Consider the following 57,207-nt stretch of genomic DNA (forward strand, 5'->3'; position numbering starts at 1 on the left):
AAGTTGAGGGGCCGTCGCCCGGAACGCCTTTACAGGGTCCATGGACGGCCTGCCAGAAGGAGAGAATGAACATGGCCAAAGTGATCGGTATCGACCTCGGTACGACCAATTCCTGCGTCGCCGTCATGGACGGCAAGGACGCCAAGGTCATCGAGAATGCGGAAGGCGCGCGCACCACGCCTTCGATGGTCGCCTTCACCGACGACGGCGAGCGCCTCGTCGGCCAGCCCGCCAAGCGGCAGGCGGTGACCAATCCGGAAAACACCCTCTTCGCCATCAAGCGCCTGATCGGCCGTCGCTATGACGACCCGGTCACCGACAAGGACAAGGGCCTCGTGCCCTACAAGATCGTCAAGGGCGACAATGGCGACGCCTGGGTCGAGGCCGGCGGCAAGAAGCAGTCGCCCAGCCAGATCTCGGCCATGATTCTCCAGAAGATGAAGGAGACGGCGGAAGCCTACCTTGGTGAAAAGGTCGAGAAGGCCGTCATCACCGTTCCCGCCTACTTCAACGACGCCCAGCGCCAGGCCACCAAGGACGCCGGCAAGATCGCCGGCCTCGAGGTGCTGCGCATCATCAACGAGCCGACCGCGGCCGCGCTGGCCTACGGCCTCGACAAGAAGGAAGGCAAGACCATCGCGGTCTACGACCTCGGCGGCGGCACCTTCGACATCTCGGTGCTGGAGATCGGCGACGGCGTGTTCGAGGTGAAGTCGACCAACGGCGACACCTTCCTCGGCGGCGAGGACTTCGACATGCGCCTCGTCGAGTATCTGGCGGGCGAGTTCAAGAAGGAGCAGGGCATCGATCTCAAGACCGACAAGCTCGCGCTCCAGCGCCTGAAGGAAGCGGCCGAGAAGGCCAAGATCGAGCTGTCGTCCGCCTCGCAGACCGAGATCAACCTGCCCTTCATCACCGCCGACCAGACCGGCCCGAAGCACCTGACGATGAAGCTGACGCGCGCCAAGTTCGAGCAGCTCGTCGACGACCTCGTCCAGCGCACCATCGAGCCGTGCAAGGCGGCGCTGAAGGATGCGGGGCTGAAGCCCGGCGAGATCGACGAGGTCGTCCTCGTCGGCGGCATGACCCGCATGCCCAAGGTGCATGAGGTCGTGAAGCAGTTCTTCGGCAAGGAGCCGCACAAGGGCGTCAACCCGGACGAGGTCGTCGCCATGGGCGCGGCCATCCAGGCCGGCGTGCTGCAGGGCGACGTCAAGGACGTGCTGCTGCTCGACGTGACCCCGCTGTCGCTGGGCATCGAGACGCTGGGCGGCGTGTTCACGCGCCTGATCGAGCGCAACACCACGATCCCGACCAAGAAGAGCCAGGTCTTCTCGACCGCCGAGGATTCGCAGTCGGCGGTGACGATCCGGGTCTTCCAGGGCGAGCGCGAGATGGCGGCCGACAACAAGCTGCTCGGCCAGTTCGATCTCGTCGGCATCCCGCCCGCGCCGCGCGGCGTGCCGCAGATCGAGGTGACGTTCGACATCGACGCCAACGGCATCGTCAACGTCTCGGCCAAGGACAAGGGCACCGGCAAGGAGCACCAGATCCGCATCCAGGCCTCGGGCGGCCTCTCGGACGCCGACATCGACAAAATGGTCAGGGACGCCGAATCGCACGCGGCCGAGGACAAGCAGCGGCGCGAGCTGGTCGAGGCCCGCAACCAGGCCGAGGCGCTTGCCCATTCGGCGGAGAAGTCGCTGAAGGACTATGGCGACAAGGTCTCCGCCGACGACCGCAAGGCGATCGAGGACGCGCTCGCCGCGCTGCGCTCGGCCGCCGAGGGTGACGACGTCGAGGAGATCAAGGCGAAGTCCAACGCCCTCGCCGAGGCCTCGATGAAGCTTGGCCAGGCGATGTACGAGGCCAGCCAGGCCGAGAGCGCCGAGGCCGACGCCGCTTCCGACGCCGCCAAGGGCGGCGACGACGTGGTCGACGCCGATTTCGAGGAAATCGACGACGACGGCGACAAGAAGAAGTCCGCCTGATCCGTTCGGGCCGCACGATCGAGAACCCGGCCTTGCGCCGGGTTTTCGTTATCCACTTGAAGGCGGTTTGATGCCCGCCGGCTATGGCATATCGGGCCAAGGCTCACTAAATCGTCGGACGTGGACAACGTCCAGCCCGATGCCCGAATCGGGGCCTGAACCGAGGCGGATTGCCCAGGAAGCAACATGAAGGCTGATTTCTACGAGACGCTTGGTGTCGCCCGCGGCGCGGACGAGAAGGAGCTGAAGAGCGCGTTCCGCAAGCTCGCCATGCAGTTCCATCCCGATCGCAACCCCGGCGACGAGGCCTGCGAGCACAGGTTCAAGGAAATCAACGAGGCCTATGAGTGCCTCAAGGACCCGCAGAAGCGTGCCGCCTACGACCGCTTCGGCCATGCCGCCTTCGAGAACGGCGCCGGCGCGGGCGGCCCCGGTTTTGCGGGCGGCGGCTTCGCCGACATCTTCGAGGACATCTTCGGCGAGATGATGGGGCGGCGCGGCCGCTCCTCCGGCGGGCGCGAGCGCGGGGCAGACCTGCGCTACAATATGGAGATCACCCTCGAGGAGGCCTTCACCGGCAAGACGGCGCAGATTCACGTCCCGGCGTCCGTCTCGTGCGAGGAATGCTCCGGCACCGGGGCCAGGCCCGGCACCCAGCCCGTCACCTGCGCCATGTGCTCCGGCTCGGGCCGCGTCCGCGCCGCGCAAGGGTTCTTCTCCATCGAGCGCACCTGCCCGCAATGCCAGGGCCGCGGCCAGACCATCCAGGACCCGTGCGGCAAGTGCAACGGCCAGGGGCGGGTCACCGAGGAGCGCTCGCTCTCGGTCAACATTCCCGCCGGCATCGAGGACGGCACCCGCATCCGGCTCGCCGGCGAGGGCGAGGCCGGCTATCGCGGCGGCCCGGCGGGTGACCTCTACATCTTCCTGTCGGTCAAGCCGCACGAGCTGTTCCAGCGCGACGGCGCGGACCTGTTCTGCAAGGCGCCGATCTCGATGACGACCGCCGCGCTCGGCGGCTCGTTCGAGGTGACGACGCTCGACGGCTCGCAGACGCGGGTCAAGGTTCCCGAAGGCACCCAGAACGGCAAGCAGTTCCGCCTGCGCGGCAAGGGCATGCCGGTGCTGCGCCAGCCGTCGATCGGCGATCTCTACATCCAGGTCGCCATCGAGACGCCGCAGAACCTGACGCGCCGCCAGCGCGAGCTGCTGGAGGAGTTCGAGAAGATCTCCTCGAAGGAGAACAACCCGCAATCGACCGGCTTCTTCGCCCGGATGAAGGATTTCTTCGATTCCTCCGGCGCGTGAGGTACGGTAGGAAACGCCTGGGTGGAGCGCGGAAAAGTGTGCGGCGGCGAGGTGTGCCCTTCACAAATTCCACATCCGCCCTTGAATCGGCGCTTTCAAGGTTTACTGTAGGGAAAGCGACTTTTCCTGTTCTGGAGACGACATCCTTATGGCCCACGGCAAGCTTCGCCAGTCGCTCGCGCGGCGCTTCGATGAAGAACTGCGCTTCTTCAAGGGCTGGATGGACAAGCCGCGCGCCGTCGGGGCGATCGTGCCGACCAGCGGCGTCACCGCGCGCAAGATGGCCTCGGTGGTCAATCCCGCCTCGGGCCTGCCGGTGCTGGAGCTCGGGCCGGGAACGGGCGTCATCACCAAGGCCATTCTTCAGGCCGGGGTGAAGCCGGAAAATCTGTGGTCGATCGAATATTCCGAGGATTTCGTCCGCCACCTGCGCAACGCCTATCCGGGCGTCAACATCATCCAGGGCGACGCCTTCGACCTCGACACGACGCTCGGCGACCAGCGCGACACGGTCTTCGATTCGGTCGTTTCCGGCGTGCCGCTGCTCAACTTCCCCGTCGAGAGGCGCGTCGCCTATGTCGAGGACCTGCTCGACCGCCTGCCGCCGGGGCGGCCCATCGTGCAGATCACCTACGGCCCGGTCTCGCCGGTTCCCGTCGGCCGCGGCAACTATTCGGTCGAGCATTTCGACTTCATCCTGCGCAACATCCCGCCGAGCCGGCTGTGGATCTACCGCCGCGGCCCCGCCGCCTGACGACGGCAGGCCCCGCGCCTTTGACACGGCCCCGTCCTCGGCTTAGGACAAGCCGATCTCAACGGGAGCCGTGAACCGCAATGACGCCGAAGATCCTCGTCTTCGCCGGGTCGATCCGCACCGGCGCGTATAGCGGCAAGACCGCCGACATCGCCCAGAAGGAGCTGGCGCAGCAGGGGGCGGAAGTCACCCGCATCTCGCTCGCCGACTATCCGCTGCCGATCATGGACGAGGACCTCGAGGCCGAGAAGGGCATCCCCGAGAATGCCTTGAAGCTCGCGCGCCTGTTCGTCGCCCATGACGGCATCCTGATCGCGACGCCGGAATATAACGGCTCCGTCCCGCCGCTGCTGAAGAACGCCATCGACTGGATCAGCCGGGTCCGCGAGGACGGCGGCAAGCCGCTTCGCCCCATTCCCGGCCGGGTGGTGGCGCTGTGCTCGTCCTCCAACGGCCATTTCGCCGGCATCCGCTCGGCCTCGCATCTGCGGCAGATCCTCGCCCACATCCAGATGGACGTGATCGCGCCGCAGCTTTCGGTGCCGAACGGCGCCGAGGCGTTCGACGAGGATGGCGAGTTCGTGCCCGAGCGGCTGCGCAAGACCATGACCCAGGTCTGCGCCGCGCTGATCGAGCGCGCCTGGCTGGTTTCGGGAAGGACGCGCTGAGATGGGCAACGCAAGCGAACGGCTGATCGTCGGGCTCGACCTTCCTTCCCTCGCCGAGGCCGAAAGGGCGGTGCGCGAGCTCGACGGCCTCGTCTCCTTCTACAAGATCGGCTACCGGCTGGTCTTCGCCAGCGGGCTGGACTTCGCCCGCGACCTCGCCGCCGAGGGCAAGCGCGTCTTCCTCGACATGAAGCTGCTCGACATCGACAACACCGTCGCCGAGGGCGTCGAGAGCGTGGCAAAGCTCGGCGTCTCGATGCTGACGCTGCATGCCTATCCCAAGGCGATGCGGGCGGCGGTCGCGGCCGCGCGCGGCTCGAACCTCACCCTGCTCGGCGTCACCGTCCTGACCTCGATGGACGAGGCCGACCTCAGCGATGCGGGCTATTCGAACACCACGCCCGGGGAACTCGTCGCGCGCCGGGCGCGGCAGGCCCTGGAGGCCGGCATGGGCGGCATCGTCTGCTCGGCCGCCGAGGCAGCCGCCGTGCGCGCCATCGTCGGACCGGGCATGGCGGTGGTGACGCCGGGCATCCGCCCGGCCGGTGCCGAGCGCGGCGACCAGAAGCGGGTGATGACGCCGGCCGACGCGCTTGCCGCAGGGGCGAGCCACCTCGTCGTCGCCCGGCCGATCGTCGCCGCGCCGGACCGGCGCGCGGCCGCGGCCGCGATCCTGTCGGAAATGGAGGCCGCCGCCTGACCGGCGGCCGATGAGGAGGAGAGGACCATGTCCAAGGCTTACTGGATCGCCCATGTCGATGTGAACGATCCCGAGCGATACAAGGATTATGTCGCGACCGCCAAGCCCGCCTTCGAGAAGCACGGCGCGCGGTTTCTCGCGCGCGGCGGCGCCTGCCGGGCGCTTGAAGGGCAGGGGCGCGCCCGCAACGTGGTGATCGAGTTCCCCTCGATGCAGGCCGCGCTCGACTGCTACCACTCGCCCGACTACCAGGCCGCCAAGGCGATCCGCGTCACCGTCGCCGATGCCGAGATGGTCGTCGTCGAAGGCTTCGAGGACTGATCCATCGCAAGGGCGACTGTCGATCTTCCGGCCACGCCGGCAGGCTATAGCATCCGCGCCCGTCGCGTCGGCGATGACACGGCGCTGCTCGGCATAGAGAACCGCGCAGCAAGCCTGTTCCGCGACCACGGCTACCCCGCCATCGCCGACGCCCCGCTCGCCGGTATTGCCGCGCTGCACCATCTGTTCGACGGCGCCGAGGTCTGGGTCGCGGTCACTCAGGACGACGACGCACCCGCCGGCTACGCCGTCGCCGGCCCGCTCGCCGGCTTCTTCCATCTGCGCGAGCTGTCGGTCGATCCCGCCCATGGCAGGCGCGGCGTCGGCGCGGCGCTGGTCGGAGCGGTGCTCGCGGCCGCGGAACGGGCCGGCTGCGACGGCGTCAGCCTCACTACCTTCCGATTCGTCCCGTTCAACCGGCCGTTCTATGCGCGCCTCGGCTTCGGCGAGCTGCCGCTCGAGGCCGCGCCGCCACCCTTGCGCGCCGTCTTCGCCCGCGAGCTGCCGCAAGGGGTTGATATGAAAGAGCGCCTGCTGATGCTGCACCGCCTGCCGAGGCACGATCCGGAACCGGCGGCAAGGTAGTTTTATTGCGTTTGTCGCCTATTGCATGGCAGCAAAAGACTGTTAGCTTTTGCAGCGTAGCATTTTCCTTGCCCGGCTGATCATGCGTCGCCGCCGGGGGCAGGATCGGGGATACTGAATGTACTATCAGATCTATGAGCTGAACCACGCCGCCTTGCAGCCCTTCCGCGCCCTGGCCGACGCGACCAAGCTCTTCTACCAGAACCCGCTCAACCCGCTTTCGGCGACGCCGGTCGGGCGCGCAGTCTCGGCGGCGGCCGAAGTGTTCGAGCGCACCACGCGCCGCTACGGCAAGCCCGCCTTCGACCTCCCCACCACCACCGTCGACGGCGCCGAGGTCGGCGTCGAGGAGAGGATCGTGTGGTCGCGCCCCTTCTGCGACCTGATCCATTTCCGCCGCGACCTGCCGCGCGCGCGCCGGGCCGACCCCAAGCTGCTGATCGTCGCGCCGATGTCCGGCCACTACGCAACGCTGCTGCGCGGGACGGTCGAGGCGATGATGCCGCATGCCGAGGTCTACATCACCGACTGGACCGACGCGCGCATGGTGCCGCTTTCCGAAGGCCGGTTCGATCTCGACGACTATGTCGACTACATCATCGGCATGTTCCACCATCTCGGCCCCGACACCCATGTCATGGCCGTATGCCAGCCCTCGGTTCCGGTCCTGTCGGCCGTTTCGCTGATGGAGGCGCGCGGCGATCCGCTTTCGCCCGCCTCGATGACGCTGATGGGCGGCCCGATCGACACGCGCCGCAACCCCACCGCCGTCAACCTTCTCGCCGAGAAGAAGGGCATCGAGTGGTTCCGCGACAACGTCATCATGCCGGTGCCATTTCCCAATCCCGGCTTCATGCGCGAGGTCTATCCGGGCTTCCTCCAGCTCTCTGGCTTCATGAGCATGAACCTCGACCGCCACCTGATCGCCCACAAGGACTTCTTCATGCATCTGGTGAAGAACGACGGCGACTCGGCCGAGAAGCACCGCGAGTTCTACGACGAGTATCTCGCGGTCATGGACCTGACGGCTGAGTTCTATCTCCAGACGGTCGAGACCGTCTTCGTGCGCCACGACCTGCCCAAGGGCCAGATGAAGCATCGCGGCGAGCCGGTCGATCCGTCCGCCGTGCGCACCGTTGCGCTGCTGACCGTCGAGGGCGAGAACGACGACATCTCCGGCGTCGGCCAGACCCAGGCGACGCATGATCTGTGCGTCAACATCCCCGATTCCATGCGCGGGCATCACCTCCAGTCGCGCGTCGGCCACTATGGCGTGTTCAACGGCTCGCGCTTCCGCGCCGAGATCGTGCCGCGCATCGTCGACTTCATGGCCACCCACGCCGCCAAGACGCGGCCGGCGGCCAAGCCCCGCCTCGTCAGCGTGAAGAACAGCTGACGGTTGCGGCCACTCCCCGCACTGTGGACATTGTGCCACAGCGCGGGGCCTATCCTCCGGCAAGGCCGCCTTCTCACGCTTCCGTCAATTGACGAGCCGCCCGACTGCCCCTTAACGTTTCTTTAACGGCTAAAAGAATCGGTGAGATCGGGGTTTTGGGCGGATGATGGCCACATTCAGCAGGTGGCGGCTGGGCATGTTCGCGGTTTCGGCGCTGGCCCTGACGGCGACCACCGGCACGACCACCCAAGCGGCAGGTCCCGGCACGATGGCGACCGGAGGGATGACCTCGCAGCCGATCGGCCATTACGAGTTCTGCCGCGCCAATGCCGACGAATGCGCCATCCGCACGCGGCGGCCCGGACCGCTGGCGCTGACCGACGCGCTGCGCGAGACCATTTCCGCGATCAACGCCGCGGTCAACGCGGCGGTGAAGCCGATGAGCGACTTCGACATCTATGGCCGCGACGAGGTCTGGGCCTATCCCGACCAGGGCGTCGGCGACTGCGAGGACTACGTGCTCGAGAAGCGCCGGCAGCTCGCCGCCATCGGCGTGTCGCTGTCGAACCTGCTCATCACCGTCGTGCGCAAGCAGGACGGCGAGGGCCATGCCGTCCTGACGCTGCGCACCGACAAGGGCGACTTCATCCTCGACAACCTCAACGACGAGCTCCGCCTGTGGTACGAGACCGGCTACCGCTATCTCAAGCGGCAGTCGAGCGAGCACACCGGACGCTGGGTGACGCTGATCGAGGACCAGAACATGCTGGTCGGCGCGGTGCGCTGAACCCGGCCTTTCCCGCCTCTCTTTGCCCTTTCGCGCTTTTTCGGTCTTGAATTGCGGCGTTGCAGCGATCATTAAGATCGCGAATTCATTGCCCGCGACGGAGAAGACGAAGAGTGGCGATCTACAAGGAAAGGAATTTCGCGGACCGCAGGCAGGCGGCCGACGAGGCGAAGAAGGCCCTGCTGGAGAAGTTCAAGGCGAGGCCGGCGGCGGACGATCCCGCGGTCAAGGCGCGCGCCGCCGAAAGGAAGGCGACCGCGGAGGCGCGCGAGAAGCGCGAGGCCGAGCGCCGCGAGGAGAAGCGCCTGAGGGCGGAGCGGGAGGAGCGAGAGCGCGCCGAGCGCGAAGCTTCGGCCGAGGCGGCCGCCCGGGCCGAAGCGGAGGCCAAGGCCCAGGCCGAGCAGGACATGGTGGCGCGTGTGGTCGCCGACGAGGCGGAGCGCAAGGCCAAGCGCGACGCGCGCTATGCCGCGCGCAAGGCGCGCCAGAAGTAAGACCGGTCTTTTTCCGCCTTGCCGGCCCGGCTCAGGCCGCGGCCTTTTCCGGGTTCTCGAAGACGACGCGGTTGCGGCCGCGCGCCTTCGCCTCGTAGAGGCGGCTGTCCGCCTCGCGCATCAGCTGCGACCATGACAGATGCGGGCGAAGCCGCGCCGCGCCGATGCTGACCGACAGCGGCAGATACTTGCCCTCGCCGGGCGAGAAGCGCAGCCCCTCGACGCCGAGGCGGATGCGCTCGGCGACGATCAGCGCCTCGTCCTGCGTCGCGCCGGACAGGAAGGCTGCGAACTCCTCGCCGCCGATGCGGCCGACGATGTCGCCCGCGCGGACCCCCGAGCGGATCGCCTCCGCGATCATCAGCAGCGCGACGTCGCGCTGGGCGTGGCCGTGCGTGTCGTTGATGTACTTGAAGTGGTCGGCGTCGATGATCAGCATGACGCCGGTGTCGCTGCGCCGGCGGGTGCCCTTGAGCGCGGTGAAGAACGATTCGCGGTTGAGCAGCCCGGTCATGTCGTCGTGGCGGGCCTTTTCCGCCAGCTGCGCATGGGCGTGCGCCAGCTCCGCATGGGCCCTGGCGAGCCGCTCGTGCGCCGCCGTCACTTCGCCCAGCGCGTCGGCCAGCTTCTTCTTCTGCAGGAAGGTGTAGGCGCTGCCCGGCAGCGCGATGGCGAGCGTGCAGAACACCGCCATCAGCAGGGCGCTGCCCTCGACCACGCCGCCGATGGCCGGCACGATCGTCAGAACCAGAAGGAGCGACGCTGTAGCCGAGAGGATGGCGGTCAGCGTCGCCTTGGCGAGAACCTTCTTCATGGGTGATCCTTACGTTGCGGCGGCTACTTGCCAGACGAACGTGAACCCTCGCTTTCCCCGATGCGGCAAATTTGAAATATCGCGGTTTATCCCGCCGCCGCGCGCTTCATTCGGCCGTGCAAATCGGCTAGAGCAGCGGGCATTCAAATGCCCGTTGCTCCCGCTGTTTGATTTAGCCGCATTTATGCGACTCTGGACGATTTCGTCCGGCTGCAAAATGCTCTAGGCACAAGCCATGACCGAGACCCCCGATCCCAAACGCTTCACCCATGTCACCGACTGGGTGTTCGACCTCGACAACACGCTCTATCCGCACAAGACGAACCTGTTCTCGCAGATCGACGTGCGCATGACGGCTTACGTCTCGGAGCTGCTCCAGCTTTCGCGCGAGGAGGCGCGCAAGCTCCAGAAGCAGCTCTATCTCGAATACGGCACGACGATGAACGGGCTGATCGTTCGCCACGGCATCGACCCCGACGATTTCTTGAACAAGGTCCACGACATCGACTATTCGTGGGTCGCGCCCGATCCGGCGCTGGGCGCGGCGATTGAGGCGCTGCCGGGGCGCAAGTTCATCTTCACCAACGGCGACCGCCGCCATGCCGAGCGCACGGCCCGCCAACTCGGCATCCTCGACCATTTCGACGACATCTTCGACATCGTCGCCGCCGACCTGACGCCGAAGCCGGCCGCCGCGACCTACGACAAGTTCGTCGGCCTGCACCGGGTCGATGCGCGGAACGCGGTGATGTTCGAGGATCTGGCGCGCAACCTCGAAGTGCCGAAGCGGCTCGGCATGACCACGGTGCTGATCGTGCCGAACAATTTCGAGCCGACCTTCTCCGAGATATGGGAGCGCGACGTCAACAACGAGGACGACGTCGATTTCGTCACCGACGACCTCGCCTCGTTCCTGAACACGGTTCTCGCCGGCCTGCCGAGGCGGTAGGGGCTTCAGCCGCGCGGCTTGGCGCGGCTGGTCGCCTGCGCCTCGCGCGGGTTTTCCGGCCAGTGATGCTTGGGGTAGCGCCCGCGCATGTCGGCACGCACGTCGGCCCACGAGCCGCGCCAGAAGCCGGGCAGGTCGCGCGTGGTCTGGATCGGGCGATGGGCGGGCGACAGGAGCTCGAGCGTCAGCGGCACCGTGCCGCCGGCTATTCCCGGATGGCGGTCGAGCCCGAAAAGCTCCTGCACCCGGATCGAAAGCACCGGCTGGTCCTCCTCGTAGCGGATCGGCACGGTGCTGCCGGACGGCGCGGCATAATGGGTGGGCGCGAGCGCATCGACCTTGCGCTGCAATTCGTGCGGCACCAGCGCCATCAGCCCGTCATGCAGCGCGCCCGGCCCGATCCGCGCCAGCGACGGCTCGCCGGAAAGGAACGGGAGTAGCCAGTCGTCGAGCCGGGCGAGAAGCGCCTCGTCGCTCACGTCCGGCCATGGCGCGCCCAGCCCCTTGTGGAGCCAGGCGAGCCGGCGGCGCAGGCTTTGCGCGCCCTTGCCCCAGTCGAGGAGGGAAAGCCCGTGCGCGCGGATCGCCTCGATCACCGCCCGGTCGGCGTCCGCGCCCTTCGGCGCGGGAAGCTGGCGCTCCGACATAAGGATCGCGCCGAGCCGCACTGTCTCGCGCACCCGCACCGCACCCTTGTCGGCGTCGAAGACGGTTTGCCTCTCCGTCTCCAGCCGCTCGGTGAGCAGGCTCCTCACGTCTTCCTCGGTAATAGCGGCGGCCTGGGCGATGCGGGCATTCTGCGCCTTGCCCTGAAGGTCGGCGACGACGAGGAAGGCTTCGCCCGCCAGCGGATCGGCGGCGTCGAGCATCGCGCCCCGCCCGTTGGCCAGCACGAACCGGCCGTGCTCGCCGCGCGCCTTCGCCACCCGGTCGGGATAGGCGAGTGCCAGCAGCGCGCCAGTGGAGGCATCGTCCGAGGCGCCGTCCGCCCCGGTCTTGCCGCCGCCCGCCTGCCGCGCCAGCCGCTGCGCCAGCGTCCGCGCGCCCTCGGCCCGCTGGCCGCGCTCGCCGCGGAACCGGGCGAGCCGCCGGTCGAGATCGACCGATGTGCCGCCCAGTCCGCGCTCGGTGACGAGGATGGCGAGCTCGGCCGCCCTGCGCTTGTCGCCGGCCTCGGCCACCATGTGCGCCAGCCGCACGGGCAGCGAAAGCCGGCGCATGGCGCGGCCCGCGTCGGTCAGCCGGCCTTCGTCGTCCAGCGCGTGGAGGTTGCGCAGCAGCGTCCTCGCTTCATTGAGCGCCGGCGCCGGCGGCGGGTCGAGGAAGGAGAGCGTCGCGGGATCCGAGACGCCGAAGGCGGCGCAATCGAGGACGAGGCCGGAAAGGTCGGCTTCCGTAATCTCCGGCGGCGTGAAGGCGGGCAGCGCCGCTGTCTGCTCGGCCCGCCACAGCCGGATCGCGACGCCCGGCGCGGTGCGGCCGGCGCGCCCCGCCCGCTGGTCGGCCGAGGCGCGGGAGGCGCGCACCGTCTCCAGCCGGGTCAGGCCCGTCGCCGGCTCGTAGCGCGGCAGGCGCGCGAGACCGGAATCGATAACGACGCGCACGCCGTCGATGGTGATCGAGGTCTCGGCGATCGAGGTCGCCAGCACCAGCTTGCGCCGGCCCGCCGGGGCCGGGCGGATCGCCGCGTCCTGCGCCCTGCCGTCGAGTCCGCCATAGAGCGGGGCGATGTCGACATCGCCGGGCAGGCGGCCAGTGAGCAGCCCGGTGGTGCGCTCGATCTCGCCCTGTCCGGGCAGGAAGGCGAGCACGCTGCCGTCCTCCTCGGCGAGCACTTGCCGGCAGGCGGCGGCCACCGCCTCCTCGATGCGGGTCTCGGCTGCCCGCCCGGCGTGGCGCAACTCGACCGGGAACGAGCGCCCCTCGCTCTCGATGACGGGCGCGTCGCCGAGCAGTCGTGCCACCCGCGCGCCGTCGAGCGTCGCCGACATGACGAGAAGGCGAAGCTCGGGCCGGAGCGCGCCCTGCACGTCGAGCGCGAGCGCGAGGCCGAAATCGCCGTCGAGCGAGCGCTCGTGGAACTCGTCGAACAGGATGGCGGCGATGCCGGGCAGCTCGGGGTCGTCGAGGATCATGCGCGCCAGCACGCCCTCGGTGACGACGAGGATACGGGTTGCGGCGGAAGTCCGGCTTTCCATGCGCATGGCGTAGCCGACCGTCGCGCCCGGCTCCTCGCCGAGCAGCGCGGCCATGCGCCGCGCCGCGGCGCGGGCGGCGAGCCGCCGCGGCTCGAGCAGCAGGATGAGGCCGTCGCCGCGCCAGCCCTCGTCCAGCAGCGCCAGCGGCACCAGCGTCGTCTTGCCGGCGCCGGGCGGCGCGACGAGGACGGCGCTGCTAGCTGCGGACAGGGCTCGCAGCAGGCGCGGCAGCGCCTCCGTGACGGGCAGGGGGGGCAGGGCGGGCGTCATGATAGGGCGGTATGCCCGATGTCGGGGCCGTCCGCCAGCCATTGGCCACGCCGCGATACCACTCGATGTAATAGGCGAGCGCGAACTGCAGGAAGATGCCTGTGGCGAGGATCGTCAGGTCGCCTGTCGCCGAGGGGATGTGGACCATCCGCCAGGCCTGGGCCGCCATCGCCAGGATCGTGCCGAGCACGAACACCGACAGGCCGTGCCGGCCCATCACCGCGAGCGGGTTGGCGTAAGGCAGGCGGAAGAGGTTCGAAAGCCGCGGCAGCACGGCGATGAGATAGGCGGCGGCCAGAACGTGGAGCAGGCGCGGGGCCGACAGGAACGTCTTGTCGAAGCCGGTCAGCACCGCCGGCAGGCCGAACGACGTGTCGATGCCCCAGAGCGGGATCTTCACCCACGCCCAGGAGAGCAGCAGGTAGAAGGCGGCCGACAGCGCCAGAAACGGGCTCTGCGGCAGGCGGCCACCGCGCTTGACATGCAGCGCCGCCGCGACGCCGACGACGAACAGGAACTGCCACGACAGCGGGTTGAGAAACCATATGCCGTCATTGGGATAGTTGGGCGGGCCGATGCGCCAGATGCCGGCGGCGAGCCAGACCGCGCCCGACGCCGCCACCATCGCCCCGAGCCCGAAGGCGCGGCCGATCAGCAGGAAGGCCGGCAGCAGCAGAAGCACCACGGCATACATCGACAGGATGTTGTTGTAGCCGAGCTGGTGGCCGAGCGTGGCGATGCCGACCAGCGCCGCGGCGGTGTCGTCCATCACCGGGCGGATGTTGATCTGCGTCATCAGCTCCGGCACGGCGTAGTGCAGCGAGAAGAAGGCGAAGATGGCGAGCGTCGCCATCGTCGTGCCGAGCTGGGCGATGTAAAGGACGCCGGCGCGCCGCCACATCTTCAGCGACGTCGCCAGCCCCGCGCCGGCGGAGAACTTTCCGCCGTAGGCCAGCGCCGCCGACACGCCCGAGATCAGCACGAACGCCTCGGCCGCGTCGGAGAAGCCGAAATTCTTCGTCGTCAGCGGCTCGATCAGGTTCTGCGGTACGTGGTTGATGAAGATGGTGAGGAGCGCGAGCGCTCTCAACACATCGATACGGGTGTCGCGGACGGTGAGGGCAGGGGTGCTCATACGGTACGAAAGCCTTCAGGGCCGCATCGGTTCCCCCGAATGCCGGCATTGTTACATCGCGTGTATCGGCAAGCCGCGGCAAAGCGGCCAGGATGAGGCAACTAGCTGAATTGCGTGCGTTTTCCCCCGCGACATAGAGTCACTTTTTGTCGCAGCCCGTCATGAAGGAAAGCCGGGTTCCCGCCTCGCGGCGAGGCCGCCGGCCGGCAGTTTGGAATCGTTCCAAATCTATTATGAGTATTCTTGTCAGGTTTGGATTGACACCGCCGCGCCGAGGAGGCTTTATGGGCGCCGCGCGCTCGCGCACCTTTGATGTCTGGGCCTTGAACCCGTTCGATTGGAGGCAGGAGATGCAATCTTCCCCCATGGCTGCCTATGCGGTCCGCCCGCGCCACGGCCTCGTTTCGGCAGCGAGGCGCAAGGCGGCGTCGGCGTCGCCGCTGCTCGCCACGACGCTGCTGACCGCGGCGGTCTTCCTTCTGCCCGCGCCCGGTGCGCGGCAACAGGCGCAGGCCTCCGCCGGCCAGATCGAGGTTCCGAACGTCCCCGCCGCCCTCCGTTGAGGCGGTCTAGCCCGGCCAGCCCTCAAGCGGCGGCCCAGCGAGTAGATCGATGCTTGTCTGCCACTGCAACGTGATCACCCAGAAGGAGATCGAGAACACGATCGTCGAGCTTCTCGATTCCGATCCGTGGCAGCTCATCGTGCCTGCGAAAGTTTATCACACGCTCAACAAGCGCGGCCGCTGTTGCGGCTGCTTCCCAAATGTGGTGGAAACGATCATTCGGGTAACCGAAGACTACCATCGCCGTCTCGGCGGCATGGAAGCCGAGATCGTACCATTCCTGGACCGCGTGCGTGGTTTGCGCGGCCAGTACGGGAGCTTGAGCCATGAAGGGCGACGAACGGATCATAGAGCGGCTTAACGAAGCCTTGTTCCTCGAGCTGGGGGCGGTCAACCAGTACTGGTTGCACTATCGCCTGCTCGACGACTGGGGATACGCGAAGCTCGCCAGGAAAGAACGTGCCGAATCGATCGAGGAAATGCACCACGCCGACAGGATCGTCGAGCGCATCATCTTCCTCGAGGGACACCCCAACCTGCAGAAGGTCGGTCCGCTGCGGATCGGCCAGAACGTCAAGGAAGTGCTGGAAGCCGACCTTGCCGGAGAATACGACGCCCGCACTTCCTACAAGAAGTCGCGCGAGCTGTGCGACGAGCTGGGCGACTATGTCACCATGGCCCTGTTCGACGAGCTGCTGAAGGACGAGGAAGGCCATATCGACTTCCTCGAAACCCAGCTCGAGCTGCTCGGCAAGATCGGCGAGGAGCGCTACGGCCTGCTCAACGCCGCCTCGGCCGACGAAGCCGCATAGACACGGGCGACCGGAAAAGAAAACGGCCGGCTGGATGATCTCCAGCCGGCCGTTTTCGTTGGGGAGGGCTGCCTACGCCGCTTCGGGCGGCTGCTGCGTCGCGAGGTCCATCGGCACGCTGTGCAGCCTGTCGGCCCCGCCGAGCAGGCCGCCGGCGCGCAAGAGCGCGGCGAACCGGCCCTGGTCGCGCTGGGCAAGCTCGCGATAGCCGCCGATCTCGACGATCTCGCCCTTGTCCATGAAGATGACGAGGTCGGCGTCGCAGACGGTCGAGAGCCGGTGGGCGATGACGAAGGTGGTGCGCCCGGCGCGCAGCCGGTCGATGGCCGCCTTGACCCGGGCCTCGGTCTCGACATCGAGCGCGCTGGTCGCCTCGTCGAGCACGAGGATCGGCGCGTCCTTCAGCACCGCGCGGGCGATGGCGATGCGCTGGCGCTCGCCGCCGGAAAGCTGGCCGCCGCGTTCGCCGGCGACCGTGTCGTAGCCGTCGCTCTTGGCGAGGATGAAGTCCTGCGCGGCGGCGGCCGTCGCCGCCTCGTGGACCTCGTCATAGGTCGCGGCGTTGCGCCCGAGGCGGATGTTCTCCTCGATGGTGCGGTTGAGCATCCCTGCATCCTGGAACACGGTGGCGATCTGCGCCCGGAGCGAATCGCGGGTGATGGTCGAGATGTCGATGCCGTCGATGCGGATCGTGCCGGCGTCGGGCTCGAACACCCGCTGGAGCAGGTTGACCAGCGTGGTCTTGCCCGCGCCGGTCGGACCGACGATGGCGACCGTCTTGCCCGCCTCGACATGGAACGAGACGTCGTGGACGCCGGCGCCGGAGCCGGGAAAGCGGAAGAAGACGTTCTCGAAGGCGATCTCGCCACTGAGGCGCCCGACCGGCCGCGCGCCCGGCCTGTCCTCGCGGATCGTAGCTGCGTCCTCGAGCGCGTAGAACGGCTCCAGCTTGGCGCGCGCCTCGAACACCTGGTTGACGAAGCCGGTCAGCTGGTCGAGCCGGCCGATCAGCAGCGTGGCGAAGCCGGCGAAGGCGACGATGTCGCCGATTCCGAGATGGCCGCGCTGGACCAGAACCGCGCCGATGCCCAGCACCACCATCATCGAGATGGTGGCGGAAAGCCGGTGCAGCGCGCTCGCCAGCGCCCACCAGTTCAGCACCGGGAACTGCGCGTCGAGCAGCCCGGCCGTGTAGCGGCGCAGCGCCTCGGCCTCGTGCGCCAGCCGGCCGTAGCTCTGCAGCACCGAGACGTTGGAGATCGAATCGGAGACATGGGCGAAGACGCGGTGATAGTGCTGCTCGACCTCGGCCTGGCCGCCCTTGGTCTTGGCCATCACCGCGCGGCTGATCGCGACATAGGACGCGCCGAGCGCCAGCAGCACCGCGGCCATGCGCCAGTCGAGCGTCAGCGCCGTGGGGATGAGCAGCATCAGGGCAACCGCCGCCGACAGGTGCTGGCGCATGAACTCGAGCCAGAGCGAGAACAGCGTCTCCATGGCGCGCAGCAGCGTGTGCAGCGACTGCGACGTGCCGTGGCGGTGATGCCAGGCGAGCGGCATGGAGACGACCTTCTCGAAGGAATCGGCGAGCACCTCGGCGCGGCGGCGATGCGCCAGCCTGTCGGCGCCGCGGGCGACGAGGACGAAGGCGACGATATTGAACACGCCGAGCCCCGCCCATGCCGCGACCTCGCCGGCCACGCCTTCCTCGTCGGAGATCGATTCGATGATCCGGCCGAACAGGATCGGCTCGGCTATCATCGCCATCGCGAGCGCCGCGTTGGCGGCGCAGATGATGACGACGCGCCGCTTTTCAGCGGCAAGGTAGGACAATGCCCGCCAGTAAACCTGAAACAGTGACAATCGGCTTCCTCAACGCGTCTGCTGCATTGCACAACGCAGGACGTTATGCGCGACTACATCAGCCATCAATGATGATTGCGGCGTTCGGTTGCCCATGAGCGAACAAGAAAGGCGACAGACGGATATGGTTCGTGAGGATGTAACAAGCTGAAATAAAAGGAATAACGGCGAGATGGCGGCAAAGTTGCGGCAAGCGACGGGCGCCCGGCGCCGGCAGGACCGGCACCGGGGTCCGGCAGGGGATCCGCGCATCAGCCGACGACGACCCTTATCTCGTACTCACCGCCAGTGTGCAGCGGCACAAAACCGTCCTTTGCCGGCTTGCCGTCGACGAAGAGGCCCGCCTTCGGGCCGCGCTCGACGGTGATCCGGTAGCTGGCAGGGCCGACACGCAGCCGCGCCGTAAAGCCGCTCCAGGCGGCGGGAAGAGCGGGTTTCACATAAAGGCGCCCGCCCTCGCGGCCGATGCCGAGAATGTTCTCGACCGCGACGCGATAGAGCCAGCCGGCCGAGCCGGTGTACCATGTCCAGCCGCCGCGCCCGGCCTTGTCGCCCTCGCCATAGACGTCGGCGGCGACCACATAGGGCTCGACCCGGTAGTGCTCGGCCGCCGTCTCGTCGAGCGCGTGGCTCACCGGGTTGACCATCGAGAACAGCCGGTAGGCGTCGTCGGCGCGGCCAAGCTCGGCGAGCGCCGCGATCAGCCATGTCGCGCCGTGGGTGTACTGCCCGCCATTCTCGCGCACGCCGGGCGGATAGCTCTTGATGTAGCCCGGCTCGCGTGCGCTGTGCTCGAAAGGCGGGGTGAACAGCCGCGCGATGCCGGCCTTCTCGTCGACCAGCATGTCGAGCGCCTTCGACACGGCGGCGTCGGCGCGGTCCGGGTCGCCGATCCCCGACAGCACCGCCCATGACTGGGCGATGGAATCGATGCGGCATTCGTCCGATTGCGCCGAGCCGAGCGGGGTGCCGTCGTCGAACGTGCCGCGCCGATACCATTCGCCGTCCCAGCCATGGGTTTCGAGCGCCTGCTTCAGCCGTTCGAGATGGGCGAGCCAGCCGTCGGAGCGGGCGACGTCGCCGCGCTCCCGGGCGAGGGGAGCGAAGTCGCGCAGCGTCTTGGCCAGGAACCAGCCGAGCCAGACGCTGGTGCCATGGCCCTTCTCGCCGACCCGGTTCATGCCGTCGTTCCAGTCGCCGCCGAGGATCAGCGGCAGCCCGTTCGCGCCGGTGCGGCGCACCGCGAGGTCGAGCGCGCGGGCGCAGTGCTCGTAGAGCGGGACCGTCTCGCCGGAGGTTTCCGGCGTGAAGAAGGCGTCGTGCTCGCCCTCCTTCAACTCCGGCCCTTCGATGAACGGCAGGGACACGTCGAGGATGGCGCGGTCGCCTGTCGTCCTGACGTAGTGGTGCGCGGCATAGCCGAGCCAGACCACGTCGTCGGTGATCATGGTGCGCACGCCGGCCCCGGTGCGCGGCAGCCACCAGTGCTGCACGTCGCCCTCGGCGAACTGCCGCCCGGCGGCGTTGAGGATCTGGGCGCGGGCGAGCGAGGGATCGTGGCCGATCAGCGCCAGCGTGTCCTGGAGCTGGTCGCGGAACCCGTAGGCGCCGCTCGCCTGATAGAAGGCGGCCCGCGCCTTCACCCGGCAGGCGAGCGCCTGATAGGGCAGCCAGGTGTTGACCATGGCGTTGAAGGCCGGATCGGCGGTCTCGACCTGGAGCGCGCCGGAGAACGCGTCCCAGTATTGCCGGTTGGCGGCGAGCCTCGCGCCGAAATCGGCGTCGAGATGCTTTCTCGCCAGCGCCACCGCCTCGTCCGCCGAGCCGGCGTCGCCGAGCACGACGTGAAGGGCGGCGCTGCCGCCGGGCGCGATCTCGACCGTGCAGGCGAGCGCCGCGCACGGGTCGCGGCCGGGCTCGCAGGTGCCGGAAAGGGCCGTGCCCTTCAGCACCGCGCCGGGCATGGCGGACGAGCCGCCCGCGCCGATGAACTCGGCCCGGTCGCAGGTGAAGCTCGGGTCTTCTCCATCGCAGGCGAGGAAGGCGGTGCGGTCGCCGAAGTCGAGATGGTAGGGATTGCGCGCCAGCGCCACGCCGCTTTCCGTGTCGCAGGTGGGCACGATGGTCGGCGCGCTGCGCGGCCGGCTGTTGCCCAGCACCCATTCTGCATAGGCGTAGACGCGCAGCCGCACCGTCTCGCCGGTATCGTTCTTGAGGTCGAGCCGCTGCACCTTGACCGGGTCGGCGGGGTCGACGAGCTGGGTGATGGTGGCGGTCAGCCCGCCGCGCTCGACGGTGAAGGAGGAAACGCCGCGCCCGTGGCGCACCTCGTAGGTCAGCGCCGGGTCGCGCAGCAGGCCGGCGAAGGGCGAGAAGGCCGCGCCGCTGTCGAGGTCGCGCAGGTAGATGCCTTCGCCCGGCCGGTTGACGGCCGCGTCGTTCGACCACGGCGTCAGCTGGAAGTCGCGGCTGTTGCGGCTCCAGGTGAAGGACGCGCCCTCCGAGGAGGTGTGGAAGCCGAAATTCTCGTTGGCGATGACGTTGACCCAAGGCTGCGGCGTCGTGCGCGTGCCGGAAAGGCGCACCACATAGTCGCGCCCCTCCTCGGCGAAGCCGCCGAACCCGTTCCAGAAGGCGAGGCCGCCGCCGTCCGCCGGCTCGCCGGCAACGGGCTCCCCGGCGGGGGCGGGCAGGGGCACCGCCTCGCGCCGGACGGCGCTTACCTCGGCGCGCTCGATCTGGTCAAGGATCGGGCCGTTCCGCGTGTGCAGCACGACGCGGGCGGCGGCGATCAGCGTCGCATAGGTCACGTCGTCCATCAGGTCGCGGCGCACGGCGAAGATGTGCTGGCGCGGCCCGAGCTCGCGCCCGTGCATGCGCGCGGTCTCGCACAGCCGCTCGATGGCCTGTTGCAGGTCCTGCACGTAGGAGGCGGCCTGCTCGTTGACCACGACGAGGTCGAAGACGAGGCCGCGCGCGCGCAGATACTCCTGCATCCGCAGGGCCGAGGCGACGATGTCGAGGTCGGCGACGTCGCCGATGCGCACGGCGAAGATCGGGTAGTCGCCGGAGATCGAGGTCGGCCACAGCGCCGATTGCTGGCCGAGGCCGGCGGCGATGGCGGTATCGGGAGCGCGCAAGGCAGCGCCAGGCAAGAGGAGGTAGCGCGCCAGCTTCTGCACGCCCGCCGCCTGCGACAGGGTGAGGCCGACATGGCGCGTCTGAACCTGCGAGCGGGTCCAGGCCAGCATCGCCTGCCGCTCGAACGCGTCGGGCTGGCGGAAATGGTGAAGTGCGGCCTCGACGTCGGCGCGGTTGGCCGCCGTCAGGGTCCAGAAGGTCAGCGACACCTTCTTGCGCGCCGGCACCCGCACCCGCGCGCGCAACGCCATCGCCGGGTCGAGCGTGAAGCCGCACGCGCCGGAAAGCCGCGCGCCGCGGTCGAAGGCGGCGGCGTCGGCCAGCGAGCGGCCGCGGCCGATGAAGGCGCGCCGGTCGGTCTCGGCCTCGATCTCGCGCGAGACGCCTTCGCCATGGGTGAGAAAATGGGCGAGCGCGATGGCCGGCTCGCCGTCGGAGCGCCGCCGCCGCTCGGCGAAGATGGTCGAGGTGGCCTCGTCGATGTCGGTCTTGACGAACATCTTCGAGAAGGCGGGGTGGACGCTGTCGGCGATATCGTAGGCGAGCGCGATCTCGGCGAAGGAGGTGACCTCGACATGGCGGTCGCGGTCGCTCTCGTTCCACAGCGTGATGCGGCGCGCCTCGCCGTTGCCTTCCGAAAGCACGATGCACTCGACCTCGGTGCTCAGCGTGTCGACGGTCTTGATGAAGGTCGCCTTGTCGTCGCAGAAGAAGGCGTGCCCGGTCTCGCCGGGCGCGCGCTTCGGCTCGGCGGTGGCCGACCACCATTCGCCGCTTTCCCTGTCGGAGACGAACAGGAAGGTGCCGGTGCGCTCCTCCGCCCCGTCGCCGTCCCAGCGCGTCACCGCGATCTCGCCGGCACGGCTGTAGCCGGCGCCGGTCGCCGTCACCATGACGTTGTAATAGCCGTTCGACATGACGTTGGTCGCCACCGGCGCGGTCAGCGGCTCCTCGATCAGGCGCGAATCCGGCCGCTCGTCGGTGAAAGCGGGCTTGACCCGCTCGCCGGAGTCGGCGCGGATCGGCATCGACGGCACGGTGCGCGGCGCCTTCTCCTGCAACAGCAGCTCGGCGGCGACGATCACCGGGTCGGAATGGAAGCGCTCGCGCATCCGCCCCTCGAACACGGTGTTGGCGACAGCGACGATGGACATGCCGTGATGGTGCGCCATGAAGTTGCGCACGACCGCGTGGCTCTTGCCCTGCGGCAGGCGGGCGGGGGTGAAATCCACCGCGTCGTGGAAGCCGTAGCGGCCGAGTGCGCCGAGCGCCTTCAGCCGCTCGAGATTGTCGACCGCGTCGGCCGGGCGGAACTGGGCGGCGAGCAGGCTCGCATAGGGCGCGATCACCGTGTCCTGCCCCAGCCCGCGCTTCAGGCCCAGCCCCGGCACGCCGAAATTGGTGTACTGGTAGGTCAGCTCGCGGTCGCGGGCGTTGTAGGCCGCCTCCGACACGCCCCACGGCACGCCCTTCTGGCGGCCATAGGCGATCTGCCGGCGGATCACCAGATGGCTGGTGTGGTCGAGGATGCCGCCGCGCGGCTCCTTCATCACCAGCGGCGGCATCAGATATTCGAACATCGAGCCGGACCACGACATCAGCGCGCCGGAGAAGCCGATGGCCGTCACCGGCCGGCCGAGCCGGAACCAGTGCTCGGCGGGCAGGTCGCCCTTGGCGACGGCGAACAGGCTGGTCAGCCGCGCCTCGGAGGCGAGGAGATCATAGCACGCCTCGTCGAGCTGGTGCTCCTCGACCCGGTAGCCGATGGAGAGCAGCTTGCGGTCGCGCCGCATCAGGAAGGCGAAATCCATCTCGAAGGCGAACTGGCGCGCCCGGTCGCGCAGCGAGACGAGCCGCTGGCGCAGCCGCCCGACGCCGGTCTCCTCGGTGTGCGCGTCGGCAAGGTGTCCCTCGCACGCCTTTTCCAGCCGCTCGCTCCACAGGACGAGGTCGCCGCTCGCCGCCGAGCCGATCTCCTCGTCGAGCGCGCGCGCCAGCTTGCGGATGTCGGCGGCGAGCACGGTCAGGTTGAAGGCGCGGATCGAGGCGGTCTCCGGCTCGCGGCGGATGGTCTCGACTGCGCGGCGCAGGCCCTCGATGCGCTCGGCGAGCCGCCGGCGCAGCGGCCGGAGCGGCCGCCGGTCGTCGGGCAGGATGTCGAGCGTTTCCTCGAGGATGGCGGCCGCGTCGAGGATGCCCTCGAAATCGCCCTGGAGGTGGGCCGCCGGCGCAGCCGCCCAGTCGTCGCAAGCCGCGGCGATGGCGACGAGGTGGCCGGCGAAGTTGCCGCTGTCGACCGAGGAGATGTAGTGCGGGGTGAGCGGCTTCAGCGTACGCGTCTCGTACCAGTTGTAGAGATGGCCGCGATGGCGCTCCATCTTCTCGACGGTCGAGACCGTCTTCTCCAGCCGCTCGACGGTTTCGGCGAGGGAGATCCAGCCGAAATCGCGGGCCGAGACGACGGAGAGCAGGTAGACGCCGATATTGGTCGGCGAGGTGCGCGCCGCCACCACCGGCTCGGGGTCTTCCTGGTAGTTGTCCGGCGGCAGCATGTTGTGCTCGACCGTGACGAAGGTCTCGAAATAGAGCCATGTCCGGCGCGCGATGTGCCGCAGCGCCGTGGCGTCGCCGGGCGCGACCTCGATCTTGTCCTCGGTCTCGGCCGACTGGCTGATGAACCAGGCGAAGGCGGGCGATCCGGCCCATATCAGGGCGAAGAACGCGGCGACGAGCGTGCCGGTCGAGCCGCTGAGAAGGGGCAGGGCGACGCCGGCCGCCGCGATCGGCAGCGCCCCGGCCATAGCCCGGTAGTGGCTCATGAGGTCGCGTCCGTTGGAGCGGGCGGCGGCCGAGGCGGTGCGCCATTCCAGCATGTGGCGGCGGCTGACGACGAGGCGGTAGAGCGTGCGCACGATGGCGTCGCCCATCGACCAGGCGTTGTGGGCCATCAGCACCACCTTCGCCACCACCTGGGCGCTGGCGAAGGCTGCGTCGCGCCCGAAGGCGGCGAAATGGCTCGACAGGGTCGAGCGCCCGTCGCGCGGCACGAGCGAATCGAGAAGGCCGAAGGTCAGCGACAGGAACAGGCTGGCGATCAGCAGCGCCTGCCACTGCGCGGCATAGGCGAAGGGCATCAGCGTCCAGCCGGCGATGGAGGCGCAGACCCACAGGATCGGCGTCAGCGAGCGGCGCAGATTGTCGATCATCTTCCAGCGCGACAGGCCGGAGACGCCGGAGACGGGACTGAAAATCCACGGCAGGAGCTGCCAGTCGCCGCGCGCCCAGCGATGGTGGCGCGAGGCGTCCACGAGATAGCGCGTCGGATAGTCCTCGATCAGCTCGACGTCGCTGACGAGCGCGGCGCGCGCATAGGCGCCCTCGATCAGGTCGTGGCTCAGCACCGCGTTCTCGGGGATGCGCCCCTTGAGCGCGGCCTCCATCGCGTCGACGTGATAGAGCCCCTTGCCGGTGAAGGTGCCTTCGCCGAACAGGTCCTGATAGACGTCGGAAACCGCGAAAACGTAAGGGTCGAAGCCGCGATTGGCCGAGAAGACGCGCTGGAAGAACGAGGCCTCGTCGCCGGTGGTCAGCGACGGGGTGACGCGCGGCTGGAGGATGCCGAAGCCGGAGGTCAGCCTGCGCCCGGCCGCGTCGAGAACCGGCCGGTTGAGCGGATGGGCGAGCTTGCCGACGAGCTTGGCCGCCGCGTCGCGCATGGTGCGGGTGTCGGCGTCGAGCGTCAGTACGTATTGCACGTCCTGCGGCAGCGCCTCGCCGGGGGTGAGGCCCGGTGCCAGGCCCGGTGCCAGGAACGTGGTGTCGTGGTCGCCGCGCAGCAGGGCGTTCAACTCGTGCAGCTTGCCGCGCTTGCGCTCCCAGCCCATCCAGCAGCCTTCCGCCTCGTTGTGGAGCCGGCGGCGGTGCAGGAGGAAGAAGCGGGCATGGCCCTCCTTCGGATAGCGGGCATTGAGCGCGGCCACCTCCTTGCGGGCATGGGCGAGGAGGTCGCGGTCGAACTGTGTTTCCTCGACCTCGCTGTCCGGCCAGTCGGACAGGATGGCGAAATGCAATTCGCCGGTCATGTTGGCGAGGTAGTGGACCTCGAGGTTGCGCACGGCCTCCTCGACGTCGTCGCGGCTGCCGATCATCGTCGGCACCGCGATCAGGGTGCGGGCCGCGGCCGGCACGCCGTCGCGGAACTCGTAGCCGATCAGCCGCGCCGGCTTGACCAGTGCCGAGACGGCGGTGTTGTAGAGGCCGACCGCGGCCTCCAGCGCCGGGGCGGCGAACAGGGCGAGCAGCAGGACAAGCGCGCCCGTGTCGAGGCCGACCGGGGCGAGCGCGTGGTACAGCGCCGTGACGAACAGCGCCGTCACCACGAGGACGGGCGCGACCACGCCCACCCAGCCGCTGCGACGCACCGCCCGGTGCAGCCTTTCGCCGAAGGTGGGGGGGTAGCCGACGGCGCGCTCCATCTCGCGCCGGCGCGGGCCGACGAGGAGCGCGCCGACATCCTTGCTGCCGGCCAGCTCGATGGCGGTCAGCGCGACGGCGCGCTCGTCCTTGCCGGAGCGCTTGGCCAGCTCCTCGATGGCGCGGCGATAGGCGTCGCGCGAGGGGAAGTCGAGCGCGGAGAAATCAGAGCGCTCGCGCAGCAGCCGGTCGATCCCGCTGACGTCCTCGAACCAGACCGTCCAGTCGATGTCGTCGAGAAGGCGCAGCCCCTTGATGATGTTGCTGGTGGTGACGTTGCCGGCCGACAGGTTGGCGTGCTCGGCCGCGGTGATCTTCTCTGCGTCGGTGCCGGCGGCTTCCAGCGCCGCCTCGAGCCAGGCGAGGCCGGCATGCGAGGTCTGCGAGCCGTCGCGCAGCCGGTGCAGCAGCTGCGTGGCGAAAGTGCGCTCGCGCGCGTGCTCGGCATGGGCGGCGAGGATTTCCGCCTCGGTGCCGCCGGGGGCGGTCGCCAGCTTGTCGGCGACCTCGTTGGCGGCGAGCCGCATGGCGCGCGCCCGGGCCACCCGCAGCGCCAGCCGGCGCAGGTTCTCCACCAGCACGAAGCGCAGGATCGACGGCAGCGCCCACAATTCGCCGATGCGCAGCGGCTGGATTTCCTGATATCCCTCGACGATCTCGCGAAAGCCCGCCTGCGTCACCGCGCTGTCGGCCTGCGACACATAGGCCCAGGCGATGGCCAGCACCCGCGGTGCCTCGGTGCCGGGCATCAGCGGCAGCTGCCGGTAGAAACGGGGCGGCAGGTCGCGGCGGATGCCGACGATGGCGTCCTCGACGACGTGGGAATTGTCGAGCAGCCAGTTGGCCGCCGGGGTCACGCTCTCGCCGGCCTGCTGCGCGCGGTCGAGCGCGTTGATGACGGCGCGGATATGCGCGGCGTTCTCGGCCGTTCGCTCCTTCGGGTCGAAGGGCTGGAAGCCGGGCAGGAGAAGCCCGTCCATTCCTTGCGCCAGCAGGCGCCCGAGTTGGCGCAGGTCGCCATGCGGGGCGATGAGGGAGCGGATGGGAGCCTCGCTGTCGCGAGGCGCGGTTTGAGGATCAGACCGAAGTTTCGGACCGATATTGACGTTCATTCTGTTCGTGTCTCAGCAGGTCAATGAAACAGGGTGCGCGGACCGGACGGCCACGCGCGAGCGCAATACGCTTAAACCGATTGAGCGGCCATTTGGTTCCTGCTTCCGGCGCGGTCCGCGGCAACACAATTTGTTGCGGCGCGAAATGTCGGCGGCAATTGCGCACAGTAAAGCACAGCGGGTGTGCACGAAATAGGGTCGATCTCGCGGGCATGATTTGATGTACTCGCCTTTGTCCGTCGTTATGACGGGCGATCAGGGAGGAGATCATGAAGCGTTTTGGCATAATCGCGGCCCTTTTGGCCTCGACTTCTTTCGCCTCGGCCCAGCAGCTCAGCGACGGCGTGGTCCGCATCGGCGTGTTGAACGACCAGACCGGCACCTATGCCGATTTCGGCGGCCTGACCTCGGCGGAAGCCGCGCGCATGGCGGTCGAGGATTTCGGCGCCGAGGCCAAGGGCATCAAGGTCGAGATCGTCTCGGCCGACCACCAGAACAAGGCGGACGTCGCCTCGGCGCTGGCGCGCCGCTGGTTCGACGTCGACGGCGTCGACGCGATCGCCGACCTGACCAACTCGGCCGTCGCCATCGCCGTCAACACCATCGGCAAGGAGATGGGCAAGGTCACGCTGATGACCGGCCCGGCGACCACGCGCCTGACCAACGAGGACTGCTCGCCCACCGGCTTCCACTGGGTGTTCGACACCTATTCGCAGTCGGTCGGCACGGCGAAGTCGGTTCTCGAGCAGGGCAAGGATTCGTGGTTCCTGCTGACCGCCGACTACGCCTTCGGCCACCAGATGGCGGCCGAGATCACCCGCGTCGTCGAGGAAGGCGGCGGCAAGATCGCCGGCAGCGTCAACCATCCGCTCGGCAGCCCCGATTTCTCCTCGTTCCTGCTTCAGGCGCAGGCGTCCGGCGCGCAGATCGTCGGCCTCGCCAATGCCGGCACCGACACGATCAACGCCATCAAGCAGGCGGGCGAGTTCGGCATCGCCCAGGGCGGGCAGAACCTCGCCGGCCTCGTCATCGTCATCTCCGACGTGCATGCGCTCGGGCTGGAGACGGCGCAGGGGCTTCTCGCCACCACCGCCTTCTACTGGGATCGCGACGACGCCAGCCGCGAATGGTCGAAGCGGTTCCAGGAAAAGACCGGCCGCATGCCGGGCATGGTGCAGGCCGGCACCTATTCGTCGGTCCTGCATTATTTGCGCGCCGTCGAGGCGGCCGGCACCGACGACGGCGCCGCCGTCGCCGCGAAGATGAAGGAAACGCCGGTCGACGATTTCTTCGCGCCGGGCGGCACCGTCCGCGCCGACGGGCGGCTGGTCAAGGACATGTACCTCGTCGAGGTCAAGTCGCCGGCCGAATCGAGCGGCGCGTGGGATTACTACAAGGTGCTGCGCACCATTCCCGCCGCGGATTCCGCCCAGCCGCTCGAACAGAGCGCCTGCCCCTTCGTCAAGGACAACTGAGTCTGCGGTCCCGCCGGCGTCCGGCTTCGCGGCCGGATGCCGGCGCCCGTTCATCTTTCCGGGCGGATGTCGATTATCGTATTTATACGAGCTTGTGCTTGCGGGCGAGGTTGTGCAAGTTTCCTCGCAGGGTGAAAAACCAAACGGCCGAAAACGGCCCGAGCGCTTCCCGGGAGGAGGGCTCATCCGAAGAACCCGCGTCTTCCTGGCGCGGCAGATGGGTATGAGGAACGCATGAGCGAAGACGGCATCATTCTTGCCGCGTCTGGTCTTACGAAGGAGTTCCGCGGTTTCTTCGCGGTCGAGGGTGTGGACCTGCGCGTGAAGCGCGGCCAGATCCACGCGCTGATCGGGCCGAACGGGGCGGGCAAGACGACCTGCTTCAACCTTCTGACCAAGTTCCTGCCGCTGACGCGCGGGACGATCACCTACAAGGGCGAGGACATCACGGCCTTGTCGCCGGCCGCCATCGCGCGGCTGGGCCTCGTGCGCTCGTTCCAGATTTCGGCGGTGTTTCCCCACCTGACGGCGCTGGAGAACGTGCGCATCGCATTGCAGCGCCAGCGCGGCGACTCCTTCGACTTCTGGCGCTCGCAGAAGGTGCTGTCGGCGTTCGACGACCGGGCGCGCGAGCTGCTCGACGATGTCGGCCTGTCGGCGTTCGAGGCGGTGAATGCGGGCGACCTTCCCTACGGCCGCAAGCGCGCGCTGGAGATCGCGACGACGCTGGCGCTGGAGCCGGAGATGCTCTTGCTCGACGAGCCGATGGCCGGCATGGGCCACGAGGACGTCGAGCGCATCTCGGCGCTGATCAAGCGGATTTCCGCCAACCGGACGATCCTGATGGTCGAGCACAATTTGTCGGTCGTCGCCTCGCTGTCGGACACGATCACGGTGCTGGCGCGCGGCAAGGTGCTGGCCGAGGGCGACTACGCCACGGTGTCGAGGGACCCTCGCGTCATCGAGGCCTACATAGGAGCCGGACATGGCTGAGGCGGCTGTGGCACAGAACACTCCGGCGGCTGCTTCCGCGCCGCTTCTGGTCGTCAAGGACCTTCAGGCCTGGTACGGCGAGAGCCACGTCCTGCACGGGGTGTCGTTCGACGTCCGCCCCGGCGAGGTGGTGACGCTGCTCGGCCGCAACGGTGCCGGCAAGACGACGACCTTGAAGTCGATCATGGGCATCCTGCCCAAGCGCAAGGGCTCGGTGACGTTCGAGGGCAAGGAGCTGATGCACCTGCCGGCGCGGCATGTCGCGCGGGCCGGCATCGCCTTCTGCCCCGAGGAGCGCGGCATCTTCGCCTCGCTCGATGTCGAGGAGAACCTGATGCTGCCGCCGCAGGTCAAGCCCGGCGGCATGACGGTCGAGCAGATCTTCGAGCTGTTCCCGAACCTCAAGGAGCGGCTGTCGAGCCAGGGGACGAAGCTGTCCGGCGGCGAGCAGCAGATGCTGGCGATCGGGCGCATCCTGAGGACCGGCGCGAAGATGCTGCTGCTTGACGAGCCGACCGAGGGGCTTGCCCCCGTCATCATCCAGCAGATCGGCCGCACCATCGCGCGGCTGAAGCAGGAGGGCTTCACCATCGTGCTGGTGGAGCAGAACTTCCGCTTCGCCTCGACGGTGGCCGATCGCCACTACGTCGTCGAGCAGGGGAAGGTCGTCGACATGATCGAGAACGACCAGCTCGACCAGAACATCGGAAAGATCGAGGCCTATCTCGGCGTATGACAAGATAAGGCGCCGGCCTGGGCCTGCGTCGACAATGGAGGAGAAAGACATGAAGAACACCGGATTTCTGCTGGCGTCCCTTGCCGCGTCGCTGATGGCGACGAGCGCGCTGGCCCCCAGCGCCTTTGCACAGGACATCACCGTCAAGATCGGCGTGCTCAACGACCGCTCCGGCGTCTATGCCGACCTGTCGGGCGAGGGCTCCGTCACCGCCGCGCGCATGGCCGCCGAGGATTTCGGCGCCGAGGCCAAGGGCATCAAGGTGGAGATCGTCTCGGCCGATCACCAGAACAAGCCGGACGTCGCCTCGACCATCGCCCGCCAGTGGATCGACCAGGACGGCATCAACGCCATCGTCGACGTGCCGACCTCCTCCGCCGCGCTCGCGGTCAACGAGATCACCAAGGAGGCCAACGCGGTCTTCGTCAATTCCGGCGCGGCCGCCTCGGACCTGACCGGCCCGGCCTGCTCGCCGCACACCGTCCACTGGACCTACGACACCTGGGCGCTCGCCAACGGCACCGGCTCGGCCATGGTGCAGACGGGCGGGGATTCCTGGTTCTTCCTCACCGCCGACTACGCCTTCGGCCATGCGCTGGAGCGCGACACCTCGGCCGTGGTCGAGAAGTCCGGCGGCAAGGTGGTCGGCGCGGTGCGCCATCCCTTCCCCGGCACCGACTTCTCCTCCTTCCTGCTTCAGGCGCAGGCTTCGGGAGCCAAGGTGATCGGCCTCGCCAATGCCGGCGGCGACACGATCAACTCGATCAAGCAGGCGGCCGAGTTCGGCATCACCCAGGCGGGTCAGGCGCTCGCCGGCCTCCTCATCTTCATCACCGACGTCCACGCGCTCGGCCTCGAGACCGCGCAGGGGCTGGTGCTGACCGAGAGCTTCTACTGGGATCTGAACGAGGGCACCCGCGAGTGGTCGGCCCGCTTCGAGGCCATCGACGGCGACAAGCCGACCATGGTGCAGGCGGGCGTCTATGCCGGCGTGCTGCATTACCTCAAGGCCGTCGAGGCGACGAAGTCGACGGATGCCGACACCGTCGTCGCCAAGATGAAGGAACTGCCGACCGACGATCCGCTGTTCGGCAAGGGCGAGGTCCGCGCCGACGGGCGCAAGGTACACGACATGTACCTGTTCCGCGTCAAGGCGCCGGACCAGTCGACCGGCCCGTGGGACTATTACGAGACCGTTGCGACCATTCCCGCGGCCGAGGCGTTCCGCCCGCTGGCCGACGGCAACTGCCCGCTCGTCCAGTAACGGAACCATGAAACGCGGCGCGCTCCGGGACCGCCCGGCGCGCGCCGTCTGCGCAGCATCGCTTGCCGGGGCAACCGTATGTTCGAACTCTTGGGAATCCCACCACAGGCCTTGTTTGGCCAGTTGTTGCTAGGCCTGATCAACGGGTCGTTCTACGCGATCCTGTCGCTGGGCCTTGCGGTGATCTTCGGTCTTCTGAACATCATCAACTTCGCCCATGGCGCGCAGTACATGCTGGGCGCCTTCGTGGCCTGGATGCTGCTCAACTATTTCGGCATCGGCTACTGGTGGGCGCTGCTGATCGTGCCGATCGTCGTCGGCGCCTTCGGCATCGTGCTCGAACGGCTGATGATCGCCCGGCTCTACCATCTCGACCACCTCTACGGCCTGCTGCTGACCTTCGGGCTGGCGCTGATCATCCAGGGGCTGCTGCGCAACCAGTACGGCATATCGGGGCTGCCCTATTCGATCCCGCCGCAGCTCGCCGGTGGCCAGAACCTCGGCTTCATGTTCCTGCCCAACTATCGCGGCTGGGTGGTGGTGGCCTCGCTCGTCGTCTGCATCGGCACCTGGTTCGTCATCGAGAAGACCAGGCTTGGAGCCTATCTGCGCGCCGCCACCGAGAACCCGACGCTGGTCGGCGCCTTCGGCATCAACGTGCCGCGCATGATCACGCTGACCTACGGCTTCGGCGTGGCGCTGGCCGCCTTCGCCGGCGTGCTGGCCGCGCCGGTCTACTCGGTCAACCCCAACATGGGCGCAGACCTGATCATCGTCGTCTTCGCCGTGGTGGTGATCGGCGGCATGGGCTCGATCCTCGGCTCCATCGTCACCGGCTTCGGGCTCGGGCTGATCGAGGGGCTGACCAAGGTGTTCTACCCCGAGGCCTCCTCCGTCGTCATCTTCGTCATCATGGCCATCGTGCTGCTCGTCAAGCCGGCCGGCCTGTTCGGGAGGACCGCCTGATGTCCGCCGTCACGGAAAACGACACCGCGCCCGTCGTCGTCCATCAGGCGCGTGCCGGCATGCCGCGCCATCACGCCGCGATCTTCATCGCCCTGCTGGCGGCCGGGCTGGTCGCGCCCTTCTTCCTTTATCCGGTCTTCGTGATGAAGGTGATGTGCTTCGCGCTGTTCGCCTGCGCCTTCAACCTTCTGCTCGGCTATACCGGCCTGCTCTCCTTCGGCCATGCCGCCTATTTCGGCTCGGCGAGCTACATCAGCGCCCATGCCGCCAAGGTCTGGGGCCTGTCGCCGGAGCTCGCCATCCTCGCCGGCGTCGGCGCGGCCGCCATTCTCGGCCTCGCCATCGGCGCGCTCGCCATCCGCCGCCAGGGCATCTACTTCGCCATGGTCACGCTCGCCTTCGCCCAGATGGTGTTCTTCTTCTCGCTGCAGGCGCCGTTCACCGGCGGCGAGGACGGCATCCAGGCGGTGCCGCGCGGCAACCTGTTCGGCCTCATCTCCTTACGCTCCGACTTCAATCTCTATTTCGTCGTGCTGGCCATCGCGCTCGGCGGCATGCTGGCGATCTATCGCATCATCCACTCGCCCTTCGGGCAGGTGCTGAAGGCGATCCGCGAGAACGAGGCCCGCGCCATCTCGCTCGGCTACCGCGTCAACCGCTACAAGCTCGCCACCTTCGTGCTCTCGGCCGGCTTCGCCGGGCTCGCCGGCGCGACCAAGGCGATCGTCTTCCAGCTCGCCTCGCTGACCGACGTCCACTGGTCGATGTCGGGCGAGGTGGTGCTGATGACCCTCATCGGCGGCATGGGCACCGTCTTCGGCCCGATCGTCGGCGCCGCCGTCATCGTCACCATGCAGAACTACCTTGCCACCTTCGGCGCCTGGGTCACCATCATCCAGGGCATCATCTTCGTCGTCTGCGTCCTCCTCTTCCGCGAGGGCATCGTCGGCGTCATCGCCAAGTGGACCAAGAAGCCGCTCTAGGCGGCTTCGTCCCGCCCGGGCGGCCCCCTGCCTCCAAGCCGGCGCTTTGCCCGAAGCGCCGGCTTTTTCGCGGGAACGTCCCGCGGGGCGCGTCGCGCCCGCGAGCGGCCGATCAAGGCGATTGTCTCGTCTGCCGCTTGCCGCTATGAGACGCGGCAGATCGTCGTTTCCGCTGCCCTCGAGGACACCATGACCACGGACAAACCCGCCACCGCCGAGGAACAGGCGCGCCTCCTGTCGGCCGCGCTGCCCTATATGCAGCGCTACGAGAACAGGACGGTGGTGGTGAAGTATGGCGGCCACGCCATGGGCGACGACGAGCTCGGCCGCGCCTTCGCGCGCGACATCGCGCTGCTCAAGCAGTCGGGCGTCAATCCCATCGTCGTCCATGGCGGCGGGCCGCAGATCGGCGCGATGCTGACCAAGATGGGCATCGAATCGAAGTTCGAGGGCGGCCTGCGCGTCACCGATCGCAAGACAGTCGAGATCGTCGAGATGGTGCTGGCCGGCTCGATCAACAAGGAGATCGTCGCGCTCATCAACGCCGAGGGCGAATGGGCCATCGGCCTGTGCGGCAAGGACGGCAACATGGTGTTCGCCGAAAAGGCGCGCAAGACCGTCAAGGACCCGGAGAGCAACATCGAGAAGGTGCTCGATCTCGGCTTCGTCGGCGAGCCGGTCGAGGTCGACCGCACCCTGCTCGACCTCCTTGCCCGTTCGGAGATGATCCCGGTGATCGCCCCGGTCGCGCCGGGGCGCGACGGCCACACCTACAACATCAACGCCGACACCTTCGCCGGCGCCATCGCCGGCGCGCTCAACGCCACCCGGCTTCTCTTCCTGACCGACGTGCCGGGCGTGCTCGACAAGGACAGGAACCTGATCGACGAGTTGACCGTCAGCGAGGCGCGCGCGCTCATCGCCGACGGCACCATCTCGGGCGGCATGATCCCCAAGGTCGAGACCTGCATCGAGGCCATCGAGCGCGGGGTGGAAGGCGTCGTCATCCTGAACGGCAAGACGCCGCATGCGGTGCTGCTGGAACTGTTCACCGAGCACGGCGCCGGCACGCTGATCGTGCGTTGAGGCCGGTACGCTGATCGCGCGCTAAGGGATGGGGCGGCCCCGGCCGGCCCTATCCCATCCACAGCAGCAGCAGGATGCCGGTGACGATCAGCAGGCAGCCGGCGGTCTCGAGCCGCGTGATCCGCTCGCGGAAGAAGAACACCGAGGCGGCGAAGGTGAACAGCATCTCGATCTGTCCCAGCGCCTTGACGACCGCCGCCTGTTGCAGGGTCATCGCCATGAACCAGCCGAACGAGGCGCTCGCCCCGGCGAAGCCGGTGAACAGCGAGGGTTTCCACGCGCGGGCGATGCGCCCGAACTCGCCGGGGGCCTTCCATAGCATCCAGCCGCTCATGATGACGGTCTGGAAGGCCAGCGCGTAGACCAGCGTCGTCGCCGCCTGCATGGTGAAGTCCGGCCCGCCGAGCGCCAGCGACGCGGCGCGGTAGCCGACGGCGGCGATGCCGAACAGCGCCCCCGAAGCCAGCCCGATCAGCGCGTTGCGGGCAAAGACCGAGGCGACGAGGTTGCGCCACGTCACTGTCGTGTGCGCCACCGAGATCAGCATCACGCCGAAGACGCTGATGGCGATGGCGAAAAAGGTGCCCGGAGTGATTCTCTCGCCGAAGAAGACGAGGGCGAACAGCGCCGCCTGCGCCGGCTCGGTGCGCGAATAGGCGGTGCCGACGGCGAAGTTGCGGTGGGAGAACAGGTGGATCAGCAGGAACGTCGCCGCGATCTGCCCCAGCGCCGCGACGATCACCCAGAACAGGAACGCCGCGTTCGGCGCGGGCACGGCAAGGCCGCGCAAGGCAGCCAGAAGCCAGACGAACAGCAGGGCGAAGGGCAGGCCGAAGCCGAATCGGACGAAGGTCGCGCCCGTCGTCCCCATCACCGATTTCAGATGCTTCTGCGTCACCGAGCGCAGGTTTTGCAGGAATGCGGCGGCGAGAGTGATCGGTATCCACAGATCCAAGATGGCGACCCGTACAAAAAGAAAGAACCCGGCGGTTTCCCGCCGGGTTCCTTTTATCCAATCCGCTGGGGATTAGAAGAAGCGCGAGAAGCGGATGAAGCCCGACACGCTGTCGTCGTCGATGCCAGCCGGCAGATCGAACTGGTTGTAGACGAGCTCGCCGCGGACGACGAAGTTCTCGACCGGGGTCCAGACCGTGTTCAGCTCGAGCGCCCAGCCGTCGATGCCGGTGCTGACGTCCGAGCCCGCGAAGTACAGGTCGGAGAAGTACTGGACCGCCAGCGACGCGCCGAACTGGGCGTTGAACTGGTGGTAGTACGAGGCCATGATCGACCACTCGGGCGCACCGAGGCCACCCGCGCGGAAGCCGGTGCCGTTGAACACGCCGTACTTGTTGTCGCTGTCGGCATAGAAGCCGAGCAGGCGGAACGAGGAGCCCGGCGCGCCGGCGATGTTGTAGTGCAGGCCGGCGGTGACGCCGAAGCCGCTATCGCCGAGCACGTTAATCTCTTCGTCGTAGCCGACCTTCAACCAGGCGGCGCCCCAGCCCTGGTTGACGCCGACGACGCCGACGAAGTCCGGGGTGTAGTTGTTGGTGATGCCGGCATCGTCGAACTCAGCCGAGATCGTGCCGAAGAACCCGTTCGAGCCAGCGAAGTTGTACTGGATCAGGTGGGTCTGGTGGTAGCCGTAGTGGAAGCCGCTGTCCGAGTGCGAACCACCGGCGGCGCGGCCGCCCTGCGGGGTCGAGACCCACGCCGAGTCCGTCCAACCAGCGCGGAAGCCGCCGAGCGACAGCCAGCCGTGGTTGAGAACGCTGGCGGCCGCTCCGTCGGCGCGGTCGAACTGCAGACGGGCATAGCCCTGGAGCGTGCCGTACTCGGTCTCCGAACGGGCGTCGAAGACGACGCGGACGCGGCTGGTGCTGTTCCAGCGGTCATCCGTCATGGCGTGGTAGTTGAGGATGCCCGGAGCGGCACCCAGGCTCTCCGACGCGCCGATCTGGTGACGGATTTCGCCGCCGATCTTCAGGCAGGTCTCGGTGCCGGGGATGTAGAAGAAGCCGGCGCCGTAGACGTCGCAGACGCGGACGTATTCGACGGGTTCCGGCTCGGCGATGACGATGGCGTCGGCAGCGTGGGCGCCGGCGGTGGCGAGAGCCACGGTAGCGGAGCCGAGGATAAGGCTCTTGATGTTCATTTCTGACCTCCAGTCAAAGTTAAAAACGGGTCTGGGTATTTTTGCTGAAGGACAGCGTTCCCTGCCCCATCCCCAATCCTCGAAAAAGACACGCATGCGCGCCCCTTCTTCGAGCCTGACAATACCCGGCGAGGCGCGCCGTTCAACTGCAATCCCGGCGGCGGTGGGGCTGTTCAGATGCTATCGGAAAGGCGTGTTGCACAAATGACACGATTTCGACCCCGGCGGAAAGGAACCGTTAACCATCGCGGCACGCGCAGCAGCGCGGCGGCAGGAATCGCAGCGGTGATTCCATTTCCCCCTGATTCCTGAATGAACGCGGCAGGCTCCTGAAAGAAACGCCATACTCCCATCGAATCGGAAACAGGGATTCGGGGGAGTTCAATGGAATTGAAATGCATACCGCCGCCGTCGCAGGGCCGATCGTATGACGCTGCGCTGGAGCGGAAGAGCGGGCCAGAAAAAGAAGTGAAGAAATCGCCGAACACGCTGATCGGGCTTTATGGCGCCTACCATAACGTTCTCTGGGAAGACGGATTCCATAAATATTGCGTCGAATCGTTCATCCGCGAGCAGGACCGCCTTCTCGGCGGTGAGGCGGTTGACGACTTCCGGCAGGAAAAGCTCGACTATCTCATCGGTTGCCTGCGCAACGGAGGCAACAGCAACGCGACGATAAACCGGAAGCTCGCCGCGCTCAGCAAGCTGCTCAAGAAGGCGCACAGGATGGGGGAGATAAAGAGCCTCCCCGAATTCATCCGCCTCAAGGAGCGCGCGGGCAGATTGAGGTTCCTCGAACAGGACGAGGAGGATGCCCTGTTCGGGGCGATTCGCAGCCGGTCCGAGGAGTATTATCGTCTCGCCGTCTTCCTGGTCGATACCGGGGCGCGGCTCGGCGAGGCGATCGGGCTGCACTGGAACGACATCGACCGCAACCAGGTCACGTTCTGGATCACTAAGTCCGGGAAAAGCCGGACCATCCCCCTGACCAAGCGCGCCGAGAAGGCGCTTCGCGCGGCCAAGCCGGCACGGGGCGGGCCCTTCATCCATATAAAGCAGCAGAAGTTCCGGGCCGTCTGGCATGCAGCCAAGGAGGATTGCGGGCTCGGCGCCGATGCGGACGTGGTGCCGCACATCCTGCGGCACACCTGCGCCTCGCGGCTGGTGCGCGGCGGGATCGACCTGAGGCGCGTCCAGATGTGGCTGGGCCACCAGACGCTGCAGATGACGATGCGCTATGCCCACCTGGCGACGCGCGACCTCGACGCATGCCTGCCGGTGCTCGAACGCGAGCAGAAACGGCAGCCGCCGGTTTCCCGGACTGCGTGAATGTTCATTTCTGACCTCCGGTTTTGACTGGAGGTCAGAAATGAACATCAAGAGCCTTATCCTCGGCTCCGCTACCGTGGCTCTCGCCACCGCCGGCGCCCAGGCTGCCGACGCCATCGTCATCGCCGAGCCGGAGCCCGTCGAATACGTCCGCGTCTGCGACGTCTACGGCGCCGGCTTCTTCTACATCCCCGGCACCGAGACCTGCCTGAAGATCGGCGGCGAATTCCGCCACCAGATCGGCAGCTCGGAGAGCATCGGTGGCCTTACCGGCCTCGGCAACTACCACGCCCTGCAGGACGATCGCTGGAACAGCACCAGCCGCGTCCGCGTCGTCTTCGACGCCCGTTCGGAGACCGAGTACGGCACGCTGCAGGGCTATGCCCGTCTGCAGTTCGACCGCAACGACACCGTCTCGTCGTCCAACACCCTCAACCATGGCTGGCTGTCGCTCGGCGGCTTCCGCGCTGGTTGGACGGACTCGGCGTGGGTCTCGACCCCGCAGGGCGGCCGCGCCGCCGGTGGTTCGCACTCGGATAGCGGTTTCTTCTACGGCTACCACCAGACCCACCTGGTCCAGTACAACTTCGCTGGTTCCAACGGCTTCTTCGGCACGATTTCGGCCGAGTTTGACGATGCCGGCATCACCACGAACTACACCCCGGACTTCGTCGGCGTCGTCGGCATCAACCAGGGTTGGGGCGCTGCTTGGTTGAAGGTCGGCTTCGACGAAGAGATCAACGTGCTCGGCGACAGCGGCTTCGGCGTCACCGCCGGCCTGCACTACAACATCGCGGGCGCGCCCGGCTCGTCGTTCCGCCTGCTCGGCTACTATGCCGACAGCGCCAACAAGTACAGCGTGTTCAACGGCACCGGCTTCGGCCCGGCCGGCATCAACCTCGGTGGCCCCGAGTGGTCGATCATGGCCTCGTACTACCACCAGTTCAACGCCCAGTTCGGCGCGTCGCTGGCGGTCCAGTACTTCGGTGACCTCTATGCCGGCCCCGGCTCGGACGTCAGCACCGGCATCGACGGCTGGGCGCTCGAGCTGAACACGGTCTGGACCCCGGTCGAGAACTTCGTCGTCCGCGGCAAGCTCGTCTACAACCAGTTCGATCTGCCGGCTGGCATCGACGACGACAGCGTGTCGGGCTTCATCCGCTTCTCGCGCTTCTTCTGATCCTTTCCAGATTGGATGATGAGAACCCGGCGGGCAACCGCCGGGTTCTTTCTTTGTGGCGATGCCCGTCGCGGCTGGACGGCGAGCGTCGTTCCCGGCATCCTCGGGGCCCCGGCGCGCCGGGGCCTTTTGCCGTTTGCCTTCGAGGAACGAAACCATGAGCCAGCACCGCATCGCCGTCGTCCAGGCCGGATCGACCCTTTTCGACACGAAGGCGACGCTGGCGCGGATGGAGGCGCTTTGCGAGGAGGCGGCGCGCAGCGGCGTCGAGCTCGCCGTGTTCCCCGAGGCCTATGTCGGCGGCTATCCCAAGGGGCTGGATTTCGGCGCGCGGGTCGGCAGCCGCTCCGCGGCCGGCCGCGACGATTTCCTGCGCTACTGGCGCTCGGCCATCGAGGTGCCGGGGCCGGAATGCGCCGCCATCTCATCGTTCGCGGCGCGGATGAAGGCGCATCTCGTCACCGGCGTGATCGAGCGCGACGGCGGCACGCTCTATTGCACGGTGCTGTTCTTCGGGCCGGACGGCGCGCTTCTCGGCAAGCACCGCAAGCTGATGCCGACGGCCAGCGAAAGGCTGATCTGGGGGCAGGGCGACGGCTCGACCATTCCCGTCCTCGACACGCCGCTCGGCAGGATGGGCGCGGCCATCTGCTGGGAGAACTACATGCCGGCGCTGCGGCAGGCGATGTACGCCAAGGGGATCGAGCTGTGGTGCGCGCCGACGGTGGACGAGCGCGACATCTGGCAGGCCTCGATGCGCCACATCGCCTATGAGGGCCGCGCCTTCGTGCTCAGCGCCTGCCAGTACATGACCCGCGCCGACGCGCCCGAGGAGTACGACTGCATCCAGGGCAACGACCCGTCGACCGTGCTCATTCGCGGCGGCAGCGTCATCGTCGGGCCGCTGGGCGAGGTGCTGGCCGGCCCGGTCTACGGCGCGGAAGCGGTGATCGCGGCCGACATCGACCTCGACGATACGATCCGCGGCAAGTTCGACCTCGACCCGACCGGCCACTATGCGCGGCCGGACGTGTTCGACCTCGTGGTCGACGAGACGCCGCGCAGCGCCGTCACCTTCGCGCGGCAGGTGGGCATCGAGGACGACGAGGCCGGATTCGCCGAGGATGAGGCCCCGCCGGCGTCCTGAGAAAGAAGCGTGGCAGGCGTACCGTCCACACTTCTTATATATCGTCGCCCCGACCGGATCAGGCCGCGTCGCGAAGCTGCCTTGCGGCGGCCACCATGTTGACGAGCGCCGGGCGCACCTCCTCCCATTTGCGGGTCTTCAGCCCGCAATCGGGATTGACCCAGAGCTGGCCATCGGCGAGCCGCTTGCGGGCAAGCGTCATCAGCGCGGTCATCTCCTCCACCGCCGGCACGCGCGGCGAGTGGATGTCGTAGACGCCGGGGCCGATCTCATTCGGGTATTTGTAGCTCCGGAAGGCGTCGAGCAGCTCCATCTGCGAGCGCGAGGTCTCGATAGAGATGACGTCGGCGTCCATCGCTGCGATGCCGTCGATGATGTCGTTGAACTCCGAGTAGCACATATGGGTGTGGATCTGGGTCGCGTCCGCCACGCCCGAGGCGGTGAGCCGGAAGCACTCGACGGCCCAGCCGAGATAGGCCTTCCACTCGGAACGGCGCAGCGGCAGGCCCTCGCGCAGGGCGGCCTCGTCGATCTGGATCATCGTCGCGCCGGCCGTCTCGAGGTCGACGACCTCGTCGCGGATGGCGAGCGCGATCTGGCGGCAGGTGCGCTCGCGCGGCTGGTCGTCGCGCACGAACGACCAGTTGAGGATCGTCACCGGCCCGGTCAGCATGCCCTTGACGGGCCTTGGCGTCAGCGACTGCGCGTATTGCCACCACGCCACCGTCATCGGCCGCGGGCGCGAGACGTCGCCATAGATGATCGGCGGGCGCACGTAGCGCGAGCCGTAGCTCTGCACCCAGGCATGCTTGGTGAAGGCGAAGCCGGAAAGCTGCTCGCCGAAATACTGCACCATGTCGTTGCGCTCGAACTCGCCATGGACCAGCACGTCGAGGCCGATCTCCTCCTGCCAGCGGATCGCGGCTTCCGTCTCGCGCTTGAGGAACGCCTCGTAGTCGAGATGGCTCAGCTCCCCCTTGGCGTGGGCGGCGCGCGCCTTGCGCACCTCGGCCGTCTGCGGGAACGAGCCGATGGTCGTGGTCGGGAAGGCCGGCAGGCCGAGCTTGTCGCGCTGGACCCGGCTGCGCGTGGCGAAATCGCTGGCTCTGGTTTTCATTGCCGCGCCGATGCCGGCGATGCGGCCCTCGACCAGCGGGTCGTGCACCTTGGGCGAGGCGGCGCGGGCGGCGGCGGCCTGCGAGGCGGCCTTGAGCGCGGCAAGGACGGCGCTGCGCCCTTCCGCGAGCGCCCGCGACAGCGTCACCAGCTCGCCCTGCTTCTGCGCCGCGAAGGCGAGCCACGACTTCACGTCCGCGTCGAGCGCGGTCTCGAGGTCGAGATCGATCGGCACATGCAGCAGAGACGAGGACGGCGCGACCTCGATGCGGGCGAGCGGCCAGCCGGCCACCACCGGCTTGATGCGGTCGAGGATGGCGCAAAGGTCGGCGCGCCAGACGTTGCGCCCGTCGACCAGGCCGAGCGACAGCACGAGGTCCTTGCGCGCCAGCCGGCCGACCGCTTCGAGCTGCTCCGGCGCGCGCACGAGATCGACATGGAGGCCGGCGACAGGCAGCGAAAGCGCGGTGTCGAGATTGTCGCCGAGCGCGCCGAAATAGGTGGCGAGCATGATCCTGAGGTCCGGCGCGGCCTTCGCCAGCCGCTCATAGGCGAAGCGGAACGCCTCGCGCTCGTTGGGGATCAGGTCGAGCACCAGCGCCGGCTCGTCGATCTGCACCCAGTCGGCGCCGGCCAGCCGCAGGCGGCGCAGCAGCTCCTCATAGACCGGCAGCAGCCGCGGCAGCAGCGCCAGCGGGTCGAAGCCTTCCTCCTGCGACTTGCCGCGCCTGAGCAGCGTCACCGGGCCGAGGATCACCGGCCGCGTGTAGATGCCGAGCGCCTTCGCTTCGAGGAACTCGTCCACCGGCTTCGACGAGGACAGCGCGAAGGCCTGATCGGACGAGAACTGCGGCACCATGTAGTGGTAGTTGGTGTCGAACCACTTGGTCATCTCCAGCGCCGGGACGCCATCGTGGGGGCCATGGGCCGGATCGGCGCAGCCGTTGCCGCATTCGGCATGGGCATTGCCCTCGCTGCCGCGCGCCATGGCGAAATAGGTGTCGAGCGGCACCTCGCCGCCCTGCCAGCCGTAGCGGGCCGGAACCGCGCCGACGAGGACGATCGTGTCGAGCACATGGTCGTAGAGCGAGAAGTCGTTGGACGGGATCCTGGTGATGCCGCGCGCGCGCTGCTCCTCCCAGTTGGCGGCGCGCAGCCGCTTGGCGGTTTCGAGCAGCGCTGCGGCGGAAGATTTGCCCGACCAGTAGGATTCGAGCGCGAATTTCAGCTCGCGGCGGCGGCCGATGCGCGGCACGCCCAGCGTTGCGACGGGAACTTTCTGCGGAAGCGACATGACCATACCCCGATTGTTGGGGCGGAGGCGCGAAAGCGTGCAGGGCGGCCGTGCCGCGTCATGCATGCCACCGGGACACCCCGCCCGTGGATGTTTCTCGCCGTGGCAGGTCTCCTGGCTTGCGGGTCCTCGCCTTCATCCGTCTTCCCGGAGCGGCTGGCTCCAGTGACGTCATTGGATGACGGCTCGCCGCTTACAGTTGCGGGGGCAGCGCCGGTCTTGCCGCCTCGCGGGCGACTCACCGGCTTCCCTCTTTGCTTCGGCATGCACGAGTGCCTGCCGAAGAACCACGACGGACGCACTCTATCGAAGTCCGGGCGGTTGTCAATGTGATATAAAGAAATCTTTATGTCTTTAAATCACGCCGGAAGGAAGAAATTTCCGGTGCCCGCCTTGCCCGCCGGAAGGGCCTCCAATCGGTATGGATAGATTGTCGCGGACGCGAAGGTTGCTTGATCTGCGACAAACTGGAGTTCTATATGCAAGTTTATAAGGGATCGGCCCGGCGAAGGCGTCGGGCCGCGCGAACTTCCGGAGCTTGCCATGTCGAGAACAGCATCATCGGGTCGGACCGTCCTCACCCGCCGCAAGGCGCTCGCCGCCGCGGCCGCCTCCGCTGCCTGTCTTGCGCTGCCGCCGTCGGTGCGCCGGGCGTCGGCGGCGAAGCTGCCGTCGCTGACGCTCTACGGCCCGCCGGCCGGCCCCAGCATCTCGCTGGCGCACGCGGTCGCCTCCGGCAAGCTCTCCGCCATCGCCGACAAGGCCGAGTTCAAGGTGTGGCGCAACCCTGACGAGATGCGCGCCGGCCTGACCTCCGGCACGATGCAGGCGCTGATCCTCCCGGTTCAGGTCGCCGCCAATCTCTACAATCGCGGCCTGCCGGTCCGGCTCCTCAACGTCATGACCGACGGCCTGCTCTATATCGTCTCGGCCGACCCGACCCTGTCGAGCATCCCGGCGCTCAAGGGCAGGACGCTCGCGGTTCCGTTTCGCAACGACATGCCCGACCTGGTGATGGGCAGGCTGCTCGCCCATCATGGGTTGAAGCCCGGCACCGACATCACCCTCGAAAGCGCCGGCTCGCCGATCGAGGCGATCCAGCTCCTGATGGCGGGGCGGGTCGATGCCGTCCTGTCGACCGAGCCGGCCGTCTCGGCCGCGATCCTGCGCGGCGCGGCCGGCGGCAAGGCGGTGCGGCGCGTCATCGACGTCCAGAAGGCGTGGGCCGAAGCCACCGGCGGCTCGCCCGTGCTGCCGCAGGCAGGGCTGGCGCTGACGGTGCCGTTCATGGAGGCCAATCCCGGCATCGCCGACGCGTTGCAGCAGATCGCCGAGGAGGCGACGGCATCGGTCAACGCCGATCCGGCGCGGGCGGCCGCCGACGCCACCGCGGCGCTGGAGATGCCGGCGGCGATCCTCGTCGCCTCGCTGCCGACCTCCAAGCTGGTGGCCCGGCGCGCCAGCGCAGCCCGCGCCGACATCGAGGCGATGCTGTCGACGCTGGCCGAAGCCGATCCGGCGATCATCGGCGGCAAGCTGCCGGACGACGGCTTCTATCTCTAGGGAGCTCAAGGCGATGATGGCGGCATGGTCGGACAGGGTCGGGCGCACGGGGCGGTTCCTGTGGTCGGGCTGGTCCGGCCTCGCGGCCCTGTCGCTGCTCGCCGCGCTGTGGCAGTTCGGCCATGAGGTCTATGGCGACTTCATCCTGCCGGCGCCGCTCGACACCGTGCGCGCCATGGGCACTATCCTCGCCGACCCCGCCTCGTGGGACATCGCGGTGCTGACCAGCCGCCGCGCCGTCGAGGGCTTCCTCGTCTCGGCGCTGGCCGGCGCGGCGCTCGGCCTCGCCGCCGGCTATTCGCCGGCCACGATGCGCGCGGCGCGCCCGCTCGTCACGGTGCTGCTCGGCGTGCCGCCCATCGCCTGGATCGTCCTGGCCATGATCTGGTTCGGCTCGTCCGACGGCACCGTCGTCGTCACCATTCTCATCGCCTCCTCGCCGCTGGTCTTCGTCGGCGTCGCCGAGGGCGTGATGACGCGCGACCGCAGCCTCGACGACATGGCCCGCGCCTTCGGGGCCGGCCCCGTCAGGCGGCTGACGACGCTCGGCCTGCGCCATGTCGCGGCGCATCTGTTTCCCGCGCTCGCCATCTCGCTCGGCACCGCCTTCAAGGTCGCGGTGATGGCCGAGCTCCTCGCCAATGTCGGCGGCATCGGCGGCGAGCTCGCCCGCGCGCGGGCCAATCTCGACGTCGCCGGCGCGCTCGGCTGGGTGATGATCTCGGTCGCGGCGCTGATCGCCTTCGAATACGGCATCGTCCATCCCGTCCGCGCCGAGTTCGAGCGCTGGCGCGCCGCCGCCCAGCCATGGGGGGTGAAGCGATGAGCCCCGCGCCGCCCTTTGCGTTGACCCTCACCGGCATCGGCCATTCCTATTTCGGCCGCACCGTGCTCGACGAAGTCGACCTTGTCGTCGGTCGCGGCGAGGTGGTGGCGCTGGTCGGCCCCTCCGGATGCGGCAAGTCGACCCTCGTCCACATCGCCGCCGACGTGATGGAGCCGCGCCGCGGCAGGATCGAGCGCGGCTATCGCCGCCACGGCATGGTGTTCCAGAGCCCGCGCCTCCTGCCCTGGGCGACCGCGCTCGACAACATCGCCTATCCGCTGCGCATTTCCGGCGTTCGCCGGGCCGAGCGGGCGCGAAGGGCGCGCGAGGCGGCGGCGCGCGTCGCCTTCGACGCGGCCGATCTCGGCAAGTACCCGGTCGAGCTGTCGGGCGGCATGCAGCAGCGCGTCGCTATCGCCCGCGCCCTCGTCGTCGATCCCGACTTCATCTTCTTCGACGAGCCGTTCACCGCGCTCGACGCGGCGCTCAAGCGGCGCATGCAGGATCTCGTCATCGACGCCTCGCGCGCGGCGCATTTCGCGGCACTGTTCGTCACCCACGATCTTATGGAGGCGGCGCGCATCGCCCACCGCATCCTCGTCCTCGACGTCGCGGGCAGGGGCGTCGCCGGCGCGCGCCGGCTGGCGGGCGAGCCGGGCGAGCGCGAGGAGCGCGCCGTGTTCGACGAGGTGCAGGCCTTCCTGAAGGACGATCCGCTGTTCCGCCACATCCACGACGTCGACGAGCGCAAGGTGGCGTGACGATGCTCGTGCCGCCGCCACGCCCGGCCCCGCCGCTCCACGCCGTCCTCGCCGACGAGGGGTTCCGGCTGTTCTTTCCGCTGACCGCGCTCTATGCGGCGCTGTGGCCGTTCCAGTGGGTGCTGGTGTTCGGCCTCGACCTGCCTTTCGCCCGCGTCAACGCGCCGGGCCTGTGGCACGCGCACGAGATGATCTTCGGCGCGTTCGGCGCGGCGCTCATCGGCTTCATCACCACCGCCATCCCCGAATGGACCGACACGGACCGCCCGCGCGGCCGCCGGCTCTGCCTCCTCGCCGGCCTGTGGGGCGTCGGCCGGCTGGTCGGCTTCCTCGGCGCGGACGCGCTGAACCTCCTCGGCGCCGCCGCCGACATCGGCTGGCTCGCGGCGCTCGCCGCCTATGTCGTCTGGGCCTCGTGGGTCAAGCGCACCGACCGCCTCCTCGCCATCCTCTACTGGATCGCGGCGCTGCTCGTCTGCCTCGTCGCCGTGCGCTATGCCTTCCATCTGGGCGACCACGCGCTGGCGCAATGGTGGCTTCGCCTCGCCGGCTTCGTCTTCCTCGGCCTGCTCGGCGTCGTGCTGGCGCGCATCACCGTTCCCGTCACCAACCAGGTGCTCGATCCGACCGAGGAGACCTCGCCCTTCCGCCCGCATCCCGGCCGCGTCACGCTGGCGCCCGGCCTCGTCGCCATCCTGATATGCGGCGAGCTCGCCGGTTTCTCGGCGGAAGTGACCGGCTATCTCGCCATCGCCGCCGGGGCCGCCTTCATGGACCGCGCCGGCGAGGCCTTCGTCGGCCGCGAGGCGGCGCGCACCGAGCTGATGGCGCTGGCCGGCTCGGCCGTCCTCGCCGGGGCAGGGCTGATCCTCACCGGTGCGGCCCGGCTCGGCGCGCCGCTGCCCGAGGTCAAGATGCTGCACCTTGCGCTGATGGGCGGGCTCGGCATGGGCGTCCTGATGGTGCTGTCCATCGCCGGGCTGCTCCATTCCGGCCGGCCGCTCGGCTTCCCGCTGTCGACGCGCATCGGCTTCGTCCTGCTGGTCGTTGCCGTCGCTTTGCGCATCCTGCCCGATTTGGGGGCAATTCCCGATCTGCCCGGCCCGCTCTACGGCGGCGCGGCTATTTTGTGGGCAGGTGCCTTCCTGCTCTGGCTGCGCGACTACTGGCCCTTCGTTTCCTCGCTCGAACGCCCCTGAGCCGCCGGTTACGCAGCGAAAGAACCCAAAGCCGGCCTGACGCGAAACATATGTGCGCAAATGCCGCAAAAAATTAGGTCAGTATTGCTGACTTCTTATTGCGCAATCGCCGCTCCTATTTTATGCACGGTGCCGGTTTCAACCTCACAACGTCACGGAGCAATCATGTCAGAAGACAGCCTTCTCGACGATGCGCTCGTCCGCCTGGACGAGGCAGCGGCCCATCTCAGTATCGACCCGGACGTGATCGAGAAGCTGAAATTCGCCCGTGAGACCACCAAGGTGCGCCTGATGATCCGCATGGACGACGGCTCGCGCAAATCCTTCATCGCCTGGCGCTGCCGCTATGACGACACGCGCGGCCCGACCAAGGGCGGCATCCGCTTCCATCCCGACGCCAATGTCGAGGAGGTCGAGACGCTCGCCTTCTGGATGACCTTCAAGTGCGCGGTGATGAACCTGCCCTATGGCGGCGGCAAGGGCGCGGTCCAGGTCGATCCGCGCCAGCTTTCCAAGGCGGAGCTGGAACGCCTGTCGCGCGCCTATATCCAGGCCTTCGCCCGCACCGTCGGGCCGGACCGCGACATCCCCGCGCCGGACGTCTACACCAACTCGATGATCATGGGCTGGATGGCCGACGAATACGCGCAGATCGTCGGCCAGGCCGAGCCCGCGGTCATCACCGGCAAGCCGATCGCCCTCGGCGGCTCGCTGGGGCGCGGCGACGCCACCGCCCGCGGCGGCTACTACCTCGTGCGCCATCTGGCGGGCGAGCTCGGCCTCGGCGAGACGCTGCGCGTCGCGGTGCAGGGCTTCGGCAATGCCGGCCAGCACATCGCGCGCCTGCTCGCCGCCGACGGCCACAAGGTCGTCGCGGTCTCCGACTCGGAAGGCGGCGTCTATTCCGCCGCCGGCCTGCATGTCGACATGCTGATCGAGGCCAAGACGCAGGGGCGCTCGGTCGTCTCGACCGTGGGGCAGGGCGGCCATGAGGCGCTGGCCGGCGACGCGCTCGTCGGCGTCGATTGCGACCTTCTCGTGCCCTCGGCGCTGGAGAACATGATCCACGGCAAGAACGCCGGCGGCGTCAAGGCGAAGCTCGTCCTCGAGCTGGCCAACGGCCCGGTCACCCCCTCGGGCGACCGCATCCTGGCCGACAAGGGCGTCGTCGTCCTGCCCGACATCCTCGCCAACGCCGGCGGCGTCACCGTCTCCTATTTCGAGTGGGTGCAGAACAAGCAGGGCTACTACTGGACCGAGCAGGAAATCCACGACCGCCTCCAGGCGATCATGGAGCGCGAGGGCCGCGCGGTCTGGAACGTCTCGAAGGAAAAGGACGTCTCCATGCGCACGGCGGCCTATGTCCACGCGCTCGGCCGTCTCGCCGAGGCGATCGAGGCCCACGGCACGCAGAGCTTCTTCACGAGCTGACGGGTCGCGCCGGAGACAAAAAACACCCCCGTTGCTCCGGCAGCGGGGGTGTTTCCGTTTTCGGGACGGAGAGAGCTCAGGCGAAGGTCAGGGCCTCGTCGCTGTCGCCTTCCCTGATGCGCGTCGGCAGCCCGATGCGGTTGAGCAGGTCGAGGAACGGGCGCGGCGGCAGGTCCTCGATATTGGCCATCTTCTTGACGTCCCACTCGCCGGTGGCGATCAGCATCGCCGCGGCGACGGCCGGAACGCCGGCCGTGTAGGAGATGCCCTGCGAGCCCACTTCCTCGTAGGCTTGCCTGTGGTCTGCGACGTTGTAGATGAAGACCTCGCGCTCCTTGCCGTCCTTGACGCCCTTGACGACGTCGCCGATGCAGGTCTTGCCGGTATAGTCGGGCGCGAGCGAGCCGGGATCGGGCAGCACGGCCTTCACCACCTTCAGCGGCACCACTTCCAGCCCCTCGGCCGTCTTCACCGGCTTCTCGGAAAGAAGGCCGAGATTCTTCAGCACCGTGAAGACGTTGATGTAGTGGTCGCCGAACCCCATCCAGAAGCGCACGGTCGGCACCTTCAGGATCTGCGACAGCGAATGCACCTCGTCATGGCCGGTCATGTAGGCCTTCTGCCTGCCGACGACGGGCAGGTCCCATTCCTTGCCGACCTCGAACATCGTGTTCGACACCCATTTGCCGTCCTGCCACGACCAGACCTGGCCGGTGAACTCGCGGAAATTGATCTCGGGATCGAAATTGGTCGAGAACCAGCGGCCGTGGCTGCCGGCGTTGATGTCGATGATGTCGATGGAATCGATCCGGTCGAAATAGTCGTCGTAGGCCAGCTTGGCATAGGCGTTGACCACGCCGGGGTCGAAGCCCGCGCCGAGGATGGCGGTCACGCCTGCCTTCTCGACCTCCTCGCGCCGCTTCCACTCGTAATTGGCGTACCACGGCGGCGTCTCGCAGACCTTCGCCGGGTCTTCGTGGATCGCGGTGTCGATATAGGCCGCGCCCGTCTCGATGCAGGCCGACAGCACCGACATGTTGAGAAAGGCCGAGCCGACATTGATGACGATCCCGGCGCCGGTCTTTTCGATCAGCGCCTTCGTCGCGTCCACATCCATGGCATCGAGCGCATGGGCCTCCAACCTGCCGTCCGTCTTCAGCGCGCCCTTCTCGCGCACGGAGGCGATGATGGCCTCGCACTTCGCAATCGTGCGCGAAGCGATATGGATGTCGCCCAGCACGTCGTTGTTCTGTGCGCATTTGTGCGCGACGACTTGCGCCACGCCGCCGGCGCCGATGATGAGGATGGTCTTTTTCATGTCGGCACGGAGCCTCCTTTCAGTTTCGGGGGTTGCGTGCGAAGCCTCACGAAAGGCTCGCCTCGAAGTCCGCATAGGTGAATTCGCGGACCGTCCTGACCGAGCCGTCCGGCTCGCGGATCGCGATCGACGGCATCCGGACGCCGTTGAACCAGTTCTTCTTGACCATGGTGTAGCCGGCCGCATCCTCGATCGAGACGCGGTCGCCGGGTTTGAGCGCGTCCGGGAAGCGGAAGGTGCCGAACACGTCGCCCGCGAGGCACGACTTGCCGCAGACCATGATCTCGTGCTCGCCCGCGTTCGGCTCGACCTTGGCGCTCTCGCGGTAGATCAGGAGGTCGAGCATGTGCGCCTCGATCGAGGAGTCGACGATGGCGAGGTGCTTGCCGTTGAAGAGCGTGTCGAGCACCGTCACCTCCAGCGTCGTGCTCCTGGTGATCGCCGCCTCGCCCGGCTCCAGATAGACCTGCACCCCGAACCGGTCCGAGAACCGCTTCAGTCGGTCGCAGAAGGCGTCGAGCGGGTAGTCCTCGCCGGTGAAGTGGATGCCGCCGCCGAGGCTGATCCAGTCGACCTCGGACAGGAGCGGGCCGAACCTCTCCTCGATGACGTCGAGCATGCGCGAGAACAGCTCGAAATCGTCGTTCTCGCAATTGTTGTGGATCATGAAGCCGCTGATGCGATCGAGCACCGGCTCGACGCGCGCGGCATTCCATTCGCCCAACCGGCTGAACGGCCGCGCCGGGTCGGCGAGGTCGAACGAGGAGGACGAGATGCCGGGATTGAGCCTGATCCCGCGCGCGATCCCCTCGGCCCGGTCGGCAAAGCGCTCGAGCTGACCGACGGTGTTGAAGATGATCTTGTCGGCATGCGAGACCGCCTCGTCGATCTCGTGGTCGGCCCAGGCGACGGAATAGGCATGCGTCTCGCCGCCGAACTTCTCGCGCCCGAGCCTGACCTCGTAGAGCGAGGACGAGGTGGTGCCGTCCATGTACTGCCGCATCAGGTCGAACACCGACCATGTCGCGAAGCATTTCAGCGCCAGCAGCGCCTTGGCTCCCGATTGCTCGCGCACGCGGGCGATGATCTCCATGTTGCGCAGCAGCTTTTGCTTGTCGATCAGGTAGTAGGGCGTCTGGATCATCGGTTTGGCTCGTCCGGTAGGGGCAAAAGGCATCGGCCCGCGAGCCGCTCCTGCCGGAGCTTCCCGCGGTTGCGTGTCCTCTATTGATCTATGCTTTCGTGACGGTCTGACGACCGAGGCGCGCCAGCGCTTCCTCGGCGAGGGTTCGGGTCAGCTCGGCGGCGCCCATCTCGCGGGCGAGTCGGGCGGCTTGGCCGGCCCACAGCGACATGAAATCGCCCGAGCCGGCTGGCTCGCTCGCCGCGCGCAACGGCGCGAGCGCTCCGCCGGCCAGCGGGAAGGCCGGCGCGTCGCCGGTGAGCGGTCCCGCCTCGCGCATGATGCGGTTGACGATGCCGCGCGCCGGGCGGCCGGTGAAGACGTTGGTCAGCGCGGTCTCGCCCGCCCGGTCGCTGCGCAGGGCCTCGCGGTGCAGCGCCGCGATCCGCGCCTCCGGCGTGTAGAGATAGGCGGTGCCGACCTGCACGCCGGCCGCGCCCAGCGCGAAGGCGGCGGCGATGCCGCGCGCGTCGGTGATGCCGCCGGCGGCGATGACCGGCACAGACACCGCGTCGACCACCTGCGGCACCAGCGCGAAGGTGCCGACCTGCGTCGCCATGTCGTCGGAAAGGAAGTTGCCGCGATGGCCGCCGGCCTCGGCGCCTTGCGCGATGATCGCGTCGCAGCCGTGGCTCTCCAGCCAGACGGCCTCGGCCACCGTCGTCGCCGAGGACAGCACCTTCGCGCCCGTCGCCTTGACGCGCTCGACGAGCGCCTTTTCCGGCAGGCCGAAATGGAAGCTCACCACCTCGGGGCGGAATTCCTCGACGAGGCCGCACAGCGCCCCGTCGAAGGGCGTGCGGTTGGAGGCGGGCGCGTCCATGTCAGGGTCGAGGCCGAGTTCGAGATAATAGGGGCGGAGCCTGTCGCGCCAGCGCGCCTCGCGCGCCGCGTCGAAGGCGGGCGGGGTATGGCAGAAGAAGTTGAGGTTGATCGGCCGGTCCGTGCGCTGGCGGATGATTCCGAGCTCGGCGCGCATGCGCGCCTCGTCCATCAACGCGCAGGGCAGCGAGCCGAGGCCGCCGGCCTCGCTGACCGCGATCACCATGTCGGAGAAGACCGGCCCCGCCATCGGGGCCTGCACGATCGGATGTGTGACGCCGAGAAGGTCCTGTATCCGCCGGTCGGGCCACTTGTCGGACAGCATGGGCCGTTACTCCCTGTGATAGCGGCTCAGAACCGCCCCCTGGGGGCCGGGAAGGCAAGGGCCGAACCCGGCATGAAGCGCACGATGACGACGGCAGCCAAACGGCTCCGCACCCCGCAAATAGGGGACGCGGGGGCGCATGTCGAGGGCGAAACGCAACAAACCGGCCCCGCGCGCCGCCGCGGCCCGCGCCTGCCGGACTGCCCGGTTCCCGCATGGCGGGCTGCCCGGCTCCGCACCGCGGACTGCTTGACAATCCGCGCCATTTGGCCATGCTGACCGCATGATGTTTTCGCGAGCCGCTTTTCCGATTTTCATGGGTGCCTCCCCGCGAGGATAGCCCCGGCTCGGACATTTGGCCCCGAGACCGGGGCTCGAACCGCCAGCAGGAACCGGTCCCCAGACAATGCGTCGCCACCACGCGCGGGCCTTCACGCATGAGCGCGTGAAGCCCGTGTGCAATCGCCGGTTGCGGCAGCCGACGGAAAGCCGTCGCGACGCCGTTCCGCCAGAAACACCCGAGAGCCTTATCATGAGCAAACCCAGCATCGTCGTGAACAAGACAGATCATGCCCGCCTGACCCAGCTTGCCAACGGCCTGCTCGACCGCAAGCCGGAGATGGCCGAGGAGCTCCTGATGGAGCTGGAGCGCGCGCGCGTCGTCGAGAAGGGCGCGTCGCTCCAGGGCACCGTGCAGATGGGCGCGACCGTCGGCTACGAGACCAATGACGGCCAGGCCCGCACGGTCACGCTGGTCTATCCGGCCGACGCCGACATCTCGCAGGGCAAGGTGTCGATCCTGACGCCGATCGGCACCGCGCTGCTCGGCCTCAAGGCCGGCCAGTCCATCGACTGGATCGCCAATGACGGCCGCTCGCACCGGCTGACCATCGTCTCCGTCGAGATGCCGGAAGGCGAAGCCGGGCAATGAGCGCCCTGCCGCCGCGCCGGGCCTGCGCCGCCGCCGGCGGCCACGCGCGCCGGCGCTTCCTCGATCATGCCGGGTCGCTGATCGCAGGCTCCTGACCCCTGGCCGGCGCCGACCGCGCCGGGCAGGGGATCGTCCATCGAACCGGAGCATTTTGCAGCCAGACGGAACGTCTGGCGTCGCATAAATGCGGCTAAATCAGATAGATGGAGCAGCGAAACGGCATTCGTCAGAATGCCCGTTGCTCCAGACGGATTTGGCGTTGGAACGGGAAGCCGTTCCCGCGGGAGATTTGCCATGGCGACGGAGCCTCGATTCCATCTGACGACACGCGACCACGCGATCCTTCAGGCGTTGTTCGACGCCCATCGCGGGCCGCACGGCCCCTATCTGCTGCTTCTGGAGCAGAAGCTGCGCGGCAGCGCGCTCGCCTTCAGCGACGACATCCCGGCCGACGTGGTGACGCTGGACAGCAGCATTGCCTACACGGTCGACGGCGTGCTCGCCGGCCCGCACGCGCTCGTCGAGGACGATGCGCCCGACGACGCGGTGTCGGTGCTGACCTTGCGCGGCCTCGCCCTGCTCGGCCTCCGCGAAGGCAGCGCCGTCACCGTCGATCTCGGCGACGGCGTCAGCGAGGTGGTGCGTGTCGTCAAGGTGCTGTCGCAGCCGGAGGCCGCGGCGCGCAGCAGCGCTGATGCGGCCGGCACGAGTACGGCCGATGCTGGCGGCGGAGCCGTCGTCCGTTTCCGCCCGCGCGCGGCCCGGCCCACCTTTCCCGATCCGGGACCGGACGACGACGATCCCGGCCCGCGCGCCGCGTGATGCGCGTTCCCCTTGTCAGGAAACGACAGCGTCGCAAATGGAATATAATTCCAGTATTGCCGTAAAAGTTGGAATGGAATAGCTCTACGCCGACCGGCAAAACCGGCATGGTCCCGCCGGTATCCGGTGCCTCGGGAGGGCAGGCACCTGTCCCGACATTCATTCGCCGATCTGCCCGCTGGCTCGCCCATCGACGGCCGGCGCGGGCGGAGCGAGGGCATTCAACCCATAGGGAGCATGAGACGAGATGACCGACAGGCAGCTTCACCCCGAGACGCTGGCGCTTCACGCCGGCTGGCGCGCCGACCCGAGCACGGGCTCTGTCGCGGTGCCGATCCACCAGACCACCTCCTATCAGTTCAACGACACCGACCATGCTGCCAACCTGTTCGCGCTGAAGGAATTCGGCAACATCTACACCCGCATCATGAACCCGACCGTCGACGTGCTCGAAAAGCGCGTCGCCGCGCTGGAAGGCGGCGTCGGCGCGCTCGCCGTCGCCTCCGGTCAGGCCGCCTCCGCCTATGCCATCCAGAACCTCGCCCGCGCCGGCGACAACGTCGTCTCCTCTACCGATCTCTATGGCGGCACCTGGAACCTCTTCGCCAACACGCTGAAGGACCAGGGCATCGAGGTCCGCTTCGTCGATCCGGCCGACCCGGAGGCGTTCCGCCGCGCCACCGACGAGCGCACCCGCGCCTATTACGCCGAGACGCTGCCGAACCCGAAGCTGACCGTGTTTCCCATCGCCGAGGTCGCCGCGATCGGCCGCGAATTCGGCATCCCGCTCATCGTCGACAACACCGCCGCCCCGCTTCTCGCCCGCCCGTTCGACCACGGCGCGGCCGTCGTCGTCTATTCGACGACCAAGTATATCGGCGGTCACGGCACCTCGATCGGCGGCCTGATCGTCGATGGCGGCAATTTCGACTGGGCCGCCCATCCCGAGCGCCAGCCGGCCCTCAACACGCCGGACCCGAGCTACCACGGCGCGGTGTGGACCGAGGCGGTCAAACCGCTCGGCCCCATCGCCTACATCATCAAGGCCCGCGTGACGCTGCTGCGCGATCTCGGCGGGGCGCTGTCGCCCTTCAACGCCTTCCAGCTGATCCAGGGCCTCGAAACCCTGCCGCTGCGCATCGAGCGCCACGTCGCCAACGCGCAGAAGGTGGCGGACTGGCTCGCCGCCCGGCCCGAGGTCACGCGCGTCATCCATCCCTCGCAGCAGACGGGCGCGGCGCGCGAGCGAGCGGACAAGTATCTCGGCGGCGCCTATGGCGGCCTCATCGGCTTCGAGCTGAAGGGCGGCCTCGAGGCCGGCAAGAAGTTCATCAACGCGCTCGAGCTGCTCTATCACGTCGCCAATATCGGCGATGCGAGAAGCCTCGCGATCCACCCGGCCTCGACCACCCATTCGCAGCTCACGCCGCAGGAGCAGGAAGCGGCCGGCGTGTCGCCCGGCTATGTGCGCCTGTCCATCGGCCTCGAACATATCGACGACATCCTCGCCGACATCGAGCGCGGCCTGAACGCGGCGAAGTAGGCCCGACCCCGATCGGGAACCCCGGCGGCCCTCGCGGCCGCCGGTTTTTTGTCGGATGGATCAGCCGGGCAGGACGGCGGTGGCCTCGATCTCGACCACGGCCTCGTCCTCGATCAGGTCTGCGACCTGCACCATGGTCATGGCCGGGAAGTGCCGGCCCATCGCCCCGCGATAGGCCTCGCCGATGCCCTTGAGGTTGGCGAGATAGTCCCTCTTGTCCTTGACGTACCAGGTCATGCGCACGATGTGCTCGGGCCGCCCGCCGGCCTCGGCGAGGATGGCGAGCACGTTCTCCAGCGTCTGGCGGGTCTGCCCGACGAGGTCGTGCGCCTCGAAGACCTGGTCCCCGTTCCAGCCGATCTGGCCGCCGATCCAGACCGTGCGGCCCTCGGCGAGGATGCCGTTGGCGTAGCCGGCGGCCTTCTTCCAGGTGGCGGGGTGGAGGATCTGGTGCGAGGTCATGGCAAGTCTCCAGTCGGTCCGGCGTCAGACGCCGAGGTAACGGTCCTGAAGGTCGGGGGTCAGCGCCTCCGGCCGGCCGCTCCATACGGTGCGGCCCTTTTCCAGCACGAAGCAGCGGTCGGCCGAGGGCAGCAGCTCGGCGAGCGTCTTGTCGACGATCAGGATCGACTGCCCCTCGGCCTTCAGGGTGCGGATCACGGCCCAGATGCCGGTGCGGATCACCGGGGCGAGCCCTTCGGTCGCCTCGTCGAGGATGACGAGGCGGGGATTGGTCATCAGCGCCCGGCCGATGGCCAGCATCTGCTGCTCGCCGCCGGACAGCGTGCGCGCCATCTGGCCACGCCGCTCGGCAAGGCGCGGAAACAGCGCCTCGATCCCGGCAAGCGTCCAGCGGCCGGGCCGGGCGGCGGCGAGAAGATTCTCGGTCACGGTCAGGTTGGGGAAGCAGCGCCGGCCCTCCGGCACCAGCCCGAGCCCGAGGCGGGCGACGCGGTGCGGCTTCAGGCCGCGTATGTCCGCGCCGCCGAAGCGGATCGTGCCGGCCCGCGCCGGCGTCAGCCCGAGCACGGAGCGGATCGTCGTCGTCTTGCCCATGCCGTTGCGGCCCATCAGGGCGACGACCTCGCCCTCGGCGACGTCGAGATCGACGCCGAACAGCGCCTGGCTGGCGCCGTAGAAGGTTTCGAGCCCGGAAACGCTGAGAAGGCTCATGCCGCGTCCCCCAGATAGGCGCGGCGCACTTCAGGGTCGGCGCGGATGTCCTCGACCGTGCCCGAGGCGTTGATCCGGCCGTAGACGAGGACCGAGACGCGGTCGGCGAGCGCGAACACCGCGTCCATGTCGTGCTCGACCAGCAGGATCGGCGCCTCGGTGCGTAGGCCGTCGAGGAAGGCGGTCAGAGCGCGCGAGCCGTCCGGTCCCATGCCGGCCATCGGCTCGTCGAGCAGGAAGGCCTTCGAGCCGAGCGCCAGCGCAATGGCGATCTCGAGCTGGCGGCGCTCGCCATGCGAAAGCTCGGCCGCCGGCACGCGGGCGCGGTCCTGCAGGCCGACGCGCGCCAGCGCCGCCATGGCCGGTTCGATCAGCGCGCTGTCGCGCATCACCGGCCTGAAGAAGCGGAACGATGAGCCCGCCTTCGCCTGCACCGCGAGCATCACGTTGCGCAGCGCCGAGAATTCGGGCGCCAGCGAGGACACCTGGAACGAGCGCCCCAGCCCGAGCCGCGCCCTTGCCGCAACGCCGAGCGCGGTGATGTCCTCACCGAGGAAATGCACCGTGCCGCTGTCGGGGCGCAGCGTGCCGGCGATCTGGTGGATCAGCGTCGACTTGCCGGCCCCGTTCGGGCCGATCAGCGCGTGGATCTCGCCGGGCTTCAGGTCGAGCGAGACGCCCTCGGTCGCCTTCAGCGCGCCGAAGCTCTTGTTCAGGTCGCGGATGGCGAGAACCGGCTCAGCCATGGCGCGGCCTCCCGGCGACAAGGCCGACGAGCCCGCCGCGGGCGAACAGCACGACGCCGAGCAGGACGAGGCCGAGGAAGAACTGCCAGCGTTCCGTCAGCCCGCCGAGCAGGAACTCGAACAGCACGAACAGCATGGCCCCGGCGACCGGGCCGGCGAGCCGGCCGACGCCGCCGAGGATGATGAGGACGATGAACTCGCCCGACATGTGCCACGACAGCATCGAGGGGCTGACGAAGCGGTTCAGGTCCGCATAGAGCGCGCCGGCGAGCGCGGTGATCATGCCGGAGAGGACGAAGGCGGCGAGCCGGATGCGGTAGGGCTCGATGCCGACGGTGGCGACGCGCACCTCGTTCTGCCGCGCCGCCTGGAGCGCCGCGCCGAAGCGCGAGCCCTTCAGCGCCGAAAACAGCACGAGCGCGGCGACGAGCAGGACCCAGGCGATCAGGAAGAAGTTGATCGGCACCAGCGTGTTGACGCCGGGAAAGCCGTTGCGCAGCGTGATC

General features: G+C 68.2%; 47 protein-coding genes and 1 riboswitch (1 of these 48 cut by a window edge). Of the genes, 32 read left to right on the forward strand and 15 right to left on the reverse strand.

Annotated features, from left to right (window positions below; all coding sequences use genetic code 11):
- Positions 1-71: 71 nt before the first annotated feature.
- The 10 genes from dnaK to M9945_RS05540 all read left to right on the forward strand — a co-directional run bounded on the left by dnaK (position 72) and on the right by M9945_RS05540 (position 9,004).
- On the forward strand, positions 72-1,991 hold the full coding sequence (gene dnaK, locus M9945_RS05495) for a molecular chaperone DnaK (protein WP_367943736.1): 1,920 nt from the start codon (positions 72-74) through the stop codon (positions 1,989-1,991).
- Between the two features lie 186 nt (positions 1,992-2,177).
- Positions 2,178-3,299 (forward strand): molecular chaperone DnaJ, encoded by a 1,122-nt coding sequence (dnaJ, locus tag M9945_RS05500; protein WP_367943737.1) that lies wholly within the window; start codon positions 2,178-2,180, stop codon positions 3,297-3,299.
- Between the two features lie 148 nt (positions 3,300-3,447).
- Positions 3,448-4,053, forward strand: coding sequence for a phospholipid N-methyltransferase PmtA (gene pmtA, locus M9945_RS05505; protein ID WP_367943738.1), 606 nt, complete (start codon positions 3,448-3,450; stop codon positions 4,051-4,053).
- A gap of 80 nt (positions 4,054-4,133) precedes the next feature.
- Positions 4,134-4,721: an NADPH-dependent FMN reductase gene (locus M9945_RS05510; protein ID WP_367943739.1), complete on the forward strand. Its 588-nt coding sequence runs from the start codon at positions 4,134-4,136 to the stop codon at positions 4,719-4,721.
- A gap of 1 nt (position 4,722) precedes the next feature.
- Positions 4,723-5,421, forward strand: coding sequence for an orotidine-5'-phosphate decarboxylase (pyrF, locus tag M9945_RS05515; protein WP_367943740.1), 699 nt, complete (start codon positions 4,723-4,725; stop codon positions 5,419-5,421).
- Between the two features lie 27 nt (positions 5,422-5,448).
- Complete coding sequence (locus M9945_RS05520; RefSeq protein WP_367943741.1) at positions 5,449-5,742, forward strand: DUF1330 domain-containing protein; 294 nt, start codon at positions 5,449-5,451, stop codon at positions 5,740-5,742.
- A 183-nt stretch (positions 5,743-5,925) separates the two neighbouring features.
- The gene (locus M9945_RS05525) at positions 5,926-6,327 is read left to right on the forward strand and encodes a GNAT family N-acetyltransferase (RefSeq protein ID WP_367944770.1); all 402 of its coding nucleotides are present in this window, start codon (positions 5,926-5,928) and stop codon (positions 6,325-6,327) included.
- Between the two features lie 118 nt (positions 6,328-6,445).
- A complete protein-coding gene (locus tag M9945_RS05530; RefSeq protein WP_367943742.1) occupies positions 6,446-7,723 on the forward strand; it encodes a polyhydroxyalkanoate depolymerase in 1,278 nt (425 codons plus the stop codon).
- 268 nt (positions 7,724-7,991) lie between these two features.
- Entirely contained in the window at positions 7,992-8,510 is a 519-nt protein-coding gene (locus M9945_RS05535) for a transglutaminase-like cysteine peptidase (RefSeq protein WP_367944771.1), read from the forward strand.
- Positions 8,511-8,623: 113 nt separating this feature from the next.
- On the forward strand, positions 8,624-9,004 hold the full coding sequence (locus M9945_RS05540; RefSeq protein WP_367943743.1) for a DUF6481 family protein: 381 nt from the start codon (positions 8,624-8,626) through the stop codon (positions 9,002-9,004).
- A gap of 31 nt (positions 9,005-9,035) precedes the next feature.
- Here the strand turns inward: M9945_RS05540 and M9945_RS05545 are convergent, their stop codons facing one another.
- Positions 9,036-9,818: a GGDEF domain-containing protein gene (locus M9945_RS05545; protein ID WP_367943744.1), complete on the reverse strand. Its 783-nt coding sequence runs from the start codon at positions 9,816-9,818 to the stop codon at positions 9,036-9,038.
- A 235-nt stretch (positions 9,819-10,053) separates the two neighbouring features.
- On the opposite strand from M9945_RS05545, the gene M9945_RS05550 reads away from it, so the two are divergent.
- Positions 10,054-10,767 carry a pyrimidine 5'-nucleotidase gene (locus tag M9945_RS05550; protein WP_367943745.1) on the forward strand — a complete coding sequence of 238 codons (714 nt, stop codon included), beginning with the start codon at positions 10,054-10,056 and terminating at the stop codon, positions 10,765-10,767.
- Between the two features lie 5 nt (positions 10,768-10,772).
- Here the strand turns inward: M9945_RS05550 and hrpB are convergent, their stop codons facing one another.
- Complete coding sequence (gene hrpB, locus M9945_RS05555; protein ID WP_367943746.1) at positions 10,773-13,235, reverse strand: ATP-dependent helicase HrpB; 2,463 nt, start codon at positions 13,233-13,235, stop codon at positions 10,773-10,775.
- The gene (locus tag M9945_RS05560; protein WP_367943747.1) at positions 13,162-14,370 is read right to left on the reverse strand and encodes an OpgC family protein; all 1,209 of its coding nucleotides are present in this window, start codon (positions 14,368-14,370) and stop codon (positions 13,162-13,164) included. Before M9945_RS05560 ends, hrpB begins: the two co-directional genes overlap by 74 nt.
- Positions 14,371-14,654: 284 nt before the next feature.
- On the opposite strand from M9945_RS05560, the gene M9945_RS05565 reads away from it, so the two are divergent.
- The 3 genes from M9945_RS05565 to bfr are packed head-to-tail and all read left to right on the forward strand — an operon-like array spanning position 14,655 to position 15,745.
- Positions 14,655-14,933, forward strand: a complete 279-nt coding sequence (locus M9945_RS05565) for a hypothetical protein (protein WP_367931055.1) — start codon at positions 14,655-14,657, stop codon at positions 14,931-14,933.
- 49 nt (positions 14,934-14,982) lie between these two features.
- Complete coding sequence (locus tag M9945_RS05570; protein ID WP_367943748.1) at positions 14,983-15,294, forward strand: bacterioferritin-associated ferredoxin; 312 nt, start codon at positions 14,983-14,985, stop codon at positions 15,292-15,294.
- Entirely contained in the window at positions 15,260-15,745 is a 486-nt protein-coding gene (gene bfr, locus M9945_RS05575; protein WP_367943749.1) for a bacterioferritin, read from the forward strand. The genes M9945_RS05570 and bfr overlap by 35 nt, the downstream gene beginning before the upstream one ends.
- Before the next feature lie 72 nt (positions 15,746-15,817).
- Here the strand turns inward: bfr and M9945_RS05580 are convergent, their stop codons facing one another.
- Both M9945_RS05580 and M9945_RS05585 read right to left on the reverse strand, forming a co-directional pair.
- Positions 15,818-17,608: a glucan ABC transporter ATP-binding protein/ permease gene (locus M9945_RS05580; protein WP_367943750.1), complete on the reverse strand. Its 1,791-nt coding sequence runs from the start codon at positions 17,606-17,608 to the stop codon at positions 15,818-15,820.
- Between the two features lie 251 nt (positions 17,609-17,859).
- Positions 17,860-26,334, reverse strand: coding sequence for a glucoamylase family protein (locus tag M9945_RS05585; RefSeq protein WP_367943751.1), 8,475 nt, complete (start codon positions 26,332-26,334; stop codon positions 17,860-17,862).
- A 269-nt stretch (positions 26,335-26,603) separates the two neighbouring features.
- Here M9945_RS05585 and M9945_RS05590 point away from each other — a divergent pair, with 269 nt between their 5' ends.
- From M9945_RS05590 to argB, 7 genes are all read left to right on the forward strand, one after another.
- On the forward strand, positions 26,604-27,809 hold the full coding sequence (locus M9945_RS05590) for an ABC transporter substrate-binding protein (protein ID WP_367943752.1): 1,206 nt from the start codon (positions 26,604-26,606) through the stop codon (positions 27,807-27,809).
- A 234-nt stretch (positions 27,810-28,043) separates the two neighbouring features.
- Complete coding sequence (locus tag M9945_RS05595) at positions 28,044-28,802, forward strand: ABC transporter ATP-binding protein (RefSeq protein ID WP_367943753.1); 759 nt, start codon at positions 28,044-28,046, stop codon at positions 28,800-28,802.
- Positions 28,795-29,538, forward strand: a complete 744-nt coding sequence (locus tag M9945_RS05600; RefSeq protein WP_367943754.1) for an ABC transporter ATP-binding protein — start codon at positions 28,795-28,797, stop codon at positions 29,536-29,538. The genes M9945_RS05595 and M9945_RS05600 overlap by 8 nt, the downstream gene beginning before the upstream one ends.
- A gap of 94 nt (positions 29,539-29,632) precedes the next feature.
- Positions 29,633-30,802: an ABC transporter substrate-binding protein gene (locus M9945_RS05605; RefSeq protein ID WP_367944772.1), complete on the forward strand. Its 1,170-nt coding sequence runs from the start codon at positions 29,633-29,635 to the stop codon at positions 30,800-30,802.
- A gap of 78 nt (positions 30,803-30,880) precedes the next feature.
- A complete protein-coding gene (locus tag M9945_RS05610; protein ID WP_367943755.1) occupies positions 30,881-31,768 on the forward strand; it encodes a branched-chain amino acid ABC transporter permease in 888 nt (295 codons plus the stop codon).
- Between the two features lie 59 nt (positions 31,769-31,827).
- Positions 31,828-32,751 (forward strand): branched-chain amino acid ABC transporter permease, encoded by a 924-nt coding sequence (locus M9945_RS05615; RefSeq protein WP_367944773.1) that lies wholly within the window; start codon positions 31,828-31,830, stop codon positions 32,749-32,751.
- A 189-nt stretch (positions 32,752-32,940) separates the two neighbouring features.
- Entirely contained in the window at positions 32,941-33,837 is an 897-nt protein-coding gene (gene argB / locus M9945_RS05620; RefSeq protein WP_367943756.1) for an acetylglutamate kinase, read from the forward strand.
- Positions 33,838-33,886: 49 nt separating this feature from the next.
- Here argB and M9945_RS05625 read toward each other — a convergent pair whose 3' ends face one another.
- Positions 33,887-34,792: a DMT family transporter gene (locus M9945_RS05625; RefSeq protein ID WP_367943757.1), complete on the reverse strand. Its 906-nt coding sequence runs from the start codon at positions 34,790-34,792 to the stop codon at positions 33,887-33,889.
- Positions 34,793-34,864: 72 nt separating this feature from the next.
- A complete protein-coding gene (locus tag M9945_RS05630; protein WP_367943758.1) occupies positions 34,865-35,992 on the reverse strand; it encodes a porin in 1,128 nt (375 codons plus the stop codon).
- 384 nt (positions 35,993-36,376) lie between these two features.
- Between M9945_RS05630 and M9945_RS05635 the strand changes: the two genes are divergently transcribed.
- From M9945_RS05635 to M9945_RS05645, 3 genes are all read left to right on the forward strand, one after another.
- A complete protein-coding gene (locus tag M9945_RS05635; protein ID WP_367943759.1) occupies positions 36,377-37,321 on the forward strand; it encodes a tyrosine-type recombinase/integrase in 945 nt (314 codons plus the stop codon).
- A 40-nt stretch (positions 37,322-37,361) separates the two neighbouring features.
- Entirely contained in the window at positions 37,362-38,501 is a 1,140-nt protein-coding gene (locus M9945_RS05640) for a porin (RefSeq protein WP_367943760.1), read from the forward strand.
- 157 nt (positions 38,502-38,658) lie between these two features.
- Complete coding sequence (locus tag M9945_RS05645) at positions 38,659-39,648, forward strand: nitrilase-related carbon-nitrogen hydrolase (protein ID WP_367943761.1); 990 nt, start codon at positions 38,659-38,661, stop codon at positions 39,646-39,648.
- Positions 39,649-39,706: 58 nt separating this feature from the next.
- Here the strand turns inward: M9945_RS05645 and metE are convergent, their stop codons facing one another.
- Positions 39,707-42,058: a 5-methyltetrahydropteroyltriglutamate--homocysteine S-methyltransferase gene (gene metE / locus M9945_RS05650; protein WP_367943762.1), complete on the reverse strand. Its 2,352-nt coding sequence runs from the start codon at positions 42,056-42,058 to the stop codon at positions 39,707-39,709.
- A gap of 86 nt (positions 42,059-42,144) precedes the next feature.
- Positions 42,145-42,365: riboswitch (cobalamin riboswitch) on the reverse strand.
- 236 nt (positions 42,366-42,601) lie between these two features.
- On the opposite strand from metE, the gene M9945_RS05655 reads away from it, so the two are divergent.
- The 5 genes from M9945_RS05655 (at position 42,602) to M9945_RS05675 (ending at position 47,838) form a co-directional block, all read left to right on the forward strand.
- Positions 42,602-43,621 carry an ABC transporter substrate-binding protein gene (locus M9945_RS05655; RefSeq protein WP_367943763.1) on the forward strand — a complete coding sequence of 340 codons (1,020 nt, stop codon included), beginning with the start codon at positions 42,602-42,604 and terminating at the stop codon, positions 43,619-43,621.
- 13 nt (positions 43,622-43,634) lie between these two features.
- The gene (locus tag M9945_RS05660; RefSeq protein ID WP_367943764.1) at positions 43,635-44,447 is read left to right on the forward strand and encodes an ABC transporter permease; all 813 of its coding nucleotides are present in this window, start codon (positions 43,635-43,637) and stop codon (positions 44,445-44,447) included.
- A complete protein-coding gene (locus M9945_RS05665) occupies positions 44,444-45,208 on the forward strand; it encodes an ABC transporter ATP-binding protein (RefSeq protein ID WP_367943765.1) in 765 nt (254 codons plus the stop codon). The genes M9945_RS05660 and M9945_RS05665 overlap by 4 nt, the downstream gene beginning before the upstream one ends.
- 2 nt (positions 45,209-45,210) lie before the next feature.
- Positions 45,211-46,407 (forward strand): NnrS family protein, encoded by a 1,197-nt coding sequence (locus tag M9945_RS05670; RefSeq protein WP_367944774.1) that lies wholly within the window; start codon positions 45,211-45,213, stop codon positions 46,405-46,407.
- A 165-nt stretch (positions 46,408-46,572) separates the two neighbouring features.
- Positions 46,573-47,838 (forward strand): Glu/Leu/Phe/Val dehydrogenase, encoded by a 1,266-nt coding sequence (locus M9945_RS05675; protein ID WP_367943766.1) that lies wholly within the window; start codon positions 46,573-46,575, stop codon positions 47,836-47,838.
- A gap of 76 nt (positions 47,839-47,914) precedes the next feature.
- On the opposite strand, the gene M9945_RS05680 is transcribed toward M9945_RS05675, so the two are convergent.
- From M9945_RS05680 to M9945_RS05690, 3 genes are all read right to left on the reverse strand, one after another.
- Entirely contained in the window at positions 47,915-49,156 is a 1,242-nt protein-coding gene (locus M9945_RS05680; protein WP_367943767.1) for a saccharopine dehydrogenase family protein, read from the reverse strand.
- Between the two features lie 46 nt (positions 49,157-49,202).
- Entirely contained in the window at positions 49,203-50,300 is a 1,098-nt protein-coding gene (locus tag M9945_RS05685; protein ID WP_367943768.1) for a carboxynorspermidine decarboxylase, read from the reverse strand.
- 88 nt (positions 50,301-50,388) lie between these two features.
- Positions 50,389-51,486 (reverse strand): NAD(P)H-dependent flavin oxidoreductase, encoded by a 1,098-nt coding sequence (locus M9945_RS05690; protein WP_367943769.1) that lies wholly within the window; start codon positions 51,484-51,486, stop codon positions 50,389-50,391.
- Positions 51,487-52,018: 532 nt separating this feature from the next.
- Between M9945_RS05690 and rnk the strand changes: the two genes are divergently transcribed.
- The 3 genes from rnk to M9945_RS05705 all read left to right on the forward strand — a co-directional run bounded on the left by rnk (position 52,019) and on the right by M9945_RS05705 (position 54,782).
- Entirely contained in the window at positions 52,019-52,417 is a 399-nt protein-coding gene (gene rnk, locus M9945_RS05695; RefSeq protein ID WP_367931399.1) for a nucleoside diphosphate kinase regulator, read from the forward strand.
- 294 nt (positions 52,418-52,711) lie between these two features.
- Positions 52,712-53,239, forward strand: coding sequence for a hypothetical protein (locus M9945_RS05700; protein ID WP_367943770.1), 528 nt, complete (start codon positions 52,712-52,714; stop codon positions 53,237-53,239).
- 247 nt (positions 53,240-53,486) lie between these two features.
- Entirely contained in the window at positions 53,487-54,782 is a 1,296-nt protein-coding gene (locus tag M9945_RS05705) for an O-acetylhomoserine aminocarboxypropyltransferase/cysteine synthase family protein (RefSeq protein WP_367943771.1), read from the forward strand.
- Positions 54,783-54,842: 60 nt separating this feature from the next.
- Here M9945_RS05705 and M9945_RS05710 read toward each other — a convergent pair whose 3' ends face one another.
- The 4 genes in view from M9945_RS05710 to M9945_RS05725 are tightly spaced (at most 24 nt apart) and all read right to left on the reverse strand, a layout consistent with a single transcriptional unit that may run on beyond the window.
- Complete coding sequence (locus tag M9945_RS05710; RefSeq protein ID WP_367931396.1) at positions 54,843-55,244, reverse strand: RidA family protein; 402 nt, start codon at positions 55,242-55,244, stop codon at positions 54,843-54,845.
- A gap of 24 nt (positions 55,245-55,268) precedes the next feature.
- Positions 55,269-55,955 carry an ABC transporter ATP-binding protein gene (locus M9945_RS05715; RefSeq protein WP_367943772.1) on the reverse strand — a complete coding sequence of 229 codons (687 nt, stop codon included), beginning with the start codon at positions 55,953-55,955 and terminating at the stop codon, positions 55,269-55,271.
- Positions 55,952-56,701, reverse strand: coding sequence for an ABC transporter ATP-binding protein (locus M9945_RS05720; protein WP_367943773.1), 750 nt, complete (start codon positions 56,699-56,701; stop codon positions 55,952-55,954). The genes M9945_RS05715 and M9945_RS05720 overlap by 4 nt, the downstream gene beginning before the upstream one ends.
- A protein-coding gene (locus tag M9945_RS05725; protein WP_367944775.1) for a branched-chain amino acid ABC transporter permease crosses the window boundary here: on the reverse strand, positions 56,694-57,207 show its 3' portion. Its footprint extends 467 nt past the window's final position; only the last 514 of its 981 coding nucleotides appear in the window; the start codon falls outside the window, past its right edge — the gene reads right to left on this strand; it ends in the stop codon at positions 56,694-56,696. The genes M9945_RS05720 and M9945_RS05725 overlap by 8 nt, the downstream gene beginning before the upstream one ends.

Origin of the sequence: Aquamicrobium sp., assembly GCF_023954335.1 — a bacterium.
Classification (GTDB): Bacteria; Pseudomonadota; Alphaproteobacteria; order Rhizobiales; family Rhizobiaceae; genus Aerobium.

What these genes read in the sequence shown, in the direction of transcription:
- M9945_RS05670 (WP_367944774.1), top strand. Translation starts at nt 45,211, where the DNA reads ATGCTCGTGCCGCCGCCACGCCCGGCCCCGCCGCTCCACGCCGTCCTC.
- pyrF (WP_367943740.1), top strand. Translation starts at nt 4,723, where the DNA reads ATGGGCAACGCAAGCGAACGGCTGATCGTCGGGCTCGACCTTCCTTCC.
- hrpB (WP_367943746.1), bottom strand. Translation starts at nt 13,235, where the DNA reads ATGACGCCCGCCCTGCCCCCCCTGCCCGTCACGGAGGCGCTGCCGCGC.
- M9945_RS05600 (WP_367943754.1), top strand. Translation starts at nt 28,795, where the DNA reads ATGGCTGAGGCGGCTGTGGCACAGAACACTCCGGCGGCTGCTTCCGCG.
- M9945_RS05655 (WP_367943763.1), top strand. Translation starts at nt 42,602, where the DNA reads ATGTCGAGAACAGCATCATCGGGTCGGACCGTCCTCACCCGCCGCAAG.
- M9945_RS05640 (WP_367943760.1), top strand. Translation starts at nt 37,362, where the DNA reads ATGAACATCAAGAGCCTTATCCTCGGCTCCGCTACCGTGGCTCTCGCC.
- dnaJ (WP_367943737.1), top strand. Translation starts at nt 2,178, where the DNA reads ATGAAGGCTGATTTCTACGAGACGCTTGGTGTCGCCCGCGGCGCGGAC.
- M9945_RS05720 (WP_367943773.1), bottom strand. Translation starts at nt 56,701, where the DNA reads ATGGCTGAGCCGGTTCTCGCCATCCGCGACCTGAACAAGAGCTTCGGC.
- M9945_RS05660 (WP_367943764.1), top strand. Translation starts at nt 43,635, where the DNA reads ATGATGGCGGCATGGTCGGACAGGGTCGGGCGCACGGGGCGGTTCCTG.
- M9945_RS05550 (WP_367943745.1), top strand. Translation starts at nt 10,054, where the DNA reads ATGACCGAGACCCCCGATCCCAAACGCTTCACCCATGTCACCGACTGG.
- M9945_RS05680 (WP_367943767.1), bottom strand. Translation starts at nt 49,156, where the DNA reads ATGAAAAAGACCATCCTCATCATCGGCGCCGGCGGCGTGGCGCAAGTC.
- M9945_RS05675 (WP_367943766.1), top strand. Translation starts at nt 46,573, where the DNA reads ATGTCAGAAGACAGCCTTCTCGACGATGCGCTCGTCCGCCTGGACGAG.
- M9945_RS05635 (WP_367943759.1), top strand. Translation starts at nt 36,377, where the DNA reads ATGGAATTGAAATGCATACCGCCGCCGTCGCAGGGCCGATCGTATGAC.
- M9945_RS05645 (WP_367943761.1), top strand. Translation starts at nt 38,659, where the DNA reads ATGAGCCAGCACCGCATCGCCGTCGTCCAGGCCGGATCGACCCTTTTC.
- M9945_RS05510 (WP_367943739.1), top strand. Translation starts at nt 4,134, where the DNA reads ATGACGCCGAAGATCCTCGTCTTCGCCGGGTCGATCCGCACCGGCGCG.
- M9945_RS05585 (WP_367943751.1), bottom strand. Translation starts at nt 26,334, where the DNA reads ATGAACGTCAATATCGGTCCGAAACTTCGGTCTGATCCTCAAACCGCG.
- M9945_RS05590 (WP_367943752.1), top strand. Translation starts at nt 26,604, where the DNA reads ATGAAGCGTTTTGGCATAATCGCGGCCCTTTTGGCCTCGACTTCTTTC.
- M9945_RS05570 (WP_367943748.1), top strand. Translation starts at nt 14,983, where the DNA reads ATGCTTGTCTGCCACTGCAACGTGATCACCCAGAAGGAGATCGAGAAC.
- M9945_RS05610 (WP_367943755.1), top strand. Translation starts at nt 30,881, where the DNA reads ATGTTCGAACTCTTGGGAATCCCACCACAGGCCTTGTTTGGCCAGTTG.
- M9945_RS05535 (WP_367944771.1), top strand. Translation starts at nt 7,992, where the DNA reads ATGGCGACCGGAGGGATGACCTCGCAGCCGATCGGCCATTACGAGTTC.
- M9945_RS05530 (WP_367943742.1), top strand. Translation starts at nt 6,446, where the DNA reads ATGTACTATCAGATCTATGAGCTGAACCACGCCGCCTTGCAGCCCTTC.
- M9945_RS05715 (WP_367943772.1), bottom strand. Translation starts at nt 55,955, where the DNA reads ATGAGCCTTCTCAGCGTTTCCGGGCTCGAAACCTTCTACGGCGCCAGC.
- M9945_RS05630 (WP_367943758.1), bottom strand. Translation starts at nt 35,992, where the DNA reads ATGAACATCAAGAGCCTTATCCTCGGCTCCGCTACCGTGGCTCTCGCC.
- pmtA (WP_367943738.1), top strand. Translation starts at nt 3,448, where the DNA reads ATGGCCCACGGCAAGCTTCGCCAGTCGCTCGCGCGGCGCTTCGATGAA.
- M9945_RS05565 (WP_367931055.1), top strand. Translation starts at nt 14,655, where the DNA reads ATGGGCGCCGCGCGCTCGCGCACCTTTGATGTCTGGGCCTTGAACCCG.
- M9945_RS05690 (WP_367943769.1), bottom strand. Translation starts at nt 51,486, where the DNA reads ATGCTGTCCGACAAGTGGCCCGACCGGCGGATACAGGACCTTCTCGGC.
- bfr (WP_367943749.1), top strand. Translation starts at nt 15,260, where the DNA reads ATGAAGGGCGACGAACGGATCATAGAGCGGCTTAACGAAGCCTTGTTC.
- rnk (WP_367931399.1), top strand. Translation starts at nt 52,019, where the DNA reads ATGAGCAAACCCAGCATCGTCGTGAACAAGACAGATCATGCCCGCCTG.
- metE (WP_367943762.1), bottom strand. Translation starts at nt 42,058, where the DNA reads ATGTCGCTTCCGCAGAAAGTTCCCGTCGCAACGCTGGGCGTGCCGCGC.
- M9945_RS05605 (WP_367944772.1), top strand. Translation starts at nt 29,633, where the DNA reads ATGGCGACGAGCGCGCTGGCCCCCAGCGCCTTTGCACAGGACATCACC.
- M9945_RS05545 (WP_367943744.1), bottom strand. Translation starts at nt 9,818, where the DNA reads ATGAAGAAGGTTCTCGCCAAGGCGACGCTGACCGCCATCCTCTCGGCT.
- M9945_RS05615 (WP_367944773.1), top strand. Translation starts at nt 31,828, where the DNA reads ATGCCGCGCCATCACGCCGCGATCTTCATCGCCCTGCTGGCGGCCGGG.
- M9945_RS05710 (WP_367931396.1), bottom strand. Translation starts at nt 55,244, where the DNA reads ATGACCTCGCACCAGATCCTCCACCCCGCCACCTGGAAGAAGGCCGCC.
- M9945_RS05560 (WP_367943747.1), bottom strand. Translation starts at nt 14,370, where the DNA reads ATGAGCACCCCTGCCCTCACCGTCCGCGACACCCGTATCGATGTGTTG.
- M9945_RS05685 (WP_367943768.1), bottom strand. Translation starts at nt 50,300, where the DNA reads ATGATCCAGACGCCCTACTACCTGATCGACAAGCAAAAGCTGCTGCGC.
- M9945_RS05520 (WP_367943741.1), top strand. Translation starts at nt 5,449, where the DNA reads ATGTCCAAGGCTTACTGGATCGCCCATGTCGATGTGAACGATCCCGAG.
- M9945_RS05665 (WP_367943765.1), top strand. Translation starts at nt 44,444, where the DNA reads ATGAGCCCCGCGCCGCCCTTTGCGTTGACCCTCACCGGCATCGGCCAT.
- M9945_RS05700 (WP_367943770.1), top strand. Translation starts at nt 52,712, where the DNA reads ATGGCGACGGAGCCTCGATTCCATCTGACGACACGCGACCACGCGATC.
- dnaK (WP_367943736.1), top strand. Translation starts at nt 72, where the DNA reads ATGGCCAAAGTGATCGGTATCGACCTCGGTACGACCAATTCCTGCGTC.
- M9945_RS05705 (WP_367943771.1), top strand. Translation starts at nt 53,487, where the DNA reads ATGACCGACAGGCAGCTTCACCCCGAGACGCTGGCGCTTCACGCCGGC.
- argB (WP_367943756.1), top strand. Translation starts at nt 32,941, where the DNA reads ATGACCACGGACAAACCCGCCACCGCCGAGGAACAGGCGCGCCTCCTG.
- M9945_RS05595 (WP_367943753.1), top strand. Translation starts at nt 28,044, where the DNA reads ATGAGCGAAGACGGCATCATTCTTGCCGCGTCTGGTCTTACGAAGGAG.